A 56,889-nucleotide genomic window follows, 5' to 3' on the forward strand; every position below is an offset into this window, starting at 1 on the left:
CCCCTTGACCAACGGACCTGAGCTTTTCAACTCTTTCTATTATACCTACTTTTTCCTCTTTGTCAAGGACTTTTTTCAGTGAATTTGATTTTTTCTTTTCTTCACTAACTTAACCACTGCTTCTGTCCGTGCAGTGTGGGGAAACATATCGACTGACTGGATATACTGGAGATCATAAACTTTTACCAGTTTAACCAAATCTCGTGCCAAGGTTGAAACATTGCAGGATACATAGACCATTTTTTCTGGAACATAGGTCAGAATGGTATCCAACAGCTTATCATCTAAGCCTGTACGAGGAGGATCGACTATCAGGGCATCCGCTCGGTAACCTTCTTGATACCAGCGTGGAATAATCTCTTCAGCTGTTCCCGCTTCGTAATGGGTATTGTCAAACCCCATTTTTTGAGCGTTTCGCTTGGCATCTTCTATGGCTTCTGGAATAATATCCATCCCTCTGAGACTCTTGATCTTATTTGCGAAGGCAAATCCAATCGTCCCAACACCGCAATAGGCATCAATCAGATGATCTTCTTTGCTGACATCCAGAGCCTTAACTGCTTCACTATAGAGAATTTCTGTCTGCTCAGGATTAAGCTGATAAAAAGCTCGGGGCGAGAGAGAAAACTCATAATCAAGTACTCCTTCTTGAATACTCTCTTGGCCCCAGATAATTTCCGTCTTTTCACCATAGATTTCACTTGTTTTTGCTGTATTTGTATTGACTGCAACTGTAACTACTTCTGGAAAATCCTTGACTAGGTCTTTGACTAGTTGATTTAAATTAAGCTGGCGATTCGTGACAATGATAATCTGAACTTGACCCGTTTTTCTCGCTCTTCGTACCATGATCGTGCGAACACCGAGCGTTTTTCTCTCATCTGTAATTGGAATTTGGTGGTAAGTAAGAAGTTCAGCTAGGCGATTCGCAATTGTCTGGGTTTCCTTATCTTGCACCAAACAGTCTTTCAACTCTACGAGATAATGAGAGTTTTGCGCATACAAACCTGCCTTGACCTGATTGTTAAATTTACGAGTCTGGAATTGAAGCTTAGCACGGTAGTACTTTGGTTCCTGCATTCCGATAGTTGGACGGATTTCATAGTTTTCATATCCTGCAGGAGCAAATTTTTTCAGGGCTTGATGGAGCAAATCCGTTTTGAACTCTAACTGTTTATCGTAGTGGAGGTGCATGATTTGGCAACCACCACATTCATTATAAATGGTACAAGCTGGCACGACTCGAAATTTAGACTTCTTATTAACCTTTAGTAATTTGGCTTCAACAAAGTTGCGTTTAATAGAAGTAATCTGACAATAGATGTCTTCTCCTTTGAGGGCGCCTGGCACAAAAACGAGGGTTTTCTGGTAGAAACCGATTCCCTCACCATTGATGCCCATCCGCTTGATTTTTAAAGGTATTTTTTGTTTGACTTTCAGATTCATACCCCTATCTTATCACATTTTAGGGTATAATAGAACTATGAAAATCACAAAACTTGAAAAGAAAAAACGTCTCTACTTGATGGAGCTAGATCATCAACAGACCTCTTATATCACTGAAGATACCATTGTCCGTTTTATGCTGTCTCGAGATAAGGTCATTAGTAAAGAGGAACTTACCGAGATTCAGGACTTTGCCCAGTTTTCTTATGGTAAAAATCTTGCTCTCTACCATCTATCCTTTAAGGCCCGTACAGAAAAAGAAGTGCGAGAGTATCTGGACAAGTATGATATTGAAGATACAATCGCTAGTCAAGTTATCACTAATCTAAAAGAAGATAACTGGATTAATGACCATCAGTATACTTATTCCATCATCAATGCCAACCAACTTTCTGGTGATAAAGGACCCTATTTACTGACTCAGAAACTATCTCAAAAAGGAGTGGCAAAATCAACCATCGAAGATGTTTTAAAGGATTTTGATTTTTCAGAGGTTGCTCATCGTGTGGCGGAGAAACTACTTAAAAAACATACCGGAAAGCTTCCTGCTCGTGCCTTGCAGGATAAGATTATTCAAAGCTTGACGAACAAAGGCTTCTCCTATTCTGATGCTAAAAATGCCTTTGATGACTTGGACAGTCAAGTCGACCAAGAAACGACTCAAGAACTCATTTTCAAAGAGTTAGACAAACAATATGCTAAGTATGCTCGAAAGTATGAAGGATACGAACTTAAACAACGTTTAACCCAAGTTTTAGCTCGAAAAGGCTATGATTTTTCGGATATAGCCAGCGCTCTCAGAGAATATCTTTAATATTTTCGTGTAAAATTCAAAAAAATTAGACCAATTTATGATATAATAGTAGACGATAAACTTATAAATTGTAGAAAGTTGGTTAGTTATGAAACTTCCAAAAGAAGGCGACTTTATTACAATTCAAAGTTATAAGCATGATGGGAGTCTCCACCGTACTTGGCGAGACACCATGGTACTAAAAACAACAGAAAACGCCATTATCGGCGTCAACGACCACACACTTGTTACCGAAAGTGACGGTCGTCGTTGGGTGACTCGAGAACCGGCTATTGTTTACTTTCACAAAAAATATTGGTTTAATATCATTGCTATGATTCGCGATAATGGGATTTCCTACTATTGCAATATGGCTAGCCCCTACTATCTAGATGAGGAAGCCCTGAAATACATTGATTATGATTTGGATGTCAAGGTTTTCACTGATGGTGAAAAGCGTCTCTTGGACGTTGAAGAGTATGAACGCCATAAACGCAAAATGAAGTATTCTGATGATTTAGACTATATTTTGAAAGAGCATGTTAAAATCCTTGTTGATTGGATTAACAATGGACGCGGTCCTTTCTCAGAGGCCTATGTCAACATTTGGTACAAACGCTACATAGAACTAAAGAATCGGTAAAGTTGTCAAACTGGGGTGAAAACCCTGGTTTTTTTATTTGAAAAACCCAGCTTTTCAGCTGGGTTGATTGCTATATATCTAATTTAGTAACAGTAAACTTGATGTGGGAATAGTCTTTTTCAACATCCTTATCCAACAAGAAAGCCGTGGCATCCTTCTTAACCTGAACAAGATCAATATTCTGGGCTTGAGCTGCATAGACGCATCCACAATAACATTGACGATAGATATCATACTCCTCGCACATCTCCACCGAACGCTTGTAGCCTTGATTTTTCTTGAAATCACTTGGGAGATAGTGGGTTGTATAAATCTTTTGCACATCAATTCCGATACTATTGATGGTTTGAGAATTCTTATGGGGACTGATGGTCAAGGCTGAACCAAAGTAGTCAAAGCCCAAATCCATAGCCACTTGCGCTGTTTTGTCCAAACGGTAATCAAAACAAACCTTGCAACGGTCCCCACCTTCGGGTTCTTCTTCCAGTCCTCTGACTAACTTCCGATATTCATTTGGTTCGTAGGGAGCTTCAAGGTACTGAACCGTATTGCCTGTTCGCTCATTGAAATCACTGACAAATTTCTTGGTGACGTAAGCTCGCTTGTGGTATTCTGCCTTGGGATGGATATTGGAATTGGCAAAATAGATAGTCACATCCGCGTACTTGGTCAGGTATTCTAGGGTATAGGTACTACAAGGAGCACAGCAAACATGCATGAGAATAGTGGGACGTTGCTCATTTTTCTCCCAAATCTGAACCATTTTCTGCATAACACGGTCATAATTAATCTTCTGATTGGGATTCATCTTGCTCAGAATTTCTTCTACATCAATCATGTTCTTCTCCTTTTTTCTAGTCTTATTTTATCATATAAGTTAGGAGAGCTCAAATCAATTTTAGAAGTGATTATCATAAAAAGAAGGGATATGCATTCCCTCCTTTTGTGTTTTTTTATAAGTTACTTTTACATCATCCCGCCCATCATACTTGGATCTATGGCTGGAGCTGGGGCTACTGGTTCTGGTTTATTGGCTACGACTGCTTCTGTTGTCAAGATCAAGCTGGCTACAGATGCTGCATTTTGAAGGGCTGAACGGCTCACTTTAACTGGGTCGATGATTCCTTCTTCAATCATATTAACCCACTCGCCAGTTGCTGCGTTGAAACCCGTGCCAACTTCAGCATTTTTCAAGCGATCGATAACGATAGATCCTTCGAATCCTGCATTGTGAGCGATCTGACGGACAGGTTCTTCCAAGGCACGGAGAACAATATTGCGTCCTGTGGCTTCATCACCTGTCAATTCCAAGGCAGCAACAGCTGGAATCACATTGGCAAGAGCTGTTCCACCACCAGCAACGATTCCTTCTTCCACGGCTGCACGAGTAGCGTTGAGGGCATCTTCAATGCGGAGTTTCATTTCTTTCAACTCAGTTTCAGTTGCAGCTCCGACCTTGATTACTGCAACACCACCTGACAATTTTGCCAAGCGTTCTTGCAATTTTTCACGGTCAAATTCAGAAGTTGTAGTTTCAATTTGAGACTTGATAACCGCAACACGGTGAGAAATAGCTTCAGGATTTCCAGCACCTTCTACGATAACCGTGCTATCTTTGTCCACAGTTACTCTCGCTGCTTGACCTAGCGCCTCAATAGTAGCGTCTTTCAACTCAAGACCAAGATCTTCTGTGATGACTGTTCCGCCTGTCAAGATAGCGATGTCTTCAAGCATCGCTTTGCGACGGTCACCGAAGCCAGGTGCCTTAACTGCTACTACGTTGAAGGTTCCACGAATCTTGTTCAAGACAAGGGTTGGAAGAGCTTCGCCATCCACATCGTCTGCAATAATCAAGAGCGGACGATTGCTTTGGAGAATGCTTTCTAGAAGTGGCAAGATTTCTTGGATATTGGAGATCTTCTTGTCGGTAATCAAGATATATGGATTTTCAAGGTCAGCCACCATCTTTTCGCTATCTGTCACCATGTACTGTGAAAGGTAACCGCGATCAAACTGCATTCCTTCTACGACTTCAAGTTCTGTTTCCATCCCACGTGACTCTTCAATGGTGATGACTCCATCCTTGCCAACTTTTTCCATGGCTTCAGAGATGTATTCGCCGACTTTCTCAGAACGAGAAGATACGGCAGCAACCTGAGCGATGGCCTCTTTATTAGCAACTGGAATGGCATTGTTTTTCAAGGCTTCTACAGCTGCGGCAACTGCTGCTTCAATCCCACGACGAATGCCGATTGGATTAGCACCTGCAGTGACGTTTTTGATTCCTTCGCGGACGATAGCTTGGGTCAAGACAGTTGCAGTTGTCGTTCCGTCACCTGCGATATCATTGGTTTTTGAAGCGACTTCTGATACCAATTTGGCACCCATATTTTCAAAATGGTCTTCTAGTTCAATTTCTTTAGCAATAGTAACACCGTCATTGGTAATCAATGGTGAGCCGAATGATTTTTCCAACACAACGTTACGTCCTTTTGGTCCCAAGGTTACTTTAACAGTGTCTGCAAGGATATCAACACCACGGACCATAGCTGAACGGGCATCCGATGAAAATTTAATTTCTTTTGACATACTTACTTTCTCCTTCTATTCTTCAATGATAGCCAAGATGTTGGCTTCGCCTACGATGATATACTTTTCATCGCCATCTTTGACATCAATACCTGCATGGGCTTCCACTAAAACACGGTCTCTAGGCTTAACGCTTGGAGCTACTAAGTCACCGTTCAAAGTACGAACACCTTGTCCAGTAGCTACAACTTGGGCTGTTTTTGTTTTTTCTTGGGCTGATCCTGCAAGGACAAAGCCTCCAACAGTTTGTTCTTTTTCTTCGATTTTCAAGACCACACGGTCTCCTAATGGTTTCAACATCTGTTTTCCTCCATAATGAACTACATATTATTAGCACTCTTTATATCTGAGTGCTAATTTATAATTCTATTGTATCACTTGGTCAGAAATAGTCAAGAAAAAAGTCTGACTTTCTCAATATAAAAAAGCCTGAGACCAACTCAGACTTTTCAATGCTTAAAATGGCAATTCCTCCTCTTCCAAAACCAAGTCTACCAAATCTTGTCCTGCGTTATTTTCACGCATAGCACGTTGGGCGCGGCTTTCCAAAAGTTGGAATCCTGTGGCAAGGACTTCAGTCACATAGTTCATCTGGCCATTTTTCTCAAAGCGACGGGTACGAAGTTCTCCATCCACAGAGATAAGACTACCTTTGGTCGCGTAACTTGCCAAGGTTTCAGCCAATTTTCCCCAAAGAACCAAATTGACAAAATCAGCTTCACGTTCGCCATTTTGGTCTTTGTAACGACGGTTCACAGCGATAGTTGCGCGCGCTACTGACTTGTCATTGTTGGTTTTGTGCAGTTCTGGTGTAGACGTCAAACGCCCGATCAAGATAACTTTATTATACATTTTTCATCCTCCTACTTATCTATTCGCAGACAATCAAAAAAAGTTACAAAAATTTGTAACTTTTCGAGAAAATTTTTTATTTTTTATGAACCATGAAACCTGTCGCCTGTTGATTGGCCATAATAGTCATATCTGTAATCTGCACACGACGGGGCTGACTGGTCACATAGACCACAGTGTCTGCGATGTCTTGCGCTTGCAAGGCCTCAATTCCCTGATAGACGGTAGCAGCACGCTCTTTGTCACCGTGAAAACGAACTGTAGAGAAATCTGTTTCGACAATCCCTGGCTGAATGGTCGTCACCTTGATATCCGTTGCGATGGTATCAATTCGCAGTCCATCTGAAAAAGTTTTAACTGCCGCCTTGGTGGCCGAATAGACAGCTGCACCTGCATAGGCATAAATTCCTGCGGTCGACCCCATGTTAATGATATGCCCTTGATTGGCTTTTACCATTGCTGGCAAGAAACAGCGAGTGACTGCCATCAAACCCTTGACATTGGTATCCAACATTGTCAGCATATCCAACTCTTCGTAGTCCTGATAGGGTGCTAATCCTAGAGCCAGTCCGGCATTGTTGACCAGAATATCAATCTGACCTATAGTTTCTAGAATATCAGAGCAGACAGTCTTTACCATGGTCATATCCGTGACATCTAGTGGAAAAGTCCAAACTGTTTGATTTGGAAAACTTTCTGCAAACTCCAACTTGAGGGCTTCTAGTCTGTCTGTCCGTCGCCCTGTTAAGACGACATTCTCCCCCTTCTCCAGATAAGCACGCGCAATCGCTTCACCGATTCCTGAGGTCGCTCCTGTAATCACTACATTTTTTGCCATCTTATTTCCTTCTATCTGATTTATCAGATACTAACAACTTCCTAGGCAGTCCAGTGTTTAGCTGGGTCAAATGGAGTTCCAACAACTTGGTCTTCTGATAATTCAATAACCCCACGTTTTTGCGGAGCATTTGGCAAATGCAATTCACGAGGGCTGCACATCATGCCAAAACTCTTTTCACCGCGAAGTTCGCCTGGAAAAATGAGATTGCCTTTTGGCATCATAGCTCTAGGAAGCGCTACAATGGTTTTCAAGCCAAGACGCGCATTAGGAGCCCCTGCAACGATTTGCACGGTCTTGTCACTTGCGACTGCCACTTGGCAGATATTGAGGTGGTCGCTATCTGGGTGAGCTACCATCTCGACAATTTCACCAACAACAAACTTAGGTTCTGTGTCATTGACAATCTCTTCTGTAAAGCCTTCCACCTGCAACTCTTGGTTTAAACGTGCTACTTGCTCATCTGATAAAAAGACTTGGCCACGCTCTGCAATTTCAAACAAACTTGAAAGGTCGAAAATATTCCAAGCCACCGTTTCTCCATTTTCTTTGAGGAAAACTCGGGCTACCTTGCCTTTGCGCTCCACGTCCAGTTTGGCATCGCCACTATTTTTCACGATGACCATAAGGACATCACCGACATGTTCTTTGTTATATGTAAAAATCATTGTTTCCTTTTTCTCCTATTTCAGTCCTGCTAAAAAGTCGTTAATTTGTTCCTTGCTTTTACGGTCACGATTAACAAAACGACCGATTTCCTTGTCCTTTTCTAGAACAACGAGGCTAGGGATCCCGTAAACATCCCAGAGTTTAGCTAGATCCAGATACTGGTCTCGGTCCACTCGAATAAAGGTGAACTCTGGATTGGTCTCCTCAATCTCTGGCAAGGCTGGATAGATATAACGACAATCGCCACACCAGTCCGCCACAAAAAGAAAGACCTTCTTGCCATCCTGTTCGACAAAACCTGCGAGTTCTTCTATACTAGCGGGAGCAATCATAAGACTTCCTCCTCATAGACTAGATCTTCATTTTCATAGACAAAGGTATAGTGACGACCATCCTCAAAAATGACTCCTCCGACAAGTCGCTCTAGACTACTTTCGTAGACTTGAACATAGAGTGTCGCAATCTCTCCCATATCTGAGAAAAGTTCGCGCACAATAGCGGTTAACTTCTCTTGCGTCTTCATGAGTTTGTGATTATCTGCTGCTTTTTTGGCACCCAAAGCGAGGGCACTTAGACCAGCCACAGTCAAGCCTGTCATCCATAATTTCTTAGCTTTCATACCTTTCATTGTAACACAAAAAGGGCTTTAGGACAAATAGGGAAGCAGTATATAGGCAAGGAAAATCCTCTTCCCTCAATGAGGAAAGAGGACATCTAATTCTTATTGCCAAGCGCCTGAGTTGCCGACATAATAACCATCAGGTGTGTAGGTGTTGCGAAGCATTTTACCAGATGAGTCTAAGTAGTACCACTTGCCTTGTCCTTTATCCAAGCATTGGACTTCATGGCACTTTCCTCCTTTGTTTACATACCATAAAGTGGGTACTATAAAACTCAGTAAATGTCCTGAACCACCGTGCGGTTTTCTTCAAGAGAAATGACTTTCTTTTCAAACTGCAAATCGGGCATGCAAGCAGCCAAATCCTTTTCAATTTCTTCTAACGCTTCTAAACGCATCTCGACAGAAGTATTTTCATTCCCTTGAATGATGAAAATAGCATTTTTTGTATCTTCATCAAATTTGTAATGTTCACCATCACGAACATCCAGCCAAGCTAGAACTCCTTTTTCATCACGATAGACATAGTCCGTCTGCGCAACGTGCTTCTCCGTTGACAAGATAGGTAGGAAAATGTCCTCCCTTTGGCTAACAGAAAACTCTATCTGCCCTCCAATCTTATCCAAATCATGCCCACCAATCGCTAGCAAAGAAGAAAGCGCCTCTACATTGTAGATATCGATGATACTATTGATGTGAGGGAGAGAACCACGATGCTGGATATTGCGAATGAGGGCGACCACTGTCGGTGGATTTTTCTTGACGCTACGCCCGACTCGCTGGAGCAACTGCCTATAACCTTGGACAACAGGAGACTCTTGAACTTCTTTTACATCACACTCTAGCGCCCATTTCTCCCTCTCCTCTTTCTTTTTCAGAAAAGCAAGAGGCAAATCAGCGTGAGGGTCGACGTTTTTAGCAATACCAATCACGACATTCTTGATCCCCAAGTCATACAAACTTTTATCTAAACGAAACTCCATAGGTAGGCACCTCCTTTGAAAAATGTACACCATCCCACCTTTATTCTACACCTTCTAGTCCCTGATTTCAAGGAAATCATCAACTCTCTCCCGACAAATAAAAAGAGGAGATCAAACTGATCTCCTCTGTGAGGCTTCTTATACTTCGTCACTCGTTTCAGCGTCATCGTCAGAAAACTCGTCGTCTTCTTCGTTGAGATCCACATCTTCACCCAAGTCATCTGGAGCGATTTCGTTGATTTCTGCATCGTAAGCTTCCACTTCATTTTTCTCATCATCTGGATTTTCATCATCATATGAAAGAGCTGGATCGGCTTCGTATGCATCTTCGTCTTCTGGATCATCTGCATTGTAGTCAATGGCATCTGAATCACCATCCATAAAGGCGTTGACGCGTTTTTTCTTAGCTTTTGGTGCTACTTCATCGTCGTCACTTTCTTCAAGAGCGATGATTTCTTCGTCAATTTCGTCTACACCATACCATGAACGAAGACCCCATTTGTTGTCTCCAAGAGAGATGAAGCTACCGTCAAAGTTCAACTCTGTGTAGAACAAAGGCAAGGCTTCGCGGATATCGCTGTTTGATGTTCCAAGGTAGTTTTGAATTTCGTTTACAAGATCGCTAAAATGCATCTCATGATCGCGACCACGAAGTTCCAAGATAGCACGCGCTACCTCAATCATAGATAGTTCACTTTTTTCTTGCCCAGCAAATACTTCTAATTCCAAAGCGTTTCTCCTCATTTTTACTACTATCGCCAGAGCGAACAGACTCTGACCTCATTTTATCATGTACTCTTTATTGTACGATAATTTTGCGGAATAGTCAAAGGTTAAAATAGATTTATCTATGATTTATTAAGTAAAAATCAATTGATTTTATCACATGGTAAATTTAAAGATATTACTTGGAGGTAGCTTATGTCAAAAAAATAATAAATGTTGTTGCAGCGGCAATTACCGTGTTGTCAAACTGCTATTATGAATCTAATACAAAATAGATTTGAATCAAAATGAATGACCAGTATTAACGATATTTTACTTTTAAAATATGATATACTATATTTAACCAAATATTAAACACAGGAGTCCGATATGTCTGAAGAATTTACACTTAACTACCATGCTGCAACGATTCAACATCTAGGTATTGGATTATACAAACAATTACCACAAGCAATTGCTGAACTCATCACTAATTCTTGGGATGCTGACAGTCATAATGTCCAAATCAATATAAATTATAAAGAAAAAATAATAATTGTTTCAGACGACGGTAACGGTATGTCAGCAAAAGAGATAAATGAAAACTTCTTAACTATTGCTAGAAATAGACGTTTGACAGATAAACAAAATGATGAAAAAAGAGAAACTGGGCTCTCGAAAAATGGTAGAAAAGTCACAGGCAAAAAGGGACTTGGAAAACTAGCATTATTTGGTATTGCTAATACAATTATCATTGACAGTATCCAAAACGGAAAACTTAATTCTTTTGAATTGAATTATAATGACATACAAAGTTCATCCAATAGTGTTTATCATCCAAAAACAATCAACTACAATGTTAAAACATCTGAACCAAATGGCACAAAAATAATCATTAAAGATATTACTTTAAAAAATCTCACCAAAATTGAATCATTATATGAGAGTCTTTCTAAAAGATTTAATAAATATTCTCGTACAGATTTTTTAGTCACTTTAACAGACGAAAATGGTCTCACTATGGAATTAGATGAGAAAGTATTTGTCAAAAGTATACGACCCAAGGAAGATGAAACTGAGTTTACTTTTTCTTTTCCAGATGATTTTGAAACTCTTACAAATAAGCAGTCTCAAGTAGCCATTCATAAACTTAAAGAGTTTCATATAAACGGGATTATTTATACCAAGAAAACACCTTTACAAGCAAATCAACGTGGATTTTCAGTACTATCTAGAGGGAAGCTAGCAAGTGAACAATCTGTTACACAATTTCAAGATAGAGCAAATGATAATTTCTATAGCTATGCAGCTGGGTACTTTAATATTGATTTTCTTGATGATGATAATAAAAAAGATTTTATTTCAACAGATAGACAATCTATTAGATGGGAAGCTGATGAAGAGCTAATAGAAATCAAAGAAAATCTTAACAAACTAATTGGGATTATTCAAAGAGAATGGAGAAAGCGACGTTCTGAAGCAAAAGAAAAAAAAGCGCAAGAAAATATACAAAAGAATTCCTCCTTAGTAGAAACTACATTATCAACCGAGGATAAAAAAAGTATCAATAAAATCAGTAAAGCATTAGAAAATGATAATGTTGATATACCTGAACAAACAAAACAATCTATTTTAAAAACTGTAATAAAATCAACTACCTCATATAAAAAGGATCACAGTGTGTATAAAGAACTAGTCCCAGCTAATTTTAGAGTTCCACAAAATATTGGTACTAAAATCCGAAGGCTAAGAGAGGAGATGATAGAAGCAGCGGAAGATAAAAATATCGATCGTTTCATTTTGACCCAGGGCTTGCTATTACGTGCTATGATTGAAAGTACAACAACAACATTATTGAAACGCTACTGGGAGGAAGCAAGTACTCATAATCTAATAATAGAAAATAACCGTCCAAAAACACTAACTGCCGAAAATGAAGTTGACAAACTTTCGTTTAAAGTTAAGTATGAAACCATGGTTCGACTGCTTTCTAGAAAAGGAAAAATAGCCCAAAATAGAGTTCAAAGCCTAATTGACGAATTTTCAAATATAAGAGCAACAGAGCATTTAAATACATTAATGCATGATGCTCATAATTTCCCTCAATTTGATACCTTAAAAACAATATGGAATGCTGTAGCTCCTCAACTTCTTGCTGCGTTTGATCTTTTGTAACTAAAAAAATCAACATATGTTCATCGTTTAGAAATTGAACATATGTTGATTTTTATTTAAATTCCAATGTCAAAATCGCATCAGCCATCTTTTTACTAAAAATTGGAGGAACTGCATTACCAATTTGAGTAAGAGCACTGGTTCTAGAATCTAAAAAATAGTAATTATCCGGAAATCCCTGTAATCTAGCTGCTTCTCTCACAGTAATTGATCTATTTTGTTTTGTATCTGGATGAATATAATGATGACCATCTTTTGAAATATGTGCAACTACTGTATGCGATGGAGAATCCCATGAAAGAGCTTTGAATCTGTCCAAAAATTTATCCGTATGTTTATGGGTTTTTAGCCCTGAGTCAAGATCACTATATTTAATATTTATACCATTTTTCTTAGCTTCTGCTACAATTTTGTAAATTGCTAAATCGTTGCTATTATTTGGTCTTGCAATATTTTGAGTTAATGGCGTTTTAGAATCCTGTAAAAAAAATCGTTCAACATAATCATTTGATAAATTTGTATAAGAATTGTTTACTTCTCCCGCCCTTAAACTAGGTAATCCCTGAAAAGCTGTTTTAACATCCACCTCATTTTCTTCATATTTTTTAAGATTTTTAAAGAATTCTTGAATAAGTTCTTTTTTCTCATTCATCACTCCAAAAATAATAAGTCTTTCTCTTGATTGTGGGACACCATAGTTTTTAGTATTTAAAACTTCATAACCTAAAGAATAGCCAGCCTCTTCAAATTCTTTTTTCATTCTAGGTAATAAAAACTCATCATCAGCATCTCTAAAACTCAATAAGCCTTTTACATTTTCAAAAATAAAAAATTGAGGTTGATACTTGTTTAAAAAATGTATATAAAATTTATATAAATAGATTCTTTCATCTGAAGACTTTTTACTAGCATTTCTAGCTCTTCCAATGGTTGAATAAGCTTGACACGGAGGACCTCCTATAATTCCATCAACGTTTTCCCCTAAATCATCAAAAAAACTAAAAATACTATGAATATTTTCTTGACTAATTTCAAAGTTAAGAATTTTATTCAATTTTTCTCGAGGTACATGTTTCAACAAATCCTCTATACTAGTCTTACTATTTAAAAAGTCATTATAAAGTCCTAATTTATTTTTTTCCTTTAAATAATAATATACTTCCCTAAGTTTTAAAGTTTCACAAGCTGCTTTCTCTTTCTCTACATGTCCCAATATTTTATATCGCTGATTTCTAAATCCCTCAGTTAATCCACCTGCACCGCTAAATAAATCTATTATATTAATCATAATTAAGCCTTTTAAATAAATAAAATATATTAAATCAAATACACACTATTATCTATTATACCAAAAACCTCAGCAAAATGCCGAGGTTTATAGTTTATTTCACGAGTTTCTTCATCTCATCAATACGTGCGACAGTCGCGTCGTATTTCGCTTGGTAGTCGGCTTGTTTGTCGCGTTCTTTTTGGACGACTTCTGGTTTGGCATTGGCTACGAAGCGTTCGTTAGAGAGTTTCTTGCCTACCATATCCAGTTCTTTTTGCCATTTAGCGAGTTCCTTGTCGAGACGAGCGAGCTCTTCTTCGACATTGAGAAGGTCTGCGAGAGGCAAGTAGATTTCTGCTCCTGTGATGACGCTTGACATAGCGAGTTCAGGTGCAGGAATGTTTGAAGCGATTTCCAAGTGTTCTGGATTTGTGAAGCGTTTGATGTAGTTGACATTGCTGTTAAAGAAGGCTTCCAAGTCGCTATCGCTGGTCTTAACAAGGATGGTGATTGGCTTGCTTGGTGCAACGTTTACTTCCGCACGCGCATTCCGAACAGCACGGATCAAGTCTTTGAGGCTTTCGACACCAGTGTGGGCAGTAAGGTCTTCAAAGGCTAGGTTAACAGTTGGGTATTCTGCTGTAACGATAGAGCCTTCTGAGATTTGTCCAAAGATTTCCTCAGTCACGAAAGGCATGATTGGGTGGAGGAGACGAAGAATCTTGTCCAAAGTATAAAGGAGAACAGAGCGTGTGATGACTTTCTCTTCTTCGTTGTCGCTATAAAGGACTTCCTTGGTCAACTCAACGTACCAGTCCGCAAATTCATCCCAGATAAAGTTGTAGAGGATGTGTCCAGCTACACCAAACTCAAACTTATCAAAGTTTTCAGTGACTTTTCCGATGGTTTCATTGAGGTTGTGGAGAATCCAGCGGTCTGTGACATTTCCAGCTTCCTTGTTGGCAACTTTTTCGACATTGGCAGTCGCTTGCTCAAGAGTCAAGCCTTCATTGTTCATGAGGATGTAGCGAGAGATGTTCCAAATCTTGTTAATGAAGTTCCAAGAGGCATCCATTTTCTCGTAAGAGAAGCGCACGTCTTGACCTGGCGCAGAACCGTTTGAAAGGAACCAACGAAGGGCATCAGCACCGTATTTCTCGATGACGTCCATTGGGTCAATCCCGTTACCGAGTGACTTAGACATCTTACGTCCTTGCTCGTCACGAATGAGACCGTGGATCAGAACGTTTTGGAATGGCTGACGGCCAGTGAATTCCAAGGATTGGAAGATCATACGAGACACCCAGAAGAAGATAATGTCGTAACCTGTTACGAGGGTTGAAGTTGGGAAGTAACGTTTGAAGTCTGCTGAGTCGACATCAGGCCAGCCCATAGTTGAGAATGGCCAAAGGGCAGAACTGAACCAAGTATCCAAGACGTCTTCGTCCTGAGTCCAACCATCACCTTCTGGAGCTTCTTCGCCGACGTACATTTCACCCTCAGCATTGTACCAAGCAGGGATTTGGTGACCCCACCAGAGCTGACGAGAGATTACCCAGTCATGGACATTTTCCATCCATTGAAGGAAGGTATCATTGAAACGAGGTGGGTAAAATTCAACCTTGTCCTCTGTGTCTTGGTTGGCAATGGCATTCTTAGCCAATTGGTCCATCTTGACGAACCACTGCGTAGACAAGCGTGGTTCAACCACTACACCAGTACGTTCTGAGTGACCAACACTGTGGACACGTTTTTCGATTTTAACGAGGGCACCGATTTCTTCCAACTTAGCAACGACTGCCTTACGAGCTTCAAAACGGTCCATGCCTGCAAATTCGAAGGCCAAGTCATTCATGGTTCCGTCGTCGTTCATGACGTTGACTTGTGGCAAGTTGTGGCGTTGACCAACCAAGAAGTCGTTTGGATCATGAGCAGGTGTGATTTTCACGACACCAGTACCAAACTCAGGGTCGGCGTGCTCGTCTCCCACGATTGGAATCAATTTATTAGCGATTGGAAGGATGACATTTTTTCCAATCAAGGCCTTGTAGCGTGGGTCTTCTGGATTGACTGCAACCGCAACATCCCCAAACATGGTCTCTGGACGAGTTGTCGCAACTTCAAGGGCGCGTGAGCCATCTTCCAGCATGTAATTCATGTGGTAGAAGGCACCTTCTACGTCCTTGTGGATAACCTCGATATCAGAAAGGGCTGTGCGTGCTGCTGGGTCCCAGTTGATGATAAACTCACCACGGTAGATCCAGCCTTTCTTGTATAGGTCCACAAAGACTTTACGGACGGCTTTTGACAAACCTTCGTCAAGGGTAAAACGCTCGCGAGAGTAGTCTACAGAGAGCCCCATCTTGCCCCATTGTTCTTTGATAGTCGTCGCATACTCATCTTTCCATTCCCAGACTTTCTCAAGGAATTTTTCACGACCGAGGTCATAACGACTGATGCCCTCACCACGCAAGCGCTCCTCAACCTTAGCCTGAGTCGCAATCCCAGCATGGTCCATCCCTGGCAGCCAAAGAGTATCAAAACCTTGCATACGTTTTTGACGGATGATGATATCCTGCAAAGTTGTATCCCAAGCGTGACCAAGGTGGAGTTTCCCAGTTACGTTTGGTGGTGGAATAACGATAGAATAAGGCTTAGCCTTTTGATCGCCTGAAGGCTTGAAAACATCTTCGTCAAGCCATTTTTGGTAACGACCAGCCTCAACCTCGGCTGGATTGTATTTAGGTGAAAGTTCTTTCATTTTAGTTCTCCTTTTACTATTCTATTCTTTTCGGTTTCACATTTTGAATAAGATAGATTTAACTGTCTCATATCCTCATCTGTACAATTAAACAAGACACAAGTAACATTCAACATATCTAGACATTTATCATATGTATCCTTTGGAAAAGCAACACATAATAGGTCAAACCTATCCTCTTGGTAATTTGGTTCATATTCTATTGCATCTTTGAATTCAACAGAAATATATGACCACCCTTTATAATCTTTATTTCTGGAAAGTGGAAAATATTTTTCTATTATATAATTTGATAACTCATATACTTTCTTGTCATGTTCTACATCACCACTAGATTTAGACGAAAAAATCTCATTTAAAACTTTTGTTGTCTGTAATCCATAATCTTGTAATTCTTTCGGAAATCGCTCATTGCCAAAGGGATTTTTTTGAATAGGTAATATTTTAAAATTATCTTTTGCATTATAGATAAACAACGCAAACTTATCTGTCTGTTTTTTTATACCAACTTCTTCTATTGCTGCTCTGTCAAGTGCTGCTGTATAAAATACAGACTCTTTATCGGTATTCAATCTTTGTAAGCTAGAGTTAGGATTGATAAATCGCCAAGTATCTGGGGCAAAATCTTTTTTTAGCTTACCATTTTCGTCAACTAGAGGAATAGCCCTATAAAATTGAGTATTTTTTTTAGCCACTAAAGCTTCATGATTGTTTTGGATATAAGAACCAAACTCATCAATGCTAATGATCTTATCAATAAATTCTTTGAGTTCATTAAAAGTATAATTTGATTCATTTTTTATAAAAGAAAGAACTTTTTTTACTAAAATCTCAATTTCACTATTATCTCGCCTCAATAAGCTCTTTTGCAACTCTAACTGAAGTGATTCATCTGTTGTATATGCTGGAGTAATTGCACCGATGGTTCCATTACTAAATTTCTGTGGTTTAAACGGATGAATTATTTGAGCACCATTTTGAATAGGAATATGTGCAAAGTAAGTCTCTCCTTCTTTAATATCCACCTTACATTCCATCGAGGGAGAATTTTCTTCTCTCACTTGATGCCTTAATTCTTTTTTTCTATTCTTCTTTCTAGCCATCTATTTCACCTCCCACTCACTCTTCAGCAAGCCATATATCAGACTGTCACAGCGGTTGCCTTGGGCATCTTTGCGGTCTCTTATGCGAGCTTCTAAGGTAAAGCCAAGTTTCTCGGCGACTCGTTGACTTTGGACATTGTAGCCAAAACAAGTCAGCTCAATCTTGTGAAGACTCAGTTCTTTAAAAGCTAGGTCAATCAAGGCACGCGCAGCTTCTGGCACATAACCACGGCCCCAATAGTCCGGGTGTAAGGTATAGCCAATCTCCAAGACATCATCCTCGTGACGATGGTTGAAATCAACAGATCCAATAACTTTATCAGTCTCTTTAACGACAATTCCATAGCCCGCTGGGAGATTGTTCTTTTCATTGCGCTCAGGAAGGATATGCTCCAGATAATAAATCTCATCTTCTAAGGTCTTGACGGGCGGAAAACCTGCTGTGTAAGAAACTTCTGGGAGACTAGCGTAGGCATAGATATCCTCTGCATCAGCCACTGTTCGGACTCGTAAAAGAAGACGTTCTGTTTCGATTCTTTCTGGCAACTCAGCTCTTGTCATTCTTCTTCCTCGCTTTCTACAAAAAATCGCCCCTGCCATCTACATGACAGGGACGAATGTGTTTATCCGCGGTACCACCCAATTTCGGGCCAAGCCCGCATCTTTGTTTATTTCAATTTTTCATCATCAGCTACTAGTTTTGACACATTTGTGGACTTCTCAGCACCGCCACTTTCTGTAAAATGTGGGATTCAAAACACCTCTGATGGCTTTATTGTAGCAAGTTTTTCTCGGAAAAGCAAGGCTCAAGAAAGATTACTTGAAGCTGATTCCGTGTTCTTTTAATTTCTTGATGGTAGCAGGGCCGATTCCTTTTAAGGCAAGGAGTTCTTTTTCCGTCCAGTTTTTAAAGTCAGCAGCCGACTTGATGCCTTCATCATAGAAAGTCTTCGCACGATCTACTGAGAGGCCTCCCAAAGTAGCTGCGAAATCTTCTACAGAATTGGCTACTTTTTGAGCTTGTTCCTTAGTCGCTTCTACTGCTTGTTCCACTTTTTTAGAGACAACTTTTCCTGCTTCGCTGGCAGATTTTTCTGCGTGTTTCACAACTTTCTTGGTCTCTTCGACAACTTTGGTCACCGTATTTGAAAATGCACCTGAGCGACGAAGGCTATTTCGCAATTGTTTTTTACGTTGGAGTTTCTTTGACATGATAAAATCCTTTCAATAAAAAATCCCTGCTCTGACAAGGATTTAATAAAGATATTCTATCAAGATTTTGAGAAAAAATCAAGAAAGTATCACTATTTTAATAATTTCTCTCGCCAAACAAGCCTTCTGGCAAATCATGAAATCCCTTACCCGCCTTGAAATTTTCAAACTTACCAAGCAAGAACTGATAAGCATCCAAGCGGCTTTCGTAGCGAATCATGGCATCTTTGGCACGCTCGTCTTGGTCTTCTTCGTAGACTTTTTGACTTTCCTTATGCGCCATGTCGTTGATCATGATCTGGGTATTGACCCAGGCTTCAAATTCCTTCATAAATTCTTGTTCGTAACTCATTGGTTCTCCTTATTCTAATCCACGGAAATAGTCCGTGTCAATCTCTCGGTAGGGCTGGATATCCTGAACATACTCTAGCACGCCTTGGAATTCTCCGTTTTCATCGTGTACGGCGGCATAGGTGATGTGGACAAACTTGCCTCGCGACTCAGACTTGAACCACATTTCATACTTGTCCTTTTTACCTTCACGAAGACCTTTCATAACGGCCTTCACCTTATCTAGGTACTTGGGCGGATGGCAGAGTTCAACATTGCGCCCGACTTGGGACGGCGTCCGTTTAAAAATCATCTCATCAGCTGGCGCATTGTCATTGTAATACTGGAAAATATCATCTTTATTGACAAAGGTAATCTCCATAGGGAGGTGATTGAGGATGAGGTTGGCCTGCTCTACGGAGAGATAGCCATTGCCAAAAGCCTGTTGACTATGACGATCCAGCACCGCTTCCTTTTCCTTAGGGGTAAAGGTAATGGTAAACTGACCTTCTGGCGTATCGATAACTTTCTGAACCTGGCCTTCAGCCGTGTCTAGTTGTACGGTCTCCTCTGAGCCATTTTCCTCAACGAAACTCTGACGCTCTGGCACCCATTTCTCAGACGGACGGATGATGGCATAGCTATAAGCATCACTCTCCTCCGCAATCTGAATCCAGTCATCCTGAGTGAAGGACTCAAGAAGAATCATGAGGAGGATGGACTCTTCCTTGAAAATCATACTTTCAAACTCTGTCGCAAAAGCTTCAAAAGCTTCTTTTACACTGCTAATCGAAACTTCTGGTAGTGACTTGGCTGTCGTTAGAGCTGTTTGAAAGAGTTCCCTGATCTGATCATCCACTCCCCACATAACCTTAGGAGGGGAATCGTGTCCATAGCGCTCCATGATGGGAAAGAAGAGCTCTTCCTTGCGCTGGTAGTGGATGTCAAATTGACCCAACAGCCCCATTTGACGGACCAAACCCTTGCGCATCTCCGCAAGCATTTCCTCGTCTTCCATAGACTCATAGGTATCCAACAATCTCCGAATGCGAATCAAAGCTGCACGGAGAGCCAAATTTTCATCCTTGAAGACGCGAACTGGGTGGCCAGGGTGTTCGGTATCCTCCACTTCGACACCCTTAACAGCGTTTTTAAAAAGATTGGCATGGACATCACAGAGTTCCATGACATCTTCAAAGGTGACACCTGAGTCTGAGTTCATCAGCTCGTGCTCCATGAGGGAAATCTCGATGGCTGAAACACCCGTAAAAGTCGCATCAAAACGCTCCTGAACTGACTCAGGAGAGGCGCCATTATGCAATTCTAACAAAATATCCCGTAGGATATGAATCCGTTCATCTGCCATTAGTCTAATCCAATCACTTCATAACCATTCGCTTCCAGTGTGCGGACAATCTTGTCCATAGGCGTTCCTTCAAGCTTAGAACCCTGTTTGAGCGATACTTTGCGACCGACTGTATTGCGCATCAAGGGATTGGCTAGAGGTTTAAAACCCAGCTCCACTAGAATTTCCAAGACTTCTGGATGCTTGTCCACCACTTCCGCAACGGGTATTGACACATCGATGATATTGTCCATGACGACCTCCATGTATGTTCTAAAATGATTTTACTGCTTATATTATACCATAAGGACGATTAGCATACACCAAAAAAGAGGGGCACCCCCTCTTTCTTAGTTTTTATCCAGATTGCGTAGCATCTCGTCAATCTTGTTTCCATATTCGATGGATTCGTCTTTGACGAAGGTTAAATCTGGGATTTTGTACAATTTTAAATTGCGACCAAGTTCACGTTTGATAGTACCAGTTGCTTTTTCAAGCCCGATTTGAGCTTTTTGATTGTCTGAAGCCAGGTTACTCAAAATGGTGTAGTAAACCTTGGCAACAGACAAATCCCCCAGCATCTGAACATCTGTGATGGTCACACCTTGGACACGTGGATCACGGACTTTCTTTTGCAAAATCTCATTGACTTCACGCTTGATTTCCATGCCCACACGATCCGTACGGAAATGATTTGCCATGATATTCCTTTCTCTACTTTGAACCAAAAGCTAGGCCAGCAGACCTAGCTATTTCTGTTAGATAGAGGAACTAGAGCCATTTGAATCTAGGAAACAAGCCTTAGATAGAACTAAGGGTTCATCAAGGCACTGTTGACGACGAGTCAAATCGGCTATCGTTTCTCTATTATCTCTTGATTTCTTCCATGACGTATGCCTCAATCACATCATCAGTCTTGATGTCATTGTAGCCATCGATCATCAATCCACCTTCACGACCGTTTGTAACTTCTTTGACGTCGTCTTTGTAGTGTTTCAGGCTTGCAAGTTCGCCGTCATAGATAACGACACCGTCACGGATGACACGGACTTTAGAATCACGGGTAACCTTACCACTCATAACCATAAATCCACCGATGGTTCCCACTTTAGATACCTTGAAGGTTTCACGGATAACTGCTTCACCGATAACTTTTTCTTCAAATTCTGGGTCAAGCATCCCTTTCATAGCTTCTTCCATCTCTTCGATAACCTTGTAGATAATACTGTGGAGACGGATTTCTACATCGTCAGCTTCCGCTTGTTGACGCGCTTGTGGTGTAGGGCGTACGTTGAAACCAACGATAAAGGCATTGGAAGCTTCCGCAAGAGTGACGTCAGATTCGTTGATAGCACCGACTGCCGAGTGGACAATGGTAACTTTGACACCTTCTACATCGATCTTTTGAAGTGAGGCAGAAAGGGCTTCAACAGAACCTTGTACGTCGGCCTTGATGATAACGTTAACTGACTTAAGCTCACCAGCTTTAAGCGTATCAAAGAGGTTTTCAAGGCTGACACGTTGGGTAGCCTGACGTTGCTTCATGAGGGCACGCTTCGCACGCTCTTCACCTGCTGCACGCGCAGATTTTTCATCTTCGTAAACAGCAAAATGGTCACCAGCCATTGGCGCTTCGTTTAGACCTGTGATAGAAACCGGCGTTGATGGGCCTGCGACCTTGACACGACGACCAAGGTCATTGGTCATGGCACGGACACGACCGAAGGTATTTCCGACAACGATTGGGTCTTGGACATTCAAGGTACCTTGTTGAACAAGAAGGGTTGCGACCGCACCTTTTCCTTTATCCAAACGAGCTTCGATAACTGTACCGATCGCACGCACTGTTGGGTCTGCCTTGAGTTCTTGAATTTCAGCTACAAGAAGGACCGTTTCCAAGAGTTCATCGATGTTTTGGTTAAACTTAGCTGAGATTTCGACAAACTCAGAATCCCCACCCCAAGCTGTTGACATAACCCCATGCTCTGCCAATTCACCGATAACACGTTCTGGGTTGGCACCTGGCTTATCAATCTTGTTGATGGCTACGATGATTGGAACGTTGGCTGCTTTTGAGTGGTTGATGGCTTCGATAGTTTGAGGCATAACCCCGTCGTCGGCCGCTACAACCAAGATGGTAATATCGGTAACAGAAGCACCACGCGCACGCATAGAGGTAAAGGCCGCGTGTCCTGGCGTATCAAGGAAGGTAATCTTCTTGCCATTTTCCACAATTTGGTAGGCACCGATATGCTGAGTGATACCACCCGCTTCACCTGTCGCAACACGAGAGTTACGAAGGGTATCCAAGAGGGTTGTTTTACCATGGTCAACGTGTCCCATGATGGTTACAACTGGTGGACGCTCAACCAATTCATCTTCGTTAAGATAGCCATCTTCGACAAAGAAACGTTCGATGTCGGCATTATCCACTTCAACCTTTTGTTTGGCTTCGATACCATAATCCACCATGAGGAGTTCGATGGTTTCTCCATCTAAGGATTGGTTTTGTGTGGCCATCACACCCATCATAAAGAGTTTCTTAACGATTTCTGCTGGTTCACGTTTGATACGTTTTGCGATTTCCGCAACAGTCATACCATCTGTATACTCAAATTCTGTTGGCAATTCGTGGAACTTGCGCTCTGTAACAGGTTTTGGAGCCTGGATACGGTTGTTTTGCTTGTTCCCTTTTTTATTTTTCTTGTTGTTATTCCAGTTACTATTTCTTTGATTTCTCACTTGATTCTGACTACTTCGATTCTTTTGTTGTTTTCTAGGACCATCTTCTTCGTGATCATAATCGTCACGTTCTTTGTCTGGTCGAGCTTGTTTTTTACGACGTGTATCCACTGGCGCTTCTTTCGCTACAGGAGCTATTGATACCGCCGGCTGCGTTTGTTCAGCTAACTTAGCAGCTTCTTCAAAGATTTCCTCTGGTTCCTTGCGTTTGTTAGCTTGAACCAAGGCTTCTTTAGCAGCTTGCGATTGTTTGAAGCGCTCCTCGCTTGAACGTGCGTACTCTGCATTTTGCTCTGCTTTCAGGGCTGCTGCACGGGCTTTAAAGTCAACACGTGGCCCAGCTTGCTTGGGCTGGAAGTCTTGTTGCTGACGGCGATCATTGCCACGATTTCCTTGACCTTGTGGTTTTTTCCCTTGATCGTTGAAACGGCGATTGTCGCGGTTTCCTTGACCAGGTTTGCCACCATTACGGCCGTCGTTTTTCTGACGGTTACCGTTTTGTTGTTGGTCACGGTTGTTGCCCTTGTTTTGTTTGCGTCGCTCTGCCTGCTCTTTGGCACGCGCCTCACGCTCCGCCTTGAAGTTTCGACTCTGTGGTCTTGCGGCCACTACTTTTTCTTCCTTAGGAGCTGCAGGTGCAGCTAGTTTGCTTTCTTCCTTAACGACTGCTGGTTTAGCTGAGGCAGACTTTTCCGCTTTCTTTTCTACACTTGCTTTTGGTGGTACAGGTTTTGCTTCTGCTTTCGGAGAAGCAGGCCTAAAGCTCGCTGCGATTTGCTCAGCAGCAGCAGCTTCCACGCTCGATGAGTGGCTTTTCACATCCAAGCCCAACTCTTTTGCACGCGCTACAACTTCTTTACTTTCTTTTCCAAGTTCTTTTGCGATTTCGTACAATCTTTTCTTAGACAAATCATGTCCTCCTCTTCTATTCCATAAGAGACCTCATTTTCTTTGTAAATCCAGCATCTGTCACAGCCAAAACCTTTCTCGATTTTCCGACTGCTATGCTTAATTCCAGTGTTGAAAACACGGTTATAACTTCTACTTGATAATAGTCACTTTTATCTTGAATCTTCTTGGTTAGATTAGGGCCAGCATCCTGTGCTAGAAAGACTAGCTTGGCTTTCTGGTCTTGGATGGCCTTGACCACCAATTCCTCACCTGATATGATCCGACCTGCTCGCTGAGCAAGTCCCAAGAGATTGCTTATCTTTTGCTTATTCAAGTCCTAACTCTCTTCTTTTTACTTTGTGATCAACATAAGCGATCAACTCGTCATAAAAGCTTTCTTCAACTTCCATGTTAAAGCTGCGGTTAAAGACTTTCTTCTTTTTTGCCTCTAGGGCTTCTGCATTGTCTAGCTTGATATAAGCGCCACGGCCATTGGCCTTGCCTGTCGGATCGATAAAGACCTGTCCTTCTTTGTTCTTGACAATGCGGAGCAAATCACGCTTATCAATCACTTGGTTGGATACAACAGACTTGCGCAAAGGGATTTTTCTTGTTTTCATCTTTCCCTCCTCTAGCAGCTTTTATTCTTCAATCAATTCGTCCGCAGCTGCGTAATCCACTTGACCTGCTTCTTCCATAGCTTCAAACTCACTTGCAGACTTGATATCGATACGGTAACCCGTCAAGTGAGCTGCCAAGCGAACGTTTTGTCCACGACGACCGATGGCAAGAGAAAGCTTGTTATCAGGTACAACGACCAAGGCACGTTTGCTGTCATTTTCATCAAAGATAACTTGGTCAACTTCTGCAGGTGCGATGGCATTGTAGATAAATTCAGCTGGATCTGCTACCCACTCGATAACGTCGATGTTTTCTTCGACAGGAATCATACGATTGCTCTTCGCATCGTAGCGAGCTGGGTGGAATTTGCTGGTGATTTTCTTGATGTTGGCACCACCACGTCCAACGATTGTACCGATAGCATCCACGTTTGGATTGTGGCTACGAACGGCAACTTTCGTACGGTCACCAGCTTCACGAGCCACGCTCATGATTTCGACAGTTCCATCGTAGACTTCTGGGATTTCTTGTTCCATCAAGCGTTTAATCATTTCTGGATGGCTACGGCTAACAAAGACGTTGACACCACGAGGATTGTCTTCAACCTTGTAAACGTAGACTTCGATACGGTCGTGAGAAGCAAAGACTTCTCCAGGGATTTGGTCTTGTTTTGATAATTGGGCTTCGATGCTACCAAGGTTAACATAAATGAAACGGTTGTCAAATCGTTCTACTGTACCAGACATGATTTCTTGTTCATGTTCTTTGTAAGTATTGTAAGTGATGGCACGTGTTTGCTTGCGCATTTTTTCCATAATGGTTTGTTTGGCAGATTGGGCTGCTACACGACCAAACTCAGCTGGTGCTTCTTCAAACTTGATTTTGTCACCAAGCTCATAGGCTGAATTAATGGCAAGGGCATCTTTCAAGCTGATTTCCAAACGGCTATCAAATACTTCATCAACAACTTCACGGACAGTATAAACTGTAAAGTCACCTGTTTTTTCATTGAAGTCAATGGCTACGCTGTCAGATTGACCATAGCGTCTGCGATAAGCGGAACGAAGTGACTCTACTACTGCGTCGATGATGTCTTCTTTTTTGATTCCCTTGTCTTCTTCCAAAATGCGGAAGGCCTCTAGCATTTCTTTACTCATGTTTTCTTCACTTTTGAATCCTCAAAAGCTATCCTTTCTTTTCTATAGTTTTACTGCTAAACGTGCTTTTGATACTAAACTGTATGGAATTTGGACGGTTTTCTTACGTGTCTTGTCCATATATTCCATGGTCAACTCGTCCTCTTCAAAGGATATCAAGGTTCCTTCAAAGACTTTTTGTTTATCAATGGCTTGGTAGAGCCCGACATGGATGTATTTTCCAACTGCTCCAGCGACGGCATCCTTGGTTTTCAAAGGACGTTCCAAGCCTGGACTGGTGATTTCTAGGAAATATTGTTCTGGGAAGGGATCAGGCTTGATGGTATCTAGGACAGGACTGATGATTTCTGTCAGGTCTGCCGTGTCGTTCAAGGTAATTCCTTCGGGTTTATCTACAAAAATACTGAGAATCATGTCACTGCCAATCTTTCCATACTCGATATCCACGAGTTCGAAAGGTGCTTGGATGACAGGTTCTACAACTTCTCTGACTAATTCTACGATTGTTGCGATTGCGTCCACCTCCTCATAAGCAAGAGGCGAAGATATTTCCCCGCCTCTCTTTCTCATATTCTTACTATTAGTATAGCACGTTTGTCAATTTATGTAAAGCATAAGCACTCAAACGGCTGATTTTCAAGCTATTTCTTAAAATTCTGCCTCAACTCGGTAAATCACTTGACCTTTGCTGGAGAATTTTTGCTCATATTCCGTCATGACATTGCCTTCAAAACCACTGGCATGCAAGTCTAGCCAAACCCCATTGAGTTTCATCCCATACTGAGAAAAGCTTACCAAGCTGTACTCAAACAAGCCACGATTGTCTGTCTTGAAATGGATTTCCCCATTCTCAGGCAAGATGCGCTTGAAGGTATCCAAGAAACTCTTGTAAGTCAAACGACGTTTTTCATGGCGTTTTTTAGGCCATGGATCTGAAAAGTTTAGGTAGAGACGATCAATCTCACCGTCTTCAAAGTAATCAGTCAAATCCGAACCATCTACCCACAGCAACTTGATATTGGGCACTCCAACTTCAAGCACCTTGTCTAAGGCATAACTCAATACCGACTTTTGGATGTCAATCCCGATGTAGTTGATGTCAGGGTTTTGCTTTGCCATTCCTGATACAAAGGCCCCTTTCCCACTTCCAACTTCTACATGAATAGGATGATCATTTCCAAACAAGTCTCGCCATTTCCCTTTTGCTTCTAAGGGATTGAGGACAACATACTGGGGATTGGCCTCTAGTAATTCTGTCGCCCCTTTACGATTTCTAACTCTCATCTCTTCTTTCCATACTTGTCACGGAAGACACGCAAGGCGTAAATCTCCCGGTTTACATTATCTAAATCTTGATTTACAAAGTATTTGGCAATCTGGCTCAAGTAAGAATACTGACCATACCAATACAATTTATCTAACACTGTCTGATTGTACTTATAGCCGTAGTCTCTCAACCATTGGCGCCACTGATGATCTGGAATGTAGTGGCATAGCAAATGCGCCACATCAAACATACGATCCGTCAGGCGAACCGAATCCCAATCCACTAGATAAACGAGTCCACTCTCTGTCTCAATCCAATTACTATGGCGAAGATCACCGTGCACAATCGTAGCATGGTCTTCTCTAAATCCTGGAACTGTCCTGCGCAAATCATCAATCACCGAGTTTAAGTACTGATGTCGTTTCAAGACTTCGGGTGCTTCCTGCCTCCAAGACTGCAACAAGTCTACTGGCGTTTCCATGGTATATCCCAAACGGCTCAACTGCTTCATCAAAGGACGTGAGCGGTGAAGACGTGTCAAGATATTGATGATCTGCTTGCGGTTCATATCGTGCGGTGTCAAGATTTTGCCCGTCAACCATTCCTGGGCACACATATCACGACCATCTGGCAAACGACGAGTCCATAGTAATTGAGGAGCGATTTGTTCTCTGGCTAGGCCAGGTAGGATTGGAGAGGTGTTCATTTTTACAAAGACGCGCTTCCCATCAGGGTAGCTTCCCATATAAGCTTTGCCGCTCTTCCCAGGTATAGGGGTCAGCGTTAGCTCATTATCACCCAAGTCCATTTCTTTCCTCCGTATAAAGTTTCCTTACTATTCTACTAGTTTTTAGTCTATTCGTCAACCAATCTTTTTAGTTGGTAAGGTAAATAAAACAATTGTAGGAAGAGACTAGCCCCTACAAGAGCCAACAAGGCTATTTTTTCTTGAAAAACCACTGCTCCGACCAGCAATTCCAGCAAAAGAACTGCACTTCCCACACCAAGCACAATCTGTTTCAATCCCTTCTCTTTCTCCCCTTTTTCTAGTGGGAAGAGCTGGGTCAAATACTGGTAGTCAAAGGCGTGATAGAGGGCCAGTAGCTGGAAGAGCAAGAGGTAGTTAAATAGAACCACCACTGCTGTCGCTATCCAAGTTTGCTCGATAAAGACTAGAGCTAGCAAGGATAGGAAGAGGAGGCGGAGACTGAGCGCAAAGAGGTCTCCATTTCGCAAGTAAGAACGAAGATAGAGGTTTTGCCAAATCTTCCCTGGCACCTTTTGAACAGTCTTTAGGATAAAATCCAGATAAGCGCGACGTTTGACACTATTTGAAACACCCTTAACCTGAGTAAAGAGAGCAAAGAAACGAAGCAAAACTTGCTTGCGCTTGCTTTCTTGGGAGATCACATAGTCCCAGTCAAGCCTATTCTCTGTAAAAAATTTACTGGATTTTTGGCGAAATACTAGGTACTTCGCTGCTCCCAATAAAAGCACATAGATGAGAAAGACTGGCAAGCCATAACCCATGGCTAAAAATAAGGGCGCAAATAAAAGCAAGAAAAGTGTTTGGACAAAGAGCCAAAAGACCAGTGAGCGCATCGTCTGCCCTTTGAGGTGAGACTTAACCTCCTCTTCACTGACTAAGAGAAAGAGTTTATCCGGTCCTTCCATATAGGTCGCGATTCCTCCCCAAGCTAAAAGCAAGGCAGATACAATCCCCAAAAACAAGAGGATAGGCCAGTGATTTTCAGGAAAATTTTGCAGGAGTTGACTGTACTGGTAGGCTAGAAAACCGATGAGAACCAGCAGGAACAAGACAAAGTGGTCATTGAGAACATAGCGCAGATAACCGACACACTCCTTACGAAAAGCCTGCTTTCGCTTTAAAAACAAGTCTTTCATAGCTCCTCCTCTTTGGTCAGAGCCAAGTAAATGTCATTCAAACTTGCTTCAGGCATGTCAAAGGCTTCGCGTAGTTGCGCCAGATTCCCCTTGGCACGCACCTCTCCCTTGTGGAGAATGACAAAGGCATCACACATCTTTTCCGCCGAGTCCAGGACATGGGTACTCATGAGAATGGACTTGCCTTTTTGCTTTTCTACTTCTAGAAGCTGAATCAAGTCAGAAATAGCCAGCGGATCAAGCCCAAGGAAAGGCTCATCTACGATAAAGAGGCTCGGATCCACGACAAAAGCACAGATAATCATGACCTTCTGCTTCATCCCTTTGGAGAAATGAACAGGAAACCAATCTAATTTTTGATCCAGACGGAACATTTTTAACAAAGGCTCTACTCGATCAAAAGCTATATTCTGCTCAATACCATAAGCCATAGCCACCGTCTCGATATGCTCTCTGAGAGTCAATTCCTCATACAGACTAGGCGTTTCTGGGATATAGCCAATCTGTTTGCGGTAGTTGGTCGCATCTTCTCGCAGGGTGAGACCGTTAATCTTGATTTCTCCACTGTAGGGTGTCAACAGACCGATAATCTCATTGATTGTCGTTGATTTCCCAGCACCATTCAGACCAATCAAACCGACCAACTGCCCACTTTCAACGGTAAAGGACACATCTTTCAAGACAGGAACATGAACATAGCCTCCTGTCAGGTTTTTAATTTCTAACATATTTTCTCCGAATCTGGTATAATGTAGCTATATTATATCAAAATTCAATACAGTAGAGGTGGATTTTATGTCAGATTGCATTTTTTGTAAGATCATCGCAGGGGAGATTCCTGCTTCAAAAGTATACGAGGATGAGCAGGTTCTTGCCTTTCTTGATATCTCTCAAGTAACGCCTGGACACACCTTGGTCGTACCAAAAGAGCACTACCGCAATCTTTTGGAGATGGATGCTGCGAGCGCCAGTCAACTCTTTGCCCAGGTGCCAACAGTGGCTCAAAAAGTCATGAAGGCTACTAAAGCTGTCGGCATGAATATCATTGCCAATTGCGAGGAAGTCGCTGGTCAAACGGTCTTTCATACCCATGTGCACCTCGTACCTCGCTACGGTGCAGAAGATGACCTCAAGATTGACTTTATCGCTCACGAACCTGACTTTGACAAACTTGCCCAAGTCGCTGAAACCATTAGAAACGCTTAAGGAGTTGCCATGAAACTATCCAATCTATTGCTATTTGCAGAAGCTGCAGCTGGAAGTTATTTTGTCGTGAAAAATCGCCAAGCCATCACAGAGGAGTTGATGGATACTAGCGACCGTGTCGAAGCTATGAAGGAGGATTTGGATGTCATTCAAAACAGCCTGCAAATCATCAACCAACAAAAAGCCCTCATCAAGGAATACCAAAAAGACTTGACCTACAAGTTCAAAGTCTTGGAAAAAGATTTCCAAACTAGAATGGCGGTCCTCCAAGAAGAAAAACAAGGATAAGAGAATCTCCAACTTTCCTTAAACTCTTTTTTGGATACTAGGTTTGAACAGAAAAGTGAGGGAATGAAAGTGAAACAGTTTTTAAAAGTTCTAGCGAAGGTCATCGCGATCCCTTGTGGTTGCCTCTGCCTGCTTGCAGCCTTGGCATTTCTACTACTGATGAATCTTTTCAAGGCCTCACCGAGTGACATCCAAAAAGGGAATGACGACTTAAAACAAATCTTTATCTCTCTTGACATGCCTCCTAAGAAAGTAGAATCAAATGGAAGGTATCAATTCGAGGGTGGAGGCTTACATTTTTATGTTACTTTCTCAGATGAGGTCATCAATAGCCACCCCGTCCTAAAAGAAAGTCCAAAACTAACCAAAAACCGACTCGAAGTCTATGTCCTCCAGACAGGAGAGATTTCCTACTATAAAGTAGGGGATAACTTGTTCAATCATGGCTTATTCCAATTTTTAGAGAAGGAAAGCGAGAAGTATCTCCAAGAAAAAGGAAAGAAATTTAACCCTAATTACTCACTTCTCTTTTGGGATGATCAGGAAAGTTTTAAAAAGGGAATTGCATTCTATGAAAAAGCTTTGACTTTGGTGGATATTCAGGATAACTCGGCGATCAAGCACATTGATTCTATCACAGTTAAGCCTGGCAAAGAAGCGGAAATCAAGCAACTCATCCAGGAGATGGATGAGGCTGGCTTGCTCACTCAAAAGTATAAATAGTAGACTAGCTGGAGAATGATTTCTCGATGCTAAATTTCCCAAGATTATACAAAAAAGAGCCCGCCGGCTCTTTTTACTTTATTCTCCTTCAAAGGCATCTTTTATATGGTCAAAGAAACCTTTTTTCTTTGGATTAACTTTCAAGTCACCTGCAGCTGCGAATTCCTTCAAGGCTGCTTTTTGGCGGTCGTTCAAGCCTGTCGGAGTCACGACATTAACGGTTACGTATTGATCACCAACGGCACCTCCACGAATGCTTGGCGCTCCCTTGCCACGTAGACGGAATTTCTTACCTGTCTGAGTTCCTTCTGGGATGACCAATTCAACATCACCATGTACAGTTGGAATTTCCACAGTATCTCCGAGGGCTGCTTGGACAATATTGAGATTCAACTTATAGAAAATAGTTGTTCCTTCACGTTCAAACTTATCGCTTGCTTCTACAGAAACCACCACGTACAAGTCACCATAAGGTCCACCATTAAAGCCTGCTTCACCTTGACCCGCTAAGCGGATTTGTTGGCCTGTTTCCACACCAGCAGGAATCTTCACATGTACGCTATGGGCTTGTTTTTCATGACCTGTTCCGTGACAAGTTGTACATGGATCTTTGATTTCCTTTCCGCGACCATGACAGACATCACAGGTTACTTGACGGCGCATCATACCAAGCGGAGTCTGCGTATCAACGTTAATGACACCAGCGCCATGACAGCGTCCACAAGTGACTGGACTTGTCCCTGGCTTAGCACCAGAGCCGTTACATGTACGACAGCTGGCTTCACGATTGTATTTAACTTCTTTTTCCGTTCCAAAGATAGCTTCTTCAAAGGTCAAGTTCACACGATACTGGAGATCATCACCTTGACGAGGAGCGTTTGGATTGCGCGAAGCCCCGCCTCCACCAAAGAAACTTGAGAAAATATCCTCAAACCCACCGAAGCCACTTGCTCCGTCAAAGCCACCGAAACCGCCAGTACCACCAAAGCCACCGTTGGCACCTGCAGCACCATACTGGTCGTAGGCTGCACGTTTTTGGTCGTCACTCAAAGTCTCATAGGCTTCTTGAACTTCCTTGTACTTTTCCTCAGCACCCGGCTCCTTGTTGATATCTGGGTGATATTTTTTTGAAAGCTTACGATAAGCCTTTTTGATCTCGTCTGCCGAAGCGTTTTTTGACACTCCCAGACGATCATAAAATTCAGTATTGTTCATACAAGATACTAAGAGCGAACAGAAAGCGACTGAAATTTAGGAAACCGACAAGAAATCCTGATTTCTTAGGAGGTTTATCTAATTTCCAAGCTTTCCGCTCGAGTTCAATTACGAACACCCTTATTCCTTTCTATAATTTATAAGTAAATCATTAGAGGGTATTTTCTATACTCTGCTTCACTTCATCAAACTCTTTGTCCGATAGAGTAAAAATCAAGTCCTCTTCTGAATATTCGTTCTGTTCTTTAAAATAGTTGTCAGTATTTTCTGCCAAACCTAGACCAAGAATCACTTTTCTTGCAAACTCTTGATGTGCAAAGCCAATAGCAGTAATGATATTTTTATCTTGCAGGACAGCTTTTGTTTTAAAATTTTCCCGAGGAAGAAATTCAAAATAGTCAAAGAAGTTTTGCCAAATTCCACCAGTAAATTTCGTGTCATTCAACAAACCAGCTTTCGCTAATAAAATGGGCGCAGAAGAAATTGCTGCAATCAAGATATCCTGCTCACCGAGTTCTCTCAAAAATGAGGCTAATTTTTCATCCTGTAGAGCAGACCCTATATTTACCATTCCTGGCAAAATCACACAAGAATACTCTTCTATACGTACTTGATCCAATGTTTTTGTAGGTAAACAAGGCAAGCCATCTTCAGAGACCACCATCGAATGATCTGAAGCTACATAATCAATCGTGATGTCAAAAGATAGAGCTAAAGTACTTGTTAAAGAGGCTATCTCATAAAGAGAAAAATTGGGATAAAGGATACAAAGTACTTTTTTCATACGCAACATCCTCTATTTTACCGAAAAACAGAGGCTGGGTTGCAACCTCTGGATTTCTTCCTATCATTACGACGTTCAAGTTTTAAAAATCAAACTAGTAATGCTGAATTGAGCACGCCCTAACCTCTTGGTGAAAAAGAGACGTAGCTGTTTTCGCTTTAGCGAATTACAGATATGGCTACCTTTAGGTGCAAATCTTTCTAGAAACTAAAGTTTCTGCGTCAGATTTCCTATTTTCACTGTAAGGTTTTAACGGGCTTTGCATCTTATTTTTCCGTAAACTCTCCGTCTACGACGTCATCGCCTGCGTTTCCTGTTGCTTGTGCGCCTTCTGCTCCTGTTTGAGCTTGTTGAGCTGCTGCGGCTTGTTCGTAGAGTTTAACAGCAAGTCCTTGAGCTTTTTCGTTCAATGCTTCAAGTTTTGCTTTCATTTCGTCCAAGTTGTTATCTTCTTGGGCTTTCTTAAGTTCATCAAGGGCAGCTTGGGCAGCATCACGTTCTGCATCAAAGCCTTTTCCTTCAGTTTCCTTGATTGTCTTTTCAGTCGCGAAGATTGCTTGGTCTACTTCGTTACGAAGATCTACTTCTTCCTTACGTTTCTTATCTGCTTCAGCGTTTGCTTCCGCATCTTTCATCATGCGGTCGATTTCTTCGTCTGTCAAACCTGAGTTTGATTGGATGACAATTGTTTGTTCTTTTTGAGTTCCAAGGTCTTTGGCCTTAACAGATACGATACCGTTCTTGTCGATGTCAAATGTTACTTCGATTTGAGGAATTCCACGAGGTGCAGCTGGAATATCTGTCAATTGGAAGCGTCCAAGAGTCTTGTTATCTGCTGCCATTGGGCGTTCACCTTGAAGAACGTGGATATCAACGGCTGGTTGGTTGTCTGCCGCAGTTGAGAAGACTTGTGATTTAGATGTTGGAATAGTAGTGTTGCGATCGATAAGTTTTGTGAAGACACCACCCATTGTTTCGATACCAAGTGACAATGGTGTTACGTCAAGAAGGACAACGTCTTTAACATCACCAGTAATGACACCACCTTGGATAGCGGCACCCATAGCAACAACTTCGTCAGGGTTTACTGATTTGTTTGGTTCTTTACCAGTTTCAGCCTTAACAGCTTCTACAACGGCTGGGATACGAGTTGAACCACCAACAAGGATAACTTCATCGATTTCTGACAAGCTCAAACCTGCATCTGAAAGGGCTTGACGAACTGGAACTTTTGTACGTTCTACAAGGTCACGAGTCAAATCGTCAAATTTCGCACGAGTCAAGGTCATTTCCAAGTGAAGAGGTCCAGCTTCACCTGCAGTGATAAATGGCAAGCTGATTTGTGTTGAAGTTACACCAGAAAGGTCTTTCTTAGCTTTTTCAGCCGCATCTTTCAAACGTTGCATTGCCATCTTGTCAGTAGACAAGTCAATACCGTTTTCTTTCTTGAATTCTGCTACCAAGTGGTCGATGATTTTTTGGTCAAAGTCGTCACCACCAAGTTTGTTGTCCCCTGCAGTTGACAATACATCGAAAACACCGTCACCCAATTCAAGGATAGATACGTCGAATGTACCACCACCAAGGTCGAATACCAAGATTTTTTCTTCTTTGTCAGTCTTGTCCAAACCGTAAGCAAGAGCTGCTGCAGTTGGTTCGTTGACGATACGTTCTACTTCAAGACCAGCGATTTTACCAGCGTCTTTTGTCGCTTGACGTTGAGCATCGTTGAAGTAAGCTGGAACTGTGATAACTGCTTTAGTTACTTTTTCACCAAGGTAATCTTCAGCGTAGCCTTTCAAGTATTGAAGGATCATAGCTGAGATTTCTTGTGGAGTGTATTCTTTTCCATTTGCAGAAACTTTTTCAGAAGTTCCCATCTTAGACTTGATAGAGATAACTGTATCTGGGTTTGTGACTGCTTGACGTTTCGCAGCGTCACCAACGATGATTTCACCGTTTTTGAATGATACTACAGATGGAGTTGTGCGGTTTCCTTCTGGGTTTGCGATGATTTTGCTTTCAGTTCCTTCAAGAACTGCAACTGCTGAGTTTGTTGTACCTAAGTCAATACCGATAATTTTAGACATGTGTTTTTCCCCTTAAATTTTATATTCTTTCTTTTTGATACTCTTCTTAGGTGGCGGCGCCGTCAGAGCTTGACTTCGTCAATCTCTTTGACTAAACTTTGAGCCTAAGGTCTCAAAGTTTGCGCAAATAGCGCCACGGCGAAGAGTATCATCTTTTGTTCACTTCGCTCACTATTGCAAAGCTGAACTACTTTCTTATCTTTCTTCATAGTTTATTGTCGTTTCGGACAAGATTTCAATGTATTTATGTTGCGACACGAGAAGTCGAAATCAATTTTATTTCGACGACGAGTTAGTAAGGAGGCTAGGCAAACGCCATAGCGATTGCCGTTTTCTGACGAGTTGCTTCAGCAACCGTCAGAATTGCCTAGTTATAGACCGCTACCATCGCTGGGCGTAGGATGCGGTCATGGAGTTTGTAGCCTTTTTGGAAAACTTGGGCGATGGTGTCTGCTGGGTGTTCATCGTCTGCTGGGAGAGTTTGGATAGCCATATGGTAGTTATGGTCAAACTCTCCGTCCGCTGCGATTTCTTCGATTCCCTCTTCTTTCAAAGCATGAACCAAGCTTTCTTGCACCATCTCCAAACCCTTCTTCACATCATCTGTCAAACCTTCAACTGCTAGTGCACGCTCAAGGTTGTCCAAAGAAGGGAGGATAGCCTTTCCTAAGTCTTGACTACGATAACGTTGCAAGAGTTGGCGTTCTTCATTGGCACGGCGTTGGATATTTTGCATTTCCGCATGAGCGCGAAGGTATTTATTTTCAAACTCGTCCGCATGTTCATTTGCCAAGTCTAGTTCTGACTTTTCAGGAGTTGTTTCTTCAGTTGTTTCAACAACTTCCTCTTCTTTTACTTCTTCGTTTTTTATTTCCTCAGACATTTTTCGCCTCCTTTTTAGGAATTTATGTAATTTCATGTTCAACTCACCTCATAATGATTACTACTCAAATAGCGATAGAAATCTGTGAGTTTCATAGTTAGGACTCGATTGACAACATTGAGTTGATTAACCAATTGCTGGTAATCCAGATTGACCGGACCAATAATCGCCAGAATTCCAAAACCTCGATAAGGAATGAGGAATTTACTGCTAATCACTGCTAGGTCTGCCAGACAAGATTCTTGACTGTCCGCAACACGGACGCTTTGCATCTGATCTTCATGCAGACCTTCACGAATCTCCAGAGCCACTTTCTGTGGTTGGTCAAAGAACTGATAGGCTGCGAGATTGGCAAAATTCAAAAGATTGACCTTGCCCGACACCACAATATTTTCATTGAACATTTCTTTAAAAATATGTTCAAAAAGATCCATGACATTGTCCGTTGTTGTAAAGTAACGCTGGATAATCTGCGGAATCTCCGTCCGAATCTTGTAGTGAATATCTAGAACGGTGTGACCGAGGAAACGTTCCTGAATGATTGCCTTAAGCTTCAGCAAATCTTCCTGCAAGAAGTTCCTTGGAATCAGAAATTGACTGGTAACCGTTCGCGACTCGTCTAGGGTAAATACTGCCAAGGCTGTATGTTGCCCTAGAACAACGATATCAAAAGCTGTCAACCGTTGCCTGCTCGGCTCAACATCCAGTGCTACTACCGTACAGCCACTCAAGTCTGTCAAGACATTAGCAGCCTCTTGTAGAATATCCTCCAGTTTGAAGAATTCCTGATCAAAGGCTTTGACAATCTCATAAACCTCATTTTCAGCTAATCGGTCAAAATCCAGTAAGTGTTTCACATAGTACTGAAAACCAGCAACACTTGGCATCCGACCGCTTGAAGTATGAGCCTTTTCAAGCAAACCTTGCTTTTCTAAAGCCGCCATATCATTACGAATGGTAGCACTGCTAGAATTGATAGATTCTTGCAAGGCTTTGGATCCAACAGGTTCGTGCGTTTTAGTAAAGATGTCAATAATCAGATTTAAAATATCCTGCTGACGCTCTGTAACCATCTCATCACTCCTCTCTGTCCGATCGATTAGCACTCGATACATCCAAGTGCTAACTCATGATTCTATTATACACCCCTGAAAGAGAATGTCAAGACAAAAACTCAAAAAATTAGCACTCTTTTGCCAAGAGTGCTAAAAATCAGTCTGAAGACCTAGAAACTTACCTTTCATCTACTTGGTATTTCCTTTTAAGCCTGAAAAAACCACGGATTAGATAAGAAATCAGGAAAGCATATAAAACAAAAATAATAAAGAAAGATTGAGACAAGTTTTCTCGAAGTAAACTCATACAAACAACAAGACCACCTGAGAAAGCAGCTGTACAGGATCGAAGTCTAGAGCACATTACCTCCCATCTGAGACCATTAGTCATATAGACTTGATCCTCTGGAAGTATATCTGAAGATGATTTACGAAGAATCAAACAAGAACCTGTTTCTATCAATTCCCAACCGCTATTTTTAAAATTTTGTAGTTCATGCTTATACTTTTTAAGATGGCGAGTATCATAGATATGGTAGATGACATCATCCGGTTGACATTGCTCAAAATAGAAAAAACCAAAACGGTTAGTTCTATATCTCCAACCTTTCAAGTGCATCTCATGCAAATATTCTTCTTCCTTGTCCAAATCAACTATTATAAAAATCCGAAATTGTACTTCACTATTCATTATCTTACCTCTAAACTAGAACACACGTATTATTTCATTTATCAGACAATTCATGCCATTTTTGGAACAATCTCCAAAAAATATAAGAAATCTGAATCGCAAAAACTATCAATAAAACCCAATCTATTATGAAAATCAAAAATACTTCCCAACTGAAAGAACTACCTCCACTGACAAACTTTGAAAAAACCGGTAGTAGAGCTGAAAAGAGAAGCAAAATAGGAAGCATCCGCAGTCTTAAAATACGCTTTACCATGGCTAACTTCCCAGCCGCGTCATTATAAATTTCAAACTCTGCAGCCGATTCAATTTCAGAATGTGCTTTTCTAAAATAGGAAAAACTATTAAAGTCTGTAATATGCTCCCAGCCACAGTCTTTAAATAGTTGTAAATAGGAGGATCTCTCTGATTTTTCCATTGGGTAAAAATCCAACTGATAAGATACTCGCTCAGACTGACACTTTTCAAAGGTATACTTAACTACAAACAATAAGATAGAATAGCTTACTTTCATAAGTTTCCAGCCCTTAGCATGCATTTCTCTAAAGTACAGAGCCTCCCTCTCATAATCCGCAATTGTAAAAATTCGATAAACAATTTTCTTTTCCATCATCCTTCCTCCCGACTATTTCTGTAGAGCCGTTCAATACGTTTCAATTCAATATCTAAGACTTTTCGTCCCAAGTCTGTGATCTGATAGATTTTCCGTTTCTCCTCTTCTCGGAAAAAGGCAATCAAGCCATCCTTTTCCATCTTTGACAAGGTCCCATACATGGTCCCTGGACTAATCGAAACTTGCGAATCTGTCATCTCCTTGACCTTTTGTGTAATACCATATCCATGGTTCTCCTTCTGTAGACAAAACAAGATATAAAAACCAGTTTCAGTCATGGGAAGGTAAACACGCCTGATCTTATCTGTTAATTCCATTTAACCACACCTTCTATTCAGTTCGATATACCGCATCTCGTTATATAAACTATATCACACCTCGATATAAAAAGCAAGAAAAAAAGACCACCCTCAGGCAATCTTTCTTCTTTATTAGTAAAGGTCTAAATAGTTATCAACTTCCCATTGTGAAACGAAGGTCGCATAGCTAGCCCACTCGATACGTTTAGCCTCAAGGAAGCTAGTATAGATGTGGTCACCTAGGGCAGCCTTGACTACTTCATCTTCAGTCAAAGCTTTCAAGGCGTTATGAAGAGTTGATGGAAGGTCTGTGATTCCAGCTTCCTTACGCTCTTCAGCTGTCATGATGTAGATATTTTCTTCGATAGGAGCTGGTGCTTCGATTTTATTTTCAATACCATGCAAACCAACTTCCAAAAGAACCGCCATAGCGATGTATGGGTTTGCCATTGGGTCTACCGAGCGCAACTCAAGACGAGTCCCCATTCCACGTGAAGCAGGTACACGCACAAGTGGCGAACGGTTACGACCAGCCCAAGCAATGTAAACAGGCGCTTCATAACCTGGAACCAAACGTTTGTATGAGTTAACTGTTGGGTTCATGATGGCAGTATAGTTGTAAGCGTGCTTGATCAAACCGCCAAGGAAATGGTAAGCCGTTTCCGATAACTGCATTCCTTTTGGATCATTTGGATCAAAAAAGGCGTTATTTCCTTCTGCATCAAACAAGGACATATTGCAGTGCATACCTGATCCAGCGATACCAAATTTTGGTTTTGCCATAAAGGTTGCATAAAGATCGTGTTTACGAGCAATGGTTTTTACAACGAGCTTAAAGATTTGAATCTTATCACAGGCACGGAGGACTTCATCATACTTGAAGTCAATTTCATGTTGTCCAACCGCAACCTCGTGGTGACTTGCTTCTACTTCAAATCCCATTTTGGTCAAGACATTCACAATCTCACGACGTGTATTGTCCGCAAGGTCAGTAGGCGCCAAATCAAAGTAGCCACCTTTGTCATTTACTTCAAGTGTTGGGTCACCATTTTCATCCAACTTAAATAGGAAGAATTCTGGTTCTGGACCAAGGTTGAAGGATTTGAATCCTACTTCTTCCATGTGACGAAGTGCACGTTTGAGATTACCACGAGGGTCACCTGCAAATGGTTCGCCTTCTGTTGTATAGACATCACAGATCAAACCTGCAACACTTCCATTTTCATCTCCCCAAGGGAAGACTGTCCATGTATCCAAGTCAGGGTACAAGTACATATCTGACTCATTGATACGTACAAAACCTTCAATAGAAGATCCATCAAACATGGCTTTGTTTGACAAGACCTTGTCTAACTGTTCATCTGTAGCAGGAATTTCGACGTTTTTCATAGTTCCCAGGATATCTGAAAACATGAGACGGATAAAGGTAACATTTTTTTCCTTGACTTCACGACGAATATCTGCAGCTGTGATTGGCATGAGTTTTCTCCTTAATGTATGACTACTTGCGATTACCTAACCGCGACCAAAAGGCGACTGTGCTGAAGCAAAGCGTCCCTGTTGGAGGAGCTCATTATGAAGCGCACGACGCACCTCCGTTGGGCTCACTGCTTTCTTGGATTTCGCCTCACGTTCAGCATATTTTTTCTTAATAGCAGCAATATTGAAACCTTCAGAGATATAATCTTTGATTTCAAGCAAACGATCCATGTCATTCAAAGAATACATGCGACGGTTCCCTTCGTTTCGATCAGGCTTTATCAACTCTTGATCCTCATAATAACGAATCTGACGCGCCGAGAGATCGGTTAATTTCATAACACTGCCGATAGGAAAAACAGCCATATTTCGGCGAAATTCTCTTTCCTTCATTTACAATTTCCTTCTTTCTGTCTATTATAGTCTAAAAAAACACATACGTCAATTAATAATGTCACAAAATGTAACATTATTTTCTTTTTTTCTCCAAAAGATTTCTGAAACGGTCAATATCATAATTCACGAGTATGGCCACAAAAACACCCATAAATGTTTCAAATACACGCGCAAACACGTACAAAAATGTTTCTCCGCTTGGTATTGATAGGGTAATGATCAACATAGCCGCTACACCACCGATAACTCCCGCCTTATTATTCATGGCGACATTTGTCATAATGGTTAACATGGTGCAGATTGGAACAATTAGCAAGGTCACCCAAAAGGCTTCTTGAAATAGAGTGTTTAAGAGGAAGAAAACAAGAGCGTAGAAACCACCGATACTGTTTCCTAGAATGCGTGATGTTCCAAAATGAACACTCTTATCAAAACTCTCTCTCAAACTAAAGACTGCTGTCAAAGCCCCAATTTGAAGTCCCTTCCAACCAAAAAATCCAAAAATCAAGAGAACTAAAAAAACAGCGATTCCGGTTTTAAAGGTTCGTAGACCAAGCTTGAACTGTGACTTATCAAATTTATATTTTTTAAAATAACCCATAATCTCAACTTTCTATTTCCATTTTATCATAAATTAGTTGATTTTATGAGCCAAAATCAATCGGAAACGTTTTTAATTCAAGCTACAAGAAAAAGAGGAAACTAAGTTCCTCTTTTCATCGTTTCATTTACGAAAGCTTATTTTTCTGTGAGTGCAGCCAATCCTGGCAATACTTTACCTTCAAGGAGTTCCATTGATGCTCCACCACCAGTAGAGATCCATGAGAACTTGTCTGCGCGACCAAGGTTGATTGCTGCAGCAGCTGAGTCACCACCACCGATGATTGATTTCACGCCTGGTTGTTTCACGATAGCGTCCATGACACCGATTGTACCAGCTTGGAAGTCAGGGTTTTCAAAGACACCCATTGGTCCGTTCCATACAACTGTTTTGGCACCAGTCAAGGCTTCGTCAAATTTAGCGATAGATTTAGGACCGATATCCAAACCAAGGAAGCCTGGATCAACTGCTTCACCTTCAGTGTCTTTCACTTCAGTGTAGTCAGCAAATGCGTTGGCTTCTTTTGAGTCAACTGGCAAGATCAATTTACCATTTGCTTTTTCAAGAAGAGCTTTAGCGACATCCAATTTGTCTTCTTCTACAAGTGAGTTACCGATTTCGATACCTTGTGCTTTGTAGAATGTGTAAGTCATCCCACCACCGATAAGGACTTTATCAGCTTTTTCAAGCAAGTTTTCGATAACACCAATCTTGTCTGAAACTTTTGAACCACCAAGGATCGCTACGAATGGGCGTTCTGGAGTTTCAACTGCTTCTTGGATGTAGGCAATTTCGTTTTCAAGAAGGAATCCAGCAACTGCTTTTTCAACGTTTGCTGAGATACCAACGTTAGATGCGTGTGCACGGTGAGCTGTACCGAATGCATCGTTTACGAAGATACCATCTCCAAGTGATGCCCAGTATTTACCAAGTTCAGGATCGTTTTTAGATTCTTTCTTGCCGTCAACATCTTCGAAACGAGTGTTTTCAACCAAGAGAACTTGTCCATCTTCAAGAGCGTTGATAGCAGCTTCCAATTCAGCACCACGAGTGACACCTGGAAGGAAAGCAACGTCTTGACCCAATTTAGCTGCCAAGTCAGCAGCTACAGGAGCAAGTGATTTACCAGCTTTGTCTGCTTCTTCTTTTACACGGCCAAGGTGAGAGAAGAGGATCGCACGTCCACCTTGTTCAAGGATGTACTTGATAGTTGGAAGAGCTGCAGTGATACGGTTGTCGTTGGTAATCACGCCATCTTTAACAGGTACGTTGAAGTCAACACGAACGAGAACTTTTTTCCCTTTCAAGTCAACGTCTTTAACAGTCAATTTTGCCATTAGATATGACTCCTTCTTTTTTTATACGTGTTAATTATATCACAAAATCAGCAAAAGAGATAGCAAAAGCCTGCACTTTTCCAGTTCTTTCTTGCAATTGAAACTAGCATTCCTTAAAATCAAAACTAGAAAAACCTTATCAAATAAGTAATGAATGCGAGATAAAATCATTAAAACAAGGCCTGACTAATCTACAGTCAAACCTTGTTTTTAGTTGTTAAGAGGAAATCCAAGATTCGTAAATCCGATTAGTCTTCTCTCCTCTTTCTAGCAAGCAAGCCATAGCCACTCATCACTCCGAGAAGCCCCAGAGCTACTAGACTGGCATCTGTTTCTACACCAGTATTTGGCAGTTGTTTGCTTGCTGCTTCACCTTTGGCAGATACTTCTGCAGTTGGAGCATTTGTACTTGGTGTAGCTGGAAGTCCCTTTTGCTCTTTAGGGAGGGTATCAGCATGAGGTTTGTCTGGACTTGGCGCCACTTCTTTTGTTCCAACTTCTGTGATTTCTGGGATAGCCTCCTTGAGAACTTCAGTCGAACGAAGAGTGCGATTGCCTTGGGTATCCACTTCTACCAAATGACGAACTTGGCCTTCCACACCTGCTTGAACTTGCTGGCGTTGTCCTTTAAGAAGGCTTGCATTTGGTCGTTCTTGACGATTGAAGGCAAGTGGTTTTTCTTCAATTTTAAGAGTTGGATTTTCGTGAACTAAATCTTTCACACCTTCAGCTGGCTGGTTGCTTGATAGAACTTTTGTTCCAACTTCGGTAATTTCTGGGATAGCTTCCTTAAGAACTTCAGTTGAACGAAGGGTACGTTTTCCTTGGGCATCTACTTCTACTAGACGACGAATTTGTCCTTCCTCTCCTTTTTGGACAAGTTGACGTTGACCTTTCAGAAGGTCTGGAGTCTCACGTTCTTGGCGTTCAAAGGATTTTGTTTCTGTTTCAACAATCAGTTCAGGCAAAGCCTCTACTGTAGGAGCTCCTTCGTTAGGATCCATGCTACCAACGTGGTGACTTTCTTCTGCAGGAGATAGTTTCTTATTTAGCTTTTCTTTCATGTCCGCAAAAGCTTGTGGAGTTGGTGTTTGTGAAGACAACAAAGCTTCAGCTTGGGCAATCAACTCATCTTGAGAATCTTTTTCACGGACGGATTCGAGCAAGCTTTCCAATTCTTCTCTAGCAGTTTGATAACGTTGATTTCCATCCAAATCCGCTCCAGCTTGTTTCAATTCATTCAAGGCTTTGTTGACTTCTTCTTGACTAGCATTGTTGTTTTCTGCTACAGTTTTCGCTGCATTGAGCTTCTCTACTAGCGCTGCTTGTTTATCCTCACTTGAGAAGGTGTAGGCAAGGGTTGACTGACGGCCTTGGGCAGCAGTAATTTCTTGTTTGAGGTACTCATCATTGACTGCAGCCTTTGGAGAAACCAAGACATCGAACTCAGCTGTGTGCCCCTTGTAGTGCAGGGTCAAGGTCTGACGACCAGTCTTTTGAGCATCGTATCCCGTAATTCCAACACCTTCATCAGTAAAGCCGTGAGTCTCTTCTGTCTCATCATCATAGAGAACTCCAAAGCGACCTTCTGCAAGATCCAGTTGATCTCCTACCAGATAGTCTGCTTTCGGTTTCTGAGTAATGTACAAACCTGCTACTTCTTTTGGTTTTCCTTCATCTTGACCAGTCACTTGTACCTTTAAATCACCAGTAACTGGAAGTCCAAGGTAGCTGACTGTGAGCTTCTGTTCCCCTTTTTGATGAGCGTCGTATCCAGATACCGTCACACCTGAATGAGTAAGGTTGATCAGCTCATCGGCTTGTTCTCCTTCGTACTGAACACGGAGTGTTCCGCCTCTGAGGTCAAGTTTTTCTCCCTCTTTGTAAACCGTCTTTTTAGGTCCTTTTTCAAGGCTGACAGATTTGATTTTTCTTTCATCCTGTGGAATCGCTACAGCCAAGGTGTTACTGATTTCTTTGCCAGGAAGTTGGGTACGATAGTAGAGGAGATTTGGTTGTTTGTCAAAGGCTAATGGTGCTGTTGCCAGGTCTCCACCAGTTTCAGTCTTCAAGGTTGCAATCGGTGTTTGTGAATCCGCCTTGTCGTAAACGGTGATGGTTGCGCCTGCTGGAACATCAGAGAAGCCAAGTTGAACTTGATGGTTTCCAAGTGAACGAGCCGCTACCTTAGCCATTGGAATATTTTGACTTTCTGTGTCCAAGGTTTCGTACATCTTCCAGTTGTAGATACGAATGGCCTTCCAAGGTGTTCCGTTATCAGATGTAATGACATGCAAACGCCAGTCTTGGGCGGTGATTGGTTTATCAAGAGTGATATCTGTAACGTGCGCTTTATTACCACGGACTTCCTTAGCTAGTTTCCACTCGCCATCAGTATCCTTGTAGTATAGATCAAAGTCCTTGGTGTTCATCAAACCATCGTTAACAGACTCACCACCAGCACCTGCATGGTCCATGACCCATCTGACGACACGACGTGGTTGGGTCAAACGAATATCGACACTACCGCTCAATTGTCCTGAAGACCACTTGTCTGATAGACTTGTAATCGTTCCGTTCAACATGCCTTCGATGCCTTCACCGCCTTCAGTATTTGGAAAAGTGCTACCGATAACCTTTGCCCCTGGAACAATATTTTCAGCTAAAGGTCTTGGGAGAGTTGTATCCTGAACAGTCATCCCCCAGTTAAAGGATGCTGTCGCCGCCTCAGAACGAAGTCCATTTTTACCAACCGCAACGACTTTCAATTCTTGAGTCGTACCAGTCGCATTAGCAGAACGGCTAACTTTTGGCAAGTAGATGGTTGAAGCAGATGAACCTGTCAACAAACGCCAGTTGTCCCCGTCTTTTTCGTAGACTTCATAGAAATCCGCATCTTGATTACCCCTAAATTGAACAACCGCTTCAGCCTCTTGGGCATTCTTAAGAGATTGCTTCACTACAGAGAGACCTGTCGGTGCTTGTGGTGCTTGGTGATTGTCCGAAATTGTCAATTGACCAAGGTTAAATTGATAATCTTTTACAGCTCCCTCATGTTCGAAGAAGAGTTTAACTGCATAGATGGTTTTACCTGCTAGTGAGCTAAGGTCAAATTCTTCATTTGTCCAGTTGTCAGAAAGGGTCAGTTCTTTCCATGCATCTGCATCCTCAAATTTGTAGTCTGGAGTCGTAGAGAAGGCCATATAAACTTTCGAGCCTTTTCCTCCCTTATGGGCAACCCGAAGTTTGGTTTTCTCCGTTACTTCTAGTTTAGTAGAATACAAATTCACATCTTGGTCTGTCTTACCAGCTACATCACCTGAGAATTTAAGGGAATTTCCGCCATTGTAGGCATCTGTAAAGTCATATTCTGCACGAAGTTTTTCCCCCGTTGAAGTCTGCCACCAACGCCATGTTGGCAAGACTCCTGAAACCGAACGGTAGTTCCACTCAGAATCCTTAGAAACTTTGCCGTCTACAAACCACTTTCTACCATGGCCTGTATTGAAAGAGGTAGTGAAGGTGCGTCCTACTGCTGGTGTGCGGTCCGCAACTAAATTAGCAATCCCATACCACTCTTTATCACCTGGTTTTTGAGCCGTTGGATCCCCTTGGTAACCTGTAAAGAAGATGTCTTCGTTCTTGTGGTAGTCTTCGCCTGTTTTTCCTAGACTGGTAATCGTATCTGGCGCAAAAAGTCCAAGTGACAAGCGCAACTTGCCATTTTCATCTAAGAGAGCATCCCATTTGACTTTGGTCTTATAAGAGCCACCTTGTTGCAATTCCAATCCTGCAAAGACATCATATTGGCTACGTTCTAGCCATTTTGCCATCTCTACGGAGTGGTCATTCTTTTCCTTGTTCCAGTTAAAATTGGCAAAAAATTGATCTGCAGGGACCTTGTCACCTTCTTTTTGCATAAATTGGTAGTTGTAGTCTCCCAAGCCATCTTCGTGGTAACGACCATATTTGTAGGTCATGGCATCGTACCAAGCATATTTGATTGGGTGGTTGACTTTAGCCGCGTATTCTTTTGTATAGAGCATGAATTGGCGCATTTTTTCACCAAGAGGTGCTACCAAATCACCTGTTGTTTCTTGGTTGATGAAATAGCCATCAAATCCATAGTACTTAGCAAGATCGACAAGTTTTCGTGCGATAGGGAAGGTACCATCCTCATCTTGCTTCAAAGCGGCAGCAAACTTCTCTTGGTCGGCAATGCTGTTTGACCAGTTGAAAAAGAGTGTTCCATAAACAGGAACTCCGTTGCGGTGGCCTGCATCAATGACATCCGGAGTTGGGACTAGGCCTTCCCAGAAGACCATTGAATCCAAGTATTGCCAGTAATCAAAGGCGTAGGCCTTGAATTCTTCTCCACCAACAGAAGCGTGGTCTTTAGCCTTTGAGTTGGTATTTGCTAGAGCCTGAACTTTGGCTCTTCTGCTTGCTTTTTCGTTAACCAACTGACCTCTATGGCGCTTGGCGAGTTCAACTGAGGAACGATTGATGGGATCATCCTCACGCGCACCCGGTTCCCATTTCAACAAATCTTCCCAAGTATCAAATTTGATTTCTTTTGGTCGGAGACTCTTCTCCTCATTTTTAGGAACGTCTGCTAGAGTCGGTTTGTCCGCTTCCTTCTCAGCTACTTGTGGAGCTTCCTCCGGTTTGGCTTCTCCTTTATCAGTTGGTTGAGTAGGTTTTTCAGCTTTATCTGTCGAAGCTGGTTTCGCTTCTTCTTTTTCATTGACCAAATCAGTTATTGCTGGAGTGCTTTCTGAAATTGGTTGCTCAGCCACTTTGTTTTCAGTTTTCTCTAATTGTTTTTCGAGGGCTGTGGTGTCTGGATTAGTTGTCTCACTAGCGCTTGTAGCTTGAGCGCTCGTATTTGCAGCTGTTTCAGGGACACCGACCTGTTCCGCAAGAGCAGGGCTCGCAAATAGAGCTGACCCAATCATCAAAGAACAAGCTCCGATTGACAGCTTACGAATGCTGTAACGGCAACGTTTTTCAAAAAATAAATTTTTCATCTTATCCTCCTAATAAAATATAAAGTAAGCGCTTTACTTTTGATGAAAAGTAACTGTTCTCATGGCATACCACCAGAACAGGATCATCTTCATTTTATCTTATATGAAAGCGATGTCAATCTATTTTACGTATAAACTATAACTAGGATAAGAATCAGTAAAATTTAGACACAATCCTTTCAGACATTTATACTTGAGGTAAGAACTCTATTTAAGGAAGAAATTTAAAAAACTTAGCGATTTCTTACTAAAATATCAAGAAAACACTTGTGAGATTTACTTTTATCCTTTAAAATAGAATAGGAGAAATTCCGTTATTATTTTTCGGAGGAAAAAGAAATGTCCATTAATTGGCAGGAAATTTTATTTCACTTTTTGGGAGGTCTAGGACTGTTTTTATATAGTATCAAGACCATGGGGGACGGTTTGCAACAAGCTGCTGGAGATCGCCTTCGTTTTTACATTGACAAGTACACCAGCAATCCCTTTTTAGGTGTTCTAGTTGGGATTGTCGTAACCGCCCTGATTCAGTCAAGTACAGGGGTTACAGTTATCACGGTTGGTCTAGTCAGCGCTAGCCTTCTAACTCTTAGACAGGCTATCGGAATTATCATGGGAGCCAATATTGGAACCACCGTTACTTCCTTTATCATCGGTTTCAAGCTTGGCGAGTATGCTTTACCCCTGATTTTCCTTGGAACCATGTTCCTCTTCTTTACAAAAAACAGAACGGCAAACAATATCGGGCGTATTCTGTTCGGTGTCGGGGGAATCTTCTACGCTCTCAACCTCATCAGTGCCGGTATGAGCCCACTTAAAGATTTACCACAATTCAAGGAATATATGGTGACCTTGGGACAAAATCCTATTTTAGGAGTGGTAGCTGGTGCAGTGATTACCGTCCTCATTCAAGCTTCTTCTGCGACAATCGGGATTCTACAAGGTCTCTATGCAGGTGGCTTCCTTGATCTTAAAGGTTCTCTACCAGTTCTCTTCGGGGATAATATCGGGACAACCTTAACTGTTATTATTGCCGCAGCTGGGGCCAATGTCTCTGCAAAGCGCGTTGCCGCAACCCACGTTACCTTTAACGTTTTAGGAACTATTCTTTGCTTAATCTTATTAGGCCCCTTCACTTCGATGATTGAGTACTTCCAGGCACTCCTTCACCTCTCACCTGAGATGACCATTGCCTTCTCTCACGGAGCCTTTAACGTAAGTAACACCATTGTACAATTTCCATTCATCGGAGCCTTGGCCTACTTTGTAACCAAGATTATCCCTGGTGAAGACGAAGTTGTGAAGTACGAGCCTCTTTATCTCGACGAACAACTTATCCAGCAATCTCCTTCTATCGCTCTAGGAAATGCCAAAAAAGAACTCTTGCACTTGGGAAGCTATGCAGCCAAAGCTTTTGACCTTTCTTATAGCTATATCATCGGTTTGAATGAAAAGGTAGCTGAAAAAGGGCACAAGACAGAAGAAGCCATCAACACCATCGATGAAAAACTCACTCGTTACCTCATCAGACTCTCAAGCGAATCCTTGAGCCAAAAGGAAAGCGAAGTCTTGACTAACATTCTGGATTCATCTCGTGATTTGGAACGGATTGGGGACCACGCAGAAGGGTTGCTCAACCTAACAGACTATCTCCAACGTAAGAATGTTCATTTCTCTGAAGCAGCTTTGCAGGAATTAGCTGAAATTTATCAAGCAACAACTGCATTTATCAAAGATGCCCTTGATAGTGTGGAAAACAATGATATCGAAAAAGCTCAGAGTCTGATTGAACGCCATAAAGAAATCAACAATATGGAACGCGTTCTCAGAAAGACCCACATCAAACGCCTTAACAAGGGCGAGTGTTCAACGCAAGCAGGGGTCAACTTTATCGACATCATTTCCCACTACACTCGTGTGTCTGACCATGCTATGAACCTAGCTGAAAAGGTCATTGCTGAACAAATTTAATAAACATAAAGCTATCCTGAATGGGATGGCTTTTTCTCTTAATCAAGAATGACTTTTCTGACATATAAAAAATGCTTTGATTCACAATGGAATCAAAGCATTTTAAAGAGTTCACCAAACATAATAGCAGAAACCGCGGTTCCTCTGTACTTAGCTTCTTCTCTTTTGATAAAACGAGCCAAGTTGATCAATTCAGGTGCTGGGTGTTTGGGATTTCTGAACAGTTCAAGATTGACCAAGCCTGAGAGACGGACTGCCAGCAATTGCTCATTTGTAGTAGGCAGTTTTTTAGCAGTCTCTAGGAGAGCAGCGACTAACTCATCACTCAAGCCCTGACGAGCATGGTTGTAGAGGTCTTTTATTAAGCTTTCTAGATTTAGTTCTGCCATCCCTACCATCTCCCCTATGTTTAATATTTCTTAATTAAATCAACTGTTGAACGATCCAATTTTTTCACTAAGGCTTGCAAGAAAGCTTGAGCTTCTAGGAAGTCATCCATAGCGTAGAGGGTTTGATGAGAGTGGATATAACGAGCGCAGACCCCGATGGTTGTAGATGGGACACCGCCATTTTTCAGATGAGCTGCTCCAGCGTCCGTTCCGCCTTTTCCACAGTAGTATTGGTACTTGACGCCAGCTTCTTCAGCCGTTGTCAAAAGGAAATCCTTCATGCCTGGGAGAAGCAAGTGACCTGGATCATAGAAACGAATCAAGGTTCCATCCCCAATCTTACCTTGGCCACCATAAACATCACCAGCAGGTGAACAGTCAACTGCCAGAAAGACTTCTGGGTCAAACTTAGTTGTGGAAGTATGGGCGCCACGGAGACCAACTTCTTCTTGGACGTTAGAGCCAAGATAGAGTTCATTTCCGAGTTTTTGACCTGACAAAGCTTCTGCTAGCTCGCTCACCATGAGAACACCGTAGCGGTTGTCCCAAGCTTTGGAGATGATATTTTTTTCATTGGCTGTCAAAATTGCAGAGCTATCTGGTACGATGGTATCACCTGGACGGATGCCAAAGCTTTCTGCTTCAGCCTTATCCGCAAAACCACCATCAAAGACGATATCGGCAATAGCTGGCATGGTTGGTCCACCTGTTCCACGTGTCAAATGTGGCGGAACAGAGCCTGAAATCACGGGAATTTCACGACCGTCACGAGTAAAGAGTTTAAAGCGTTGGCTGCTAACCACCATAGGGTTCCAGCCTCCGATTTCAACCACACGGAAGGTCCCATCTGGCTTAATCTCGCTAACCATAAAACCAACTTCATCCATATGAGAAGCGACCAAAACACGGGGCGCATCGGTAGCTTCTGAATGCTTGATACCGAAAATACCGCCCAGGCCATCTGTCACAACTTCATCCACGTGCGGAGTCAACTTCTCACGAAGATAAGCACGGACAGGCGCTTCATGACCTGAGACCGCAGCAAGTTCTGTTACTTCTTTGATTTTTGAAAATAATGTTGTCATATCAGTTCCTTCTTTCTGTCCTCCATTTTACCACTTTTTATAGGAGAAGGATAGTGGGAAGGTGGTTTGGTTTTTACTCAGTTTTCCTATAAAAGAGAGGGACAGAGGTTATTTCAGAAATTTTTCCATCTTTTTACATTAAATTGTCAGAAAATTTATTGACAGATTAAAGAAATCATGTTACATTTATATCCGCAGGTATCTTTCGGTACCAAATCTACACGAAAGGACGGGGTATGAAACTCTCTCATATTTTAACAGGCTTACTTCTACTCCTAGTCTTTCTCTCCATTACCATTGGAACCAGTGATTTTTCTTGGGAAAAATTCTTTGCTTTTGACCAACAGACTTGGCTTCTCTTTCAAGAGTCGCGTCTCCCAAGGACCATCAGCATTCTCCTGACAGCCTCTAGTATGAGCATGGCAGGACTCCTCATGCAGACCATCACTCAAAATCAATTTGCTGCTCCAAGCACAGTCGGAACAACAGAAGCTGCCAAACTGGGAATGGTGCTGAGCCTCTTTGTCTTTCCGTCGGCGAGTCTGACCCAAAAGATGCTCTTTGCTTTTGTCTCATCAATTATATTTACCCTCTTCTTTCTGGCTTTTATAACCATTTTTTCTGTAAAGGAAAGGTGGATGTTGCCCTTGATTGGGATCATCTATAGCGGGATTATCGGTTCTGTCACAGAAGTTATCGCCTATCGTTTCAATCTGGTTCAGAGTATGACCGCCTGGACCCAGGGTTCCTTCTCCATGATTCAGACTCATCAGTATGAATGGCTCTTCTTGGGCCTTATCATCCTGATAGCCGTCTGGAAATTGTCCCAAACCTTTACCATCATGAATCTAGGAAAAGAAACCAGCGAGAGTTTGGGGATTTCTTACTCCCTGCTTGAAAAACTGGCCCTCTTTCTGGTGGCGCTAACGACAAGTGTCACCATGATTACCGTGGGTGGCTTGCCTTTTCTCGGGGTCATCGTTCCCAATCTTGTTCGCAAGCGCTATGGAGATAATCTAGGTCAAACCAAACTGATCGTCGCACTGGTCGGTGCCAATCTGGTTCTGGTCTGCGATATCCTATCCCGAGTTCTGATTCGGCCCTATGAGCTATCTGTCAGTCTCCTACTAGGAATCATTGGCAGCCTCGTCTTTATCCTACTTCTCTGGAGAGGAGGGCGAAAAGATGCAGCTTAAAAGCAAACATGTGAAACTCTTCGGGCTTCTTATTATTCTTGCCGTCGGAGCTTGCCTCCTCTATTTTTGGCCCATCACTCATCTGTCTACCTTTGTCTGGAAGCTACGTTCTCAAAAGATCATCGTTTATCTCTTGGTAGCCATCGCGACTGGAATTTCGACCATTAGTTTTCAAACCCTGACGGAAAATCGCTTCCTGACGCCTAGTATTTTGGGAATCGAATCCTTCTATGTCCTACTGCAGACCCTGCTACTAGTTTTTGAAAGTAAGTTTCTGCAACTTGGTAAGTCTCCTATCTTAGAATTCCTAATCTTACTTCTTGTTCAAACCCTCTTCTTTCTCGTCTTACAAGGCTACTTGAAGACACTGATGAAGCAAGATCTGGTCTTCATCCTGCTGATCTGTCTAGCACTCGGAAGTCTTTTTCGAAATATCAGTACCTTCCTTCAGGTCCTGATGGATCCAAATGAATACGATAAACTGCAAAACAGTCTCTTTGCCTCCTTTCAACATCTCAACACTTCCATCCTGGCCATCGGTTCTCTGATTATCCTTGCTTTGACAATCTTTTTCTTTCGAAAAGCAGTCATTCTGGATGTCTTGCACCTGCAAAGAGAAACAGCTCAGATCTTGGGACTCGATGTCGAAAAAGAACAGAAAGAACTCCTCTGGGGCATCGTGCTTTTGACCTCAACAGCAACTGCCTTGGTAGGTCCTATGGCCTTCTTCGGCTTTATGCTGGCCAACCTCACCTACCTGATTGTCAAAGACTATCGGCACAAATTGCTCTTTATCGTAGCCATTCTGGTCGGATTTATCAGTTTGACCTTGGGGCAAGCTATCATTGAACGAGTCTTTGTACTGGAAATTCGTATCAGTATGATTATTGAGAGTGTGGGTGGTTTCTTATTCTTTATCTTACTATACAGGAGGGCGCGTCAGTGAAACTGGAAAACATTGACAAATCCATTCAAAAACAGGATATTTTGCAAGGTATTTCGCTTGAAGTCAGTCCTCAAAAACTGACTGCCTTTATTGGCCCAAATGGTGCCGGAAAATCAACTCTCCTCTCCATTATGAGCAGACTGACCAAGAAAGATCAGGGAGTTCTCAGTATCAAGGGCCGTGAAATTGAGAGCTGGAATTCGCAAGAACTGGCTCAGGAGCTTACCATCCTAAAGCAGAAGATTAATTACCAAGCCAAATTGACTGTTGAAGAACTGGTCAGTTTTGGACGTTTTCCCTACAGCCGAGGGCGACTGAGGGCAGAAGACTGGGAAAAAATCCGAGAAACCCTGGACTATCTGGGACTAACAAACCTAAAAGACCGCTACATCGATAGCCTGTCCGGAGGACAACTCCAGCGGGTCTTTATCGCCATGGTACTGGCCCAGGATACGAACCTTATCTTGCTAGACGAACCGCTCAATAATCTCGATATCAAACAAAGCGTCAGCATGATGCAGATACTTCGACGACTGGTGGAAGAACTCGGCAAAACTATTATCATCGTCCTCCACGATATCAACATGGCCAGTCAGTATGCGGATGAAATTGTCGCCTTCAAAGACGGCCAAGTCTTTTGCAAGGGAACGACTGCTCAAATCATGCAGGCTGACCTGCTCAGTCAACTTTATGAGATTCCTATCACGCTAGCTGATATCAACGGCAAAAAGATCTGTATCTATAGCTAGCCATTCAGAACTCAAGTTAGAGAATCCTCAGTCTCTTGGCTAACAAGCCTATATAAGAGACTCACTAGATCGTTATCACATTTTAAAAAGGAGAAATCATGAAAACATCCCTTAAACTTTATCTCACTGCCCTAGCGGCCATCTTCTTGCTCCTACTTGGCGCATGTAGTACAAACACAAACTCAAGCACCAGCCAGACGGAGACAAGCAGTTCTGTTCCAACAGAAGTAACCATTAAAAGTTCACTGGACGAAGTCAAACTTTCAAAAGTTCCAGAGAAAATCGTTGTCTTCGACCTCGGTGCTGCGGATACTATCCGAGCTATTGGATTTGAGAAAAATATCGTCGGAATGCCTACAAAAACTGTTCCAACCTATCTCAAAGACCTAGCTGAGAAAGTAAAAAATGTTGGTTCTATGGTTGAGCCAGACCTAGAAGCCATTGCAGCCCTTGAACCAGATTTGATCATTGCTTCACCACGTACCCAAAAATTCGTAGACAAGTTCAAAGAAATTGCTCCAACTGTCCTCTTTGAAGCTGGAAAAGAAGACTACTGGACTTCAACTAAAACCAACATCCAATCACTAGCTGCCGCCTTTGGTGAAACTGGTACACAGAAAGCCAAGGAAGAATTGGCCAACCTAGACAAGAGCATCCAAGAAGTCGCTACTAAAAATGAAAGTTCTGACAAAAAAGCCCTTGCTATCCTCCTCAATGAAGGAAAAATGGCTGCCTTTGGTGCCCAATCTCGCTTCTCTTTCTTGTATCAAACCTTGAAATTCAAGCCAACTGATACAAAATTTGAAGACTCTCGCCACGGACAAGAAGTCAGCTTTGAAAGTGTCAAAGAAATCAATCCTGATATCCTCTTTGTCATCAACCGTACCCTTGCCATCGGTGGTGACAACTCTAGCAACGACGGTGTCCTAGAAAATGCCCTCATCGCTGAAACTCCTGCCGCTAAAAACGGTAAGATCATCCAACTAACACCAGACCTCTGGTATCTAAGCGGTGGCGGTCTTGAATCAACCAAACTCATGATCGAAGACGCTCAAAAGGCTTTGAAATAAGTAAGAAAACCCAACATCGCCTGATGTTGGGTTATTTTTCTTCTTGATTTCGTTTGAGGGAAAAGTTGTCTGGCACGGGATCCTTGCCTATTTTCGACCAAGGGTGGCAACGCAAAATCCGAGCCAAGCCCATCAAGACACCCTTGAAGCCATGTTTTTCAATAGCCTGGATCATGTAGTTTGAACAAGTGGGCTCAAAACGACAAGAGGGTGGAAAGGCTGGCGAGATAAAACGTTGGTAAAAGCGTACTGGCGCTATTAAGATTCGTTTCATTATTTCTTGGTTACAGCCATGGTATGCAGTTGGCTGATTTCTTTTTTATTAAGACGACGGGATTCTCCCGGACGGAGTCCTGTCAAGTCTAGGTGTCCAAAACGGGTCCGAGACAACTTGTCCACTTGGAGACCGACAGCTTCAAACATCTTTTTAACCTGATGGTTGCGTCCTTCATGGATGGTCAACTGCACTACTGAACGATTTTTGACTGGATCCACTTTGAGAATCTCATAGATAGCAGGCTTGGTTTTCTTGCCATCAATCTCAAGACCGCGGGTCAAGGGACGAAGATTGTCCTTATTGGCCACACCTTTAACACGCGCGACATAGACCTTATCAATCTCATTACGCGGGTGAATCATTTCATCCGTAAAATCCCCATCATTGGTCAAAATCAAGACCCCTGACGTATCCCAGTCCAAACGTCCCACAGGGTAAATGCGCTCTTTAACATTGGGCAAGAGGTCGACAACAGTCTTGCGGCCCTTGTCATCTGTCACACTGGAAATCACTCCACGTGGTTTGTTAAGCAGATAGTAGACCTTTTCTTCGTTATAGATGGGCTGGCCTTCTACTTCGACCTTGTCGCCTGACTTGATGGTCGTTGCTAGTTCACGTACCACTTGGCCGTTGACGGTCACCAAGCCTTGCTTGATCAGCTCTTCTGCTTTTCTCCTACTGGCCACACCTGCGTGGGCAATATATTTATTGATTCTCATCTTCTTCTATCCTTTCACCAAATAATTGGCTTTCTTGGGCTTGAATCTCAAGCTCATCAATCACTGGCAATTCTTCCAAATGGTTTATTCCCATGTAATCTAGGAAATATTCCGTAGTCACATAGAGGTTGGGGCGACCCAACACTTCTTTTTTCCCGTCTTCTCGTATCAGGTCAAAGGCCTGCAACTTTGCCAAGGCCCCACTCGAGTTGACTCCACGGATAGCATCAATCTCTATCCGAGTAATGGGCTGCTTGTAGGCAATGATAGACAAGGTCTCAAGGGCTGCCCGAGACAGACTCTGGTTGATAGGGGCCTTGGAGTATTCCTTCAAAATCGCTGCAAATTGAGGTTTGGTCACCAATCTGTAAGCACCCCCTGTCTCAATCAGGGACAAACTCGACTCTTGGTCTTTTTCATACTTTTGGGCTAATTTTTCTAAACTCTGCTGGATGCCTGTCGGGGGAAGCGACAGGAGTTCAGCCAACTGACGGACCCGAATCCCATCTTCACCCGCTACAAACAAGAGCGCTTCTATTTCTGCTAAAGTACTCATCTTTCCTCTCTATCAAGTCTAGCTTTGTGCCTCTTGACTTTCTTCCTTCTTTTCCATGAGATAGATATCTCCGAAACTCTCCTCTTGTACGAGGATCAGTTCTTGGGTTTTGATTAACTCTAGGGTTGCCAAAAAGAGGGTAATAACCTCTTGGACATTCTGGGCTTCCTTGAACAAATCCTGCAAGCGCAACTGGTCTCGTCCAGACAAGGACTCTTTTACGATGGACATCATGTCCTCAATCTTATACTCATCCCGCAAGATGGTCGTGTGGTTCTGAGCGAATTCCTCTTTTTTCTTGGCTAGGATATTTGAAAAAGCCAAA

At 42.1% G+C, this 56,889-nt stretch carries 59 protein-coding genes and 1 pseudogene (1 of these 60 only partly in view); 11 read left to right on the forward strand and 49 right to left on the reverse strand.

From position 1 onward, the window contains the following. Positions 1-75: 75 nt before the first annotated feature. On the reverse strand, positions 76-1,446 hold the full coding sequence (gene rlmD / locus HT680_RS05575) for a 23S rRNA (uracil(1939)-C(5))-methyltransferase RlmD (RefSeq protein WP_173258872.1): 1,371 nt from the start codon (positions 1,444-1,446) through the stop codon (positions 76-78). 37 nt (positions 1,447-1,483) lie between these two features. On the opposite strand from rlmD, the gene recX reads away from it, so the two are divergent. Continuing rightward, positions 1,484-2,260 carry a recombination regulator RecX gene (gene recX / locus HT680_RS05580; RefSeq protein WP_173258874.1) on the forward strand — a complete coding sequence of 259 codons (777 nt, stop codon included), beginning with the start codon at positions 1,484-1,486 and terminating at the stop codon, positions 2,258-2,260. An 88-nt stretch (positions 2,261-2,348) separates the two neighbouring features. Further along, the gene (locus tag HT680_RS05585) at positions 2,349-2,882 is read left to right on the forward strand and encodes a DUF402 domain-containing protein (RefSeq protein WP_000775318.1); all 534 of its coding nucleotides are present in this window, start codon (positions 2,349-2,351) and stop codon (positions 2,880-2,882) included. Positions 2,883-2,952: 70 nt separating this feature from the next. Here the strand turns inward: HT680_RS05585 and HT680_RS05590 are convergent, their stop codons facing one another. From HT680_RS05590 to rpoE, 11 genes and pseudogenes are all read right to left on the reverse strand, one after another. Beyond that, positions 2,953-3,720: an epoxyqueuosine reductase QueH gene (locus HT680_RS05590; RefSeq protein WP_076984767.1), complete on the reverse strand. Its 768-nt coding sequence runs from the start codon at positions 3,718-3,720 to the stop codon at positions 2,953-2,955. Between the two features lie 128 nt (positions 3,721-3,848). Then, positions 3,849-5,471 carry a chaperonin GroEL gene (gene groL, locus HT680_RS05595; RefSeq protein WP_173258876.1) on the reverse strand — a complete coding sequence of 541 codons (1,623 nt, stop codon included), beginning with the start codon at positions 5,469-5,471 and terminating at the stop codon, positions 3,849-3,851. A gap of 15 nt (positions 5,472-5,486) precedes the next feature. Next, positions 5,487-5,771, reverse strand: coding sequence for a co-chaperone GroES (groES, locus tag HT680_RS05600; protein WP_173258878.1), 285 nt, complete (start codon positions 5,769-5,771; stop codon positions 5,487-5,489). Positions 5,772-5,927: 156 nt separating this feature from the next. Then, positions 5,928-6,323: a single-stranded DNA-binding protein gene (locus tag HT680_RS05605; protein ID WP_173258881.1), complete on the reverse strand. Its 396-nt coding sequence runs from the start codon at positions 6,321-6,323 to the stop codon at positions 5,928-5,930. Between the two features lie 76 nt (positions 6,324-6,399). Continuing rightward, positions 6,400-7,161, reverse strand: a complete 762-nt coding sequence (locus HT680_RS05610; protein WP_173258883.1) for an SDR family NAD(P)-dependent oxidoreductase — start codon at positions 7,159-7,161, stop codon at positions 6,400-6,402. A gap of 41 nt (positions 7,162-7,202) precedes the next feature. Next, entirely contained in the window at positions 7,203-7,829 is a 627-nt protein-coding gene (gene ytpR, locus HT680_RS05615; RefSeq protein ID WP_173258886.1) for a YtpR family tRNA-binding protein, read from the reverse strand. A 15-nt stretch (positions 7,830-7,844) separates the two neighbouring features. Then, on the reverse strand, positions 7,845-8,162 hold the full coding sequence (locus HT680_RS05620; RefSeq protein WP_173258888.1) for a thioredoxin family protein: 318 nt from the start codon (positions 8,160-8,162) through the stop codon (positions 7,845-7,847). Continuing rightward, entirely contained in the window at positions 8,159-8,458 is a 300-nt protein-coding gene (locus HT680_RS05625; RefSeq protein ID WP_173258890.1) for a DUF4651 domain-containing protein, read from the reverse strand. Before HT680_RS05625 ends, HT680_RS05620 begins: the two co-directional genes overlap by 4 nt. Before the next feature lie 93 nt (positions 8,459-8,551). Further along, a pseudogene (locus HT680_RS05630) lies at positions 8,552-8,647 on the reverse strand (choline-binding protein A); the annotation flags it as partial. A gap of 77 nt (positions 8,648-8,724) precedes the next feature. Then, the gene (locus HT680_RS05635) at positions 8,725-9,432 is read right to left on the reverse strand and encodes a phenylalanine--tRNA ligase beta subunit-related protein (RefSeq protein ID WP_173258892.1); all 708 of its coding nucleotides are present in this window, start codon (positions 9,430-9,432) and stop codon (positions 8,725-8,727) included. A gap of 138 nt (positions 9,433-9,570) precedes the next feature. Then, on the reverse strand, positions 9,571-10,161 hold the full coding sequence (gene rpoE, locus HT680_RS05640) for a DNA-directed RNA polymerase subunit delta (protein ID WP_000418414.1): 591 nt from the start codon (positions 10,159-10,161) through the stop codon (positions 9,571-9,573). A 366-nt stretch (positions 10,162-10,527) separates the two neighbouring features. On the opposite strand from rpoE, the gene HT680_RS05645 reads away from it, so the two are divergent. Further along, entirely contained in the window at positions 10,528-12,312 is a 1,785-nt protein-coding gene (locus tag HT680_RS05645) for an ATP-binding protein (protein WP_173258894.1), read from the forward strand. Between the two features lie 52 nt (positions 12,313-12,364). Here the strand turns inward: HT680_RS05645 and HT680_RS05650 are convergent, their stop codons facing one another. The 18 genes from HT680_RS05650 to HT680_RS05735 form a co-directional block, all read right to left on the reverse strand. After that, complete coding sequence (locus HT680_RS05650; RefSeq protein WP_173258897.1) at positions 12,365-13,600, reverse strand: DNA cytosine methyltransferase; 1,236 nt, start codon at positions 13,598-13,600, stop codon at positions 12,365-12,367. Between the two features lie 94 nt (positions 13,601-13,694). After that, positions 13,695-16,343 (reverse strand): valine--tRNA ligase, encoded by a 2,649-nt coding sequence (locus HT680_RS05655; RefSeq protein WP_173258899.1) that lies wholly within the window; start codon positions 16,341-16,343, stop codon positions 13,695-13,697. Further along, complete coding sequence (locus HT680_RS05660; RefSeq protein ID WP_061454529.1) at positions 16,340-17,446, reverse strand: hypothetical protein; 1,107 nt, start codon at positions 17,444-17,446, stop codon at positions 16,340-16,342. Before HT680_RS05660 ends, HT680_RS05655 begins: the two co-directional genes overlap by 4 nt. Further along, entirely contained in the window at positions 17,447-18,007 is a 561-nt protein-coding gene (locus HT680_RS05665; protein ID WP_188110752.1) for a GNAT family protein, read from the reverse strand. Between the two features lie 255 nt (positions 18,008-18,262). Continuing rightward, complete coding sequence (locus HT680_RS05670; RefSeq protein WP_000038697.1) at positions 18,263-18,658, reverse strand: helix-hairpin-helix domain-containing protein; 396 nt, start codon at positions 18,656-18,658, stop codon at positions 18,263-18,265. Positions 18,659-18,755: 97 nt separating this feature from the next. Continuing rightward, entirely contained in the window at positions 18,756-19,010 is a 255-nt protein-coding gene (locus HT680_RS05675; protein ID WP_000119707.1) for a DUF1912 family protein, read from the reverse strand. A gap of 9 nt (positions 19,011-19,019) precedes the next feature. Beyond that, complete coding sequence (locus HT680_RS05680; protein WP_173258903.1) at positions 19,020-20,354, reverse strand: DUF438 domain-containing protein; 1,335 nt, start codon at positions 20,352-20,354, stop codon at positions 19,020-19,022. Continuing rightward, entirely contained in the window at positions 20,354-20,587 is a 234-nt protein-coding gene (locus tag HT680_RS05685; protein ID WP_000368739.1) for a DUF1858 domain-containing protein, read from the reverse strand. The genes HT680_RS05680 and HT680_RS05685 overlap by 1 nt, the downstream gene beginning before the upstream one ends. A gap of 96 nt (positions 20,588-20,683) precedes the next feature. After that, a complete protein-coding gene (rbfA, locus tag HT680_RS05690) occupies positions 20,684-21,034 on the reverse strand; it encodes a 30S ribosome-binding factor RbfA (protein ID WP_001273601.1) in 351 nt (116 codons plus the stop codon). 166 nt (positions 21,035-21,200) lie between these two features. Then, positions 21,201-23,984 (reverse strand): translation initiation factor IF-2, encoded by a 2,784-nt coding sequence (infB, locus tag HT680_RS05695; protein ID WP_173258905.1) that lies wholly within the window; start codon positions 23,982-23,984, stop codon positions 21,201-21,203. Positions 23,985-24,000: 16 nt separating this feature from the next. After that, positions 24,001-24,300 carry a YlxQ-related RNA-binding protein gene (locus tag HT680_RS05700; protein ID WP_001041399.1) on the reverse strand — a complete coding sequence of 100 codons (300 nt, stop codon included), beginning with the start codon at positions 24,298-24,300 and terminating at the stop codon, positions 24,001-24,003. Continuing rightward, entirely contained in the window at positions 24,293-24,586 is a 294-nt protein-coding gene (locus HT680_RS05705; protein ID WP_061417918.1) for a YlxR family protein, read from the reverse strand. The genes HT680_RS05700 and HT680_RS05705 overlap by 8 nt, the downstream gene beginning before the upstream one ends. A gap of 21 nt (positions 24,587-24,607) precedes the next feature. After that, complete coding sequence (nusA, locus tag HT680_RS05710; RefSeq protein WP_173258907.1) at positions 24,608-25,744, reverse strand: transcription termination factor NusA; 1,137 nt, start codon at positions 25,742-25,744, stop codon at positions 24,608-24,610. Positions 25,745-25,786: 42 nt separating this feature from the next. Further along, on the reverse strand, positions 25,787-26,266 hold the full coding sequence (gene rimP / locus HT680_RS05715) for a ribosome maturation factor RimP (RefSeq protein WP_173258909.1): 480 nt from the start codon (positions 26,264-26,266) through the stop codon (positions 25,787-25,789). Between the two features lie 126 nt (positions 26,267-26,392). Continuing rightward, on the reverse strand, positions 26,393-27,028 hold the full coding sequence (gene trmB / locus HT680_RS05720) for a tRNA (guanosine(46)-N7)-methyltransferase TrmB (protein ID WP_125416544.1): 636 nt from the start codon (positions 27,026-27,028) through the stop codon (positions 26,393-26,395). After that, entirely contained in the window at positions 27,025-27,819 is a 795-nt protein-coding gene (locus HT680_RS05725) for a phosphotransferase family protein (protein WP_000363016.1), read from the reverse strand. Before HT680_RS05725 ends, trmB begins: the two co-directional genes overlap by 4 nt. Before the next feature lie 47 nt (positions 27,820-27,866). Continuing rightward, positions 27,867-28,916, reverse strand: a complete 1,050-nt coding sequence (locus HT680_RS05730; protein ID WP_173258911.1) for an ABC transporter permease — start codon at positions 28,914-28,916, stop codon at positions 27,867-27,869. Then, positions 28,913-29,644, reverse strand: coding sequence for an ABC transporter ATP-binding protein (locus tag HT680_RS05735; RefSeq protein WP_173258913.1), 732 nt, complete (start codon positions 29,642-29,644; stop codon positions 28,913-28,915). The genes HT680_RS05730 and HT680_RS05735 overlap by 4 nt, the downstream gene beginning before the upstream one ends. A gap of 67 nt (positions 29,645-29,711) precedes the next feature. Here HT680_RS05735 and HT680_RS05740 point away from each other — a divergent pair, with 67 nt between their 5' ends. The 3 genes from HT680_RS05740 to HT680_RS05750 all read left to right on the forward strand — a co-directional run bounded on the left by HT680_RS05740 (position 29,712) and on the right by HT680_RS05750 (position 31,133). Further along, a complete protein-coding gene (locus HT680_RS05740) occupies positions 29,712-30,122 on the forward strand; it encodes an HIT family protein (RefSeq protein ID WP_173258915.1) in 411 nt (136 codons plus the stop codon). A 9-nt stretch (positions 30,123-30,131) separates the two neighbouring features. Beyond that, on the forward strand, positions 30,132-30,410 hold the full coding sequence (locus tag HT680_RS05745; protein WP_173258917.1) for a hypothetical protein: 279 nt from the start codon (positions 30,132-30,134) through the stop codon (positions 30,408-30,410). Positions 30,411-30,473: 63 nt separating this feature from the next. Continuing rightward, the gene (locus HT680_RS05750) at positions 30,474-31,133 is read left to right on the forward strand and encodes a hypothetical protein (RefSeq protein ID WP_173258919.1); all 660 of its coding nucleotides are present in this window, start codon (positions 30,474-30,476) and stop codon (positions 31,131-31,133) included. Positions 31,134-31,211: 78 nt separating this feature from the next. On the opposite strand, the gene dnaJ is transcribed toward HT680_RS05750, so the two are convergent. The 13 genes from dnaJ to HT680_RS05815 form a co-directional block, all read right to left on the reverse strand. Then, positions 31,212-32,348, reverse strand: a complete 1,137-nt coding sequence (dnaJ, locus tag HT680_RS05755) for a molecular chaperone DnaJ (protein ID WP_173258921.1) — start codon at positions 32,346-32,348, stop codon at positions 31,212-31,214. A 151-nt stretch (positions 32,349-32,499) separates the two neighbouring features. Further along, positions 32,500-33,132, reverse strand: a complete 633-nt coding sequence (locus HT680_RS05760) for a DJ-1/PfpI family protein (RefSeq protein ID WP_173258923.1) — start codon at positions 33,130-33,132, stop codon at positions 32,500-32,502. A 266-nt stretch (positions 33,133-33,398) separates the two neighbouring features. Beyond that, on the reverse strand, positions 33,399-35,222 hold the full coding sequence (gene dnaK, locus HT680_RS05765) for a molecular chaperone DnaK (protein ID WP_173258926.1): 1,824 nt from the start codon (positions 35,220-35,222) through the stop codon (positions 33,399-33,401). 367 nt (positions 35,223-35,589) lie between these two features. Then, positions 35,590-36,105, reverse strand: coding sequence for a nucleotide exchange factor GrpE (gene grpE, locus HT680_RS05770; RefSeq protein ID WP_173258928.1), 516 nt, complete (start codon positions 36,103-36,105; stop codon positions 35,590-35,592). 38 nt (positions 36,106-36,143) lie between these two features. Next, positions 36,144-37,178 (reverse strand): heat-inducible transcriptional repressor HrcA, encoded by a 1,035-nt coding sequence (gene hrcA, locus HT680_RS05775; protein ID WP_173259369.1) that lies wholly within the window; start codon positions 37,176-37,178, stop codon positions 36,144-36,146. A 160-nt stretch (positions 37,179-37,338) separates the two neighbouring features. Further along, a complete protein-coding gene (locus tag HT680_RS05780) occupies positions 37,339-37,851 on the reverse strand; it encodes a DUF2812 domain-containing protein (RefSeq protein ID WP_173258930.1) in 513 nt (170 codons plus the stop codon). A gap of 34 nt (positions 37,852-37,885) precedes the next feature. Continuing rightward, the gene (locus HT680_RS09275) at positions 37,886-38,461 is read right to left on the reverse strand and encodes a DUF2812 domain-containing protein (RefSeq protein WP_173259370.1); all 576 of its coding nucleotides are present in this window, start codon (positions 38,459-38,461) and stop codon (positions 37,886-37,888) included. Continuing rightward, the gene (locus tag HT680_RS05790; RefSeq protein WP_173258932.1) at positions 38,461-38,781 is read right to left on the reverse strand and encodes a PadR family transcriptional regulator; all 321 of its coding nucleotides are present in this window, start codon (positions 38,779-38,781) and stop codon (positions 38,461-38,463) included. Before HT680_RS05790 ends, HT680_RS09275 begins: the two co-directional genes overlap by 1 nt. A 114-nt stretch (positions 38,782-38,895) precedes the next feature. Continuing rightward, positions 38,896-40,242 (reverse strand): type I glutamate--ammonia ligase, encoded by a 1,347-nt coding sequence (gene glnA, locus HT680_RS05795; RefSeq protein ID WP_173258934.1) that lies wholly within the window; start codon positions 40,240-40,242, stop codon positions 38,896-38,898. Between the two features lie 36 nt (positions 40,243-40,278). After that, positions 40,279-40,635, reverse strand: a complete 357-nt coding sequence (gene glnR, locus HT680_RS05800; RefSeq protein WP_000664331.1) for a transcriptional repressor GlnR — start codon at positions 40,633-40,635, stop codon at positions 40,279-40,281. A gap of 76 nt (positions 40,636-40,711) precedes the next feature. Further along, on the reverse strand, positions 40,712-41,239 hold the full coding sequence (locus HT680_RS05805; RefSeq protein ID WP_173258936.1) for an aromatic acid exporter family protein: 528 nt from the start codon (positions 41,237-41,239) through the stop codon (positions 40,712-40,714). Between the two features lie 137 nt (positions 41,240-41,376). Beyond that, a complete protein-coding gene (locus tag HT680_RS05810; RefSeq protein ID WP_173258938.1) occupies positions 41,377-42,576 on the reverse strand; it encodes a phosphoglycerate kinase in 1,200 nt (399 codons plus the stop codon). Between the two features lie 248 nt (positions 42,577-42,824). Beyond that, entirely contained in the window at positions 42,825-47,606 is a 4,782-nt protein-coding gene (locus tag HT680_RS05815) for a bacterial Ig-like domain-containing protein (RefSeq protein WP_173258940.1), read from the reverse strand. 339 nt (positions 47,607-47,945) lie between these two features. Here HT680_RS05815 and HT680_RS05820 point away from each other — a divergent pair, with 339 nt between their 5' ends. Further along, positions 47,946-49,577: a Na/Pi cotransporter family protein gene (locus tag HT680_RS05820; RefSeq protein ID WP_173258942.1), complete on the forward strand. Its 1,632-nt coding sequence runs from the start codon at positions 47,946-47,948 to the stop codon at positions 49,575-49,577. Positions 49,578-49,669: 92 nt separating this feature from the next. Here HT680_RS05820 and HT680_RS05825 read toward each other — a convergent pair whose 3' ends face one another. Both HT680_RS05825 and pepA read right to left on the reverse strand, forming a co-directional pair. Continuing rightward, a complete protein-coding gene (locus HT680_RS05825) occupies positions 49,670-49,966 on the reverse strand; it encodes a bacteriocin immunity protein (RefSeq protein WP_173258944.1) in 297 nt (98 codons plus the stop codon). Positions 49,967-49,986: 20 nt separating this feature from the next. Next, on the reverse strand, positions 49,987-51,051 hold the full coding sequence (gene pepA / locus HT680_RS05830; protein WP_173258946.1) for a glutamyl aminopeptidase: 1,065 nt from the start codon (positions 51,049-51,051) through the stop codon (positions 49,987-49,989). Positions 51,052-51,287: 236 nt separating this feature from the next. On the opposite strand from pepA, the gene HT680_RS05835 reads away from it, so the two are divergent. From HT680_RS05835 to HT680_RS05850, 4 genes are all read left to right on the forward strand, one after another. Then, on the forward strand, positions 51,288-52,247 hold the full coding sequence (locus HT680_RS05835) for an ABC transporter permease (RefSeq protein ID WP_173258948.1): 960 nt from the start codon (positions 51,288-51,290) through the stop codon (positions 52,245-52,247). Further along, a complete protein-coding gene (locus HT680_RS05840) occupies positions 52,237-53,193 on the forward strand; it encodes an iron chelate uptake ABC transporter family permease subunit (RefSeq protein WP_173258951.1) in 957 nt (318 codons plus the stop codon). Before HT680_RS05835 ends, HT680_RS05840 begins: the two co-directional genes overlap by 11 nt. Then, positions 53,190-53,942 (forward strand): ATP-binding cassette domain-containing protein, encoded by a 753-nt coding sequence (locus tag HT680_RS05845; protein ID WP_173258953.1) that lies wholly within the window; start codon positions 53,190-53,192, stop codon positions 53,940-53,942. The genes HT680_RS05840 and HT680_RS05845 overlap by 4 nt, the downstream gene beginning before the upstream one ends. A gap of 98 nt (positions 53,943-54,040) precedes the next feature. Continuing rightward, positions 54,041-55,012 (forward strand): siderophore ABC transporter substrate-binding protein, encoded by a 972-nt coding sequence (locus tag HT680_RS05850; RefSeq protein ID WP_173258955.1) that lies wholly within the window; start codon positions 54,041-54,043, stop codon positions 55,010-55,012. 31 nt (positions 55,013-55,043) lie between these two features. On the opposite strand, the gene yidD is transcribed toward HT680_RS05850, so the two are convergent. The 4 genes in view from yidD to HT680_RS05870 are tightly spaced (at most 18 nt apart) and all read right to left on the reverse strand, a layout consistent with a single transcriptional unit that may run on beyond the window. Further along, positions 55,044-55,286 (reverse strand): membrane protein insertion efficiency factor YidD, encoded by a 243-nt coding sequence (gene yidD / locus HT680_RS05855; RefSeq protein ID WP_173258957.1) that lies wholly within the window; start codon positions 55,284-55,286, stop codon positions 55,044-55,046. Further along, entirely contained in the window at positions 55,286-56,008 is a 723-nt protein-coding gene (locus tag HT680_RS05860) for a pseudouridine synthase (RefSeq protein WP_173258959.1), read from the reverse strand. The genes yidD and HT680_RS05860 overlap by 1 nt, the downstream gene beginning before the upstream one ends. Then, positions 55,995-56,564, reverse strand: a complete 570-nt coding sequence (gene scpB / locus HT680_RS05865) for an SMC-Scp complex subunit ScpB (protein ID WP_173258961.1) — start codon at positions 56,562-56,564, stop codon at positions 55,995-55,997. The genes HT680_RS05860 and scpB overlap by 14 nt, the downstream gene beginning before the upstream one ends. Positions 56,565-56,582: 18 nt before the next feature. Beyond that, a protein-coding gene (locus HT680_RS05870; protein ID WP_173258963.1) for a segregation/condensation protein A crosses the window boundary here: on the reverse strand, positions 56,583-56,889 show its 3' portion. It continues 422 nt past the right edge of the window; only the last 307 of its 729 coding nucleotides appear in the window; its start codon lies beyond the right edge, outside the window; the stop codon is at positions 56,583-56,585.

The sequence above is a fragment of the Streptococcus sp. 5905 genome, from assembly GCF_013276505.1.
GTDB lineage: Bacteria > Bacillota > Bacilli > Lactobacillales > Streptococcaceae > Streptococcus.

What these genes read in the sequence shown, in the direction of transcription:
- pepA (WP_173258946.1), bottom strand. Translation starts at nt 51,051, where the DNA reads ATGACAACATTATTTTCAAAAATCAAAGAAGTAACAGAACTTGCTGCG.
- HT680_RS05625 (WP_173258890.1), bottom strand. Translation starts at nt 8,458, where the DNA reads ATGAAAGGTATGAAAGCTAAGAAATTATGGATGACAGGCTTGACTGTG.
- HT680_RS05655 (WP_173258899.1), bottom strand. Translation starts at nt 16,343, where the DNA reads ATGAAAGAACTTTCACCTAAATACAATCCAGCCGAGGTTGAGGCTGGT.
- ytpR (WP_173258886.1), bottom strand. Translation starts at nt 7,829, where the DNA reads ATGATTTTTACATATAACAAAGAACATGTCGGTGATGTCCTTATGGTC.
- HT680_RS05735 (WP_173258913.1), bottom strand. Translation starts at nt 29,644, where the DNA reads ATGTTAGAAATTAAAAACCTGACAGGAGGCTATGTTCATGTTCCTGTC.
- HT680_RS05815 (WP_173258940.1), bottom strand. Translation starts at nt 47,606, where the DNA reads ATGAAAAATTTATTTTTTGAAAAACGTTGCCGTTACAGCATTCGTAAG.
- HT680_RS05585 (WP_000775318.1), top strand. Translation starts at nt 2,349, where the DNA reads ATGAAACTTCCAAAAGAAGGCGACTTTATTACAATTCAAAGTTATAAG.
- HT680_RS05725 (WP_000363016.1), bottom strand. Translation starts at nt 27,819, where the DNA reads ATGGACTTGGGTGATAATGAGCTAACGCTGACCCCTATACCTGGGAAG.
- HT680_RS05820 (WP_173258942.1), top strand. Translation starts at nt 47,946, where the DNA reads ATGTCCATTAATTGGCAGGAAATTTTATTTCACTTTTTGGGAGGTCTA.
- dnaJ (WP_173258921.1), bottom strand. Translation starts at nt 32,348, where the DNA reads ATGAACAATACTGAATTTTATGATCGTCTGGGAGTGTCAAAAAACGCT.
- HT680_RS09275 (WP_173259370.1), bottom strand. Translation starts at nt 38,461, where the DNA reads ATGGAAAAGAAAATTGTTTATCGAATTTTTACAATTGCGGATTATGAG.
- groES (WP_173258878.1), bottom strand. Translation starts at nt 5,771, where the DNA reads ATGTTGAAACCATTAGGAGACCGTGTGGTCTTGAAAATCGAAGAAAAA.
- yidD (WP_173258957.1), bottom strand. Translation starts at nt 55,286, where the DNA reads ATGAAACGAATCTTAATAGCGCCAGTACGCTTTTACCAACGTTTTATC.
- HT680_RS05850 (WP_173258955.1), top strand. Translation starts at nt 54,041, where the DNA reads ATGAAAACATCCCTTAAACTTTATCTCACTGCCCTAGCGGCCATCTTC.
- rbfA (WP_001273601.1), bottom strand. Translation starts at nt 21,034, where the DNA reads ATGGCAAATCATTTCCGTACGGATCGTGTGGGCATGGAAATCAAGCGT.
- glnR (WP_000664331.1), bottom strand. Translation starts at nt 40,635, where the DNA reads ATGAAGGAAAGAGAATTTCGCCGAAATATGGCTGTTTTTCCTATCGGC.
- recX (WP_173258874.1), top strand. Translation starts at nt 1,484, where the DNA reads ATGAAAATCACAAAACTTGAAAAGAAAAAACGTCTCTACTTGATGGAG.
- hrcA (WP_173259369.1), bottom strand. Translation starts at nt 37,178, where the DNA reads ATGGTTACAGAGCGTCAGCAGGATATTTTAAATCTGATTATTGACATC.
- HT680_RS05605 (WP_173258881.1), bottom strand. Translation starts at nt 6,323, where the DNA reads ATGTATAATAAAGTTATCTTGATCGGGCGTTTGACGTCTACACCAGAA.
- HT680_RS05675 (WP_000119707.1), bottom strand. Translation starts at nt 19,010, where the DNA reads ATGAGTTACGAACAAGAATTTATGAAGGAATTTGAAGCCTGGGTCAAT.
- HT680_RS05705 (WP_061417918.1), bottom strand. Translation starts at nt 24,586, where the DNA reads ATGAAAACAAGAAAAATCCCTTTGCGCAAGTCTGTTGTATCCAACCAA.
- HT680_RS05665 (WP_188110752.1), bottom strand. Translation starts at nt 18,007, where the DNA reads ATGACAAGAGCTGAGTTGCCAGAAAGAATCGAAACAGAACGTCTTCTT.
- HT680_RS05645 (WP_173258894.1), top strand. Translation starts at nt 10,528, where the DNA reads ATGTCTGAAGAATTTACACTTAACTACCATGCTGCAACGATTCAACAT.
- HT680_RS05780 (WP_173258930.1), bottom strand. Translation starts at nt 37,851, where the DNA reads ATGAATAGTGAAGTACAATTTCGGATTTTTATAATAGTTGATTTGGAC.
- HT680_RS05745 (WP_173258917.1), top strand. Translation starts at nt 30,132, where the DNA reads ATGAAACTATCCAATCTATTGCTATTTGCAGAAGCTGCAGCTGGAAGT.
- HT680_RS05660 (WP_061454529.1), bottom strand. Translation starts at nt 17,446, where the DNA reads ATGGCTAGAAAGAAGAATAGAAAAAAAGAATTAAGGCATCAAGTGAGA.
- groL (WP_173258876.1), bottom strand. Translation starts at nt 5,471, where the DNA reads ATGTCAAAAGAAATTAAATTTTCATCGGATGCCCGTTCAGCTATGGTC.
- HT680_RS05810 (WP_173258938.1), bottom strand. Translation starts at nt 42,576, where the DNA reads ATGGCAAAATTGACTGTTAAAGACGTTGACTTGAAAGGGAAAAAAGTT.
- grpE (WP_173258928.1), bottom strand. Translation starts at nt 36,105, where the DNA reads ATGTCTGAGGAAATAAAAAACGAAGAAGTAAAAGAAGAGGAAGTTGTT.
- HT680_RS05740 (WP_173258915.1), top strand. Translation starts at nt 29,712, where the DNA reads ATGTCAGATTGCATTTTTTGTAAGATCATCGCAGGGGAGATTCCTGCT.
- HT680_RS05805 (WP_173258936.1), bottom strand. Translation starts at nt 41,239, where the DNA reads ATGGGTTATTTTAAAAAATATAAATTTGATAAGTCACAGTTCAAGCTT.
- nusA (WP_173258907.1), bottom strand. Translation starts at nt 25,744, where the DNA reads ATGAGTAAAGAAATGCTAGAGGCCTTCCGCATTTTGGAAGAAGACAAG.
- trmB (WP_125416544.1), bottom strand. Translation starts at nt 27,028, where the DNA reads ATGAGAGTTAGAAATCGTAAAGGGGCGACAGAATTACTAGAGGCCAAT.
- HT680_RS05835 (WP_173258948.1), top strand. Translation starts at nt 51,288, where the DNA reads ATGAAACTCTCTCATATTTTAACAGGCTTACTTCTACTCCTAGTCTTT.
- HT680_RS05620 (WP_173258888.1), bottom strand. Translation starts at nt 8,162, where the DNA reads ATGATTGCTCCCGCTAGTATAGAAGAACTCGCAGGTTTTGTCGAACAG.
- rlmD (WP_173258872.1), bottom strand. Translation starts at nt 1,446, where the DNA reads ATGAATCTGAAAGTCAAACAAAAAATACCTTTAAAAATCAAGCGGATG.
- glnA (WP_173258934.1), bottom strand. Translation starts at nt 40,242, where the DNA reads ATGCCAATCACAGCTGCAGATATTCGTCGTGAAGTCAAGGAAAAAAAT.
- HT680_RS05860 (WP_173258959.1), bottom strand. Translation starts at nt 56,008, where the DNA reads ATGAGAATCAATAAATATATTGCCCACGCAGGTGTGGCCAGTAGGAGA.
- HT680_RS05680 (WP_173258903.1), bottom strand. Translation starts at nt 20,354, where the DNA reads ATGGCAGATGAACGGATTCATATCCTACGGGATATTTTGTTAGAATTG.
- HT680_RS05825 (WP_173258944.1), bottom strand. Translation starts at nt 49,966, where the DNA reads ATGGCAGAACTAAATCTAGAAAGCTTAATAAAAGACCTCTACAACCAT.
- HT680_RS05635 (WP_173258892.1), bottom strand. Translation starts at nt 9,432, where the DNA reads ATGGAGTTTCGTTTAGATAAAAGTTTGTATGACTTGGGGATCAAGAAT.
- HT680_RS05590 (WP_076984767.1), bottom strand. Translation starts at nt 3,720, where the DNA reads ATGATTGATGTAGAAGAAATTCTGAGCAAGATGAATCCCAATCAGAAG.
- HT680_RS05750 (WP_173258919.1), top strand. Translation starts at nt 30,474, where the DNA reads ATGAAAGTGAAACAGTTTTTAAAAGTTCTAGCGAAGGTCATCGCGATC.
- HT680_RS05650 (WP_173258897.1), bottom strand. Translation starts at nt 13,600, where the DNA reads ATGATTAATATAATAGATTTATTTAGCGGTGCAGGTGGATTAACTGAG.
- dnaK (WP_173258926.1), bottom strand. Translation starts at nt 35,222, where the DNA reads ATGTCTAAAATTATCGGTATTGACTTAGGTACAACAAACTCAGCAGTT.
- scpB (WP_173258961.1), bottom strand. Translation starts at nt 56,564, where the DNA reads ATGAGTACTTTAGCAGAAATAGAAGCGCTCTTGTTTGTAGCGGGTGAA.
- HT680_RS05760 (WP_173258923.1), bottom strand. Translation starts at nt 33,132, where the DNA reads ATGAAAAAAGTACTTTGTATCCTTTATCCCAATTTTTCTCTTTATGAG.
- HT680_RS05670 (WP_000038697.1), bottom strand. Translation starts at nt 18,658, where the DNA reads ATGTCAAAGAAACTCCAACGTAAAAAACAATTGCGAAATAGCCTTCGT.
- HT680_RS05730 (WP_173258911.1), bottom strand. Translation starts at nt 28,916, where the DNA reads ATGAAAGACTTGTTTTTAAAGCGAAAGCAGGCTTTTCGTAAGGAGTGT.
- HT680_RS05610 (WP_173258883.1), bottom strand. Translation starts at nt 7,161, where the DNA reads ATGGCAAAAAATGTAGTGATTACAGGAGCGACCTCAGGAATCGGTGAA.
- HT680_RS05840 (WP_173258951.1), top strand. Translation starts at nt 52,237, where the DNA reads ATGCAGCTTAAAAGCAAACATGTGAAACTCTTCGGGCTTCTTATTATT.
- HT680_RS05685 (WP_000368739.1), bottom strand. Translation starts at nt 20,587, where the DNA reads ATGGACAATATCATCGATGTGTCAATACCCGTTGCGGAAGTGGTGGAC.
- HT680_RS05790 (WP_173258932.1), bottom strand. Translation starts at nt 38,781, where the DNA reads ATGGAATTAACAGATAAGATCAGGCGTGTTTACCTTCCCATGACTGAA.